This window comes from Geodermatophilus sp. SYSU D00879 (genome assembly GCF_054050375.1).
Map to the genome: position 1 here is coordinate 1 of NZ_JBJGZF010000022.1, position 55,920 is coordinate 55,920.

The 55,920-nt window shown below is 76.2% G+C and carries 58 protein-coding genes, 1 tRNA gene and 1 pseudogene; 17 read left to right on the top strand and 43 right to left on the bottom strand.

The window, feature by feature from the left end; all coding sequences use genetic code 11:
* Positions 1–327: 327 nt before the first annotated feature.
* From ACI79B_RS20705 to hrcA, 15 genes are all read right to left on the bottom strand, one after another.
* Entirely contained in the window at positions 328–1,836 is a 1,509-nt protein-coding gene (locus ACI79B_RS20705) for an FHA domain-containing protein (protein ID WP_456928422.1), read from the bottom strand.
* On the bottom strand, positions 1,836–2,270 hold the full coding sequence (locus ACI79B_RS20710; RefSeq protein ID WP_456928421.1) for a hypothetical protein: 435 nt from the start codon (positions 2,268–2,270) through the stop codon (positions 1,836–1,838). Before ACI79B_RS20710 ends, ACI79B_RS20705 begins: the two co-directional genes overlap by 1 nt.
* A 56-nt stretch (positions 2,271–2,326) precedes the next feature.
* Positions 2,327–3,883, bottom strand: coding sequence for a hypothetical protein (locus ACI79B_RS20715; RefSeq protein ID WP_456928420.1), 1,557 nt, complete (start codon positions 3,881–3,883; stop codon positions 2,327–2,329).
* Positions 3,884–4,022: 139 nt separating this feature from the next.
* The gene (locus tag ACI79B_RS20720) at positions 4,023–4,787 is read right to left on the bottom strand and encodes an isoprenyl transferase (RefSeq protein WP_456928419.1); all 765 of its coding nucleotides are present in this window, start codon (positions 4,785–4,787) and stop codon (positions 4,023–4,025) included.
* Positions 4,777–5,568 (bottom strand): DNA repair protein RecO, encoded by a 792-nt coding sequence (gene recO / locus ACI79B_RS20725; protein WP_456928418.1) that lies wholly within the window; start codon positions 5,566–5,568, stop codon positions 4,777–4,779. Before recO ends, ACI79B_RS20720 begins: the two co-directional genes overlap by 11 nt.
* Positions 5,568–6,482 (bottom strand): GTPase Era, encoded by a 915-nt coding sequence (gene era / locus ACI79B_RS20730; RefSeq protein ID WP_456928417.1) that lies wholly within the window; start codon positions 6,480–6,482, stop codon positions 5,568–5,570. Before era ends, recO begins: the two co-directional genes overlap by 1 nt.
* 130 nt (positions 6,483–6,612) lie before the next feature.
* Entirely contained in the window at positions 6,613–6,963 is a 351-nt protein-coding gene (locus tag ACI79B_RS20735) for a cytidine deaminase (RefSeq protein WP_456928416.1), read from the bottom strand.
* A gap of 1 nt (position 6,964) precedes the next feature.
* Positions 6,965–8,296, bottom strand: a complete 1,332-nt coding sequence (locus tag ACI79B_RS20740; protein ID WP_456928415.1) for a hemolysin family protein — start codon at positions 8,294–8,296, stop codon at positions 6,965–6,967.
* Between the two features lie 4 nt (positions 8,297–8,300).
* Positions 8,301–8,804: an rRNA maturation RNase YbeY gene (ybeY, locus tag ACI79B_RS20745; RefSeq protein WP_093580955.1), complete on the bottom strand. Its 504-nt coding sequence runs from the start codon at positions 8,802–8,804 to the stop codon at positions 8,301–8,303.
* Between the two features lie 5 nt (positions 8,805–8,809).
* Positions 8,810–9,940, bottom strand: a complete 1,131-nt coding sequence (locus tag ACI79B_RS20750; protein WP_456928414.1) for a PhoH family protein — start codon at positions 9,938–9,940, stop codon at positions 8,810–8,812.
* 89 nt (positions 9,941–10,029) lie between these two features.
* The gene (locus ACI79B_RS20755) at positions 10,030–10,857 is read right to left on the bottom strand and encodes an enoyl-CoA hydratase/isomerase family protein (RefSeq protein WP_456928413.1); all 828 of its coding nucleotides are present in this window, start codon (positions 10,855–10,857) and stop codon (positions 10,030–10,032) included.
* Between the two features lie 31 nt (positions 10,858–10,888).
* A complete protein-coding gene (locus tag ACI79B_RS20760; protein ID WP_456928412.1) occupies positions 10,889–11,248 on the bottom strand; it encodes a histidine triad nucleotide-binding protein in 360 nt (119 codons plus the stop codon).
* A gap of 82 nt (positions 11,249–11,330) precedes the next feature.
* On the bottom strand, positions 11,331–12,098 hold the full coding sequence (locus ACI79B_RS20765; protein WP_456928411.1) for a 16S rRNA (uracil(1498)-N(3))-methyltransferase: 768 nt from the start codon (positions 12,096–12,098) through the stop codon (positions 11,331–11,333).
* Positions 12,095–13,228, bottom strand: a complete 1,134-nt coding sequence (dnaJ, locus tag ACI79B_RS20770; protein ID WP_456928410.1) for a molecular chaperone DnaJ — start codon at positions 13,226–13,228, stop codon at positions 12,095–12,097. The genes ACI79B_RS20765 and dnaJ overlap by 4 nt, the downstream gene beginning before the upstream one ends.
* A gap of 14 nt (positions 13,229–13,242) precedes the next feature.
* Positions 13,243–14,262 carry a heat-inducible transcriptional repressor HrcA gene (gene hrcA, locus ACI79B_RS20775; RefSeq protein WP_456928409.1) on the bottom strand — a complete coding sequence of 340 codons (1,020 nt, stop codon included), beginning with the start codon at positions 14,260–14,262 and terminating at the stop codon, positions 13,243–13,245.
* Between the two features lie 217 nt (positions 14,263–14,479).
* Between hrcA and ACI79B_RS20780 the strand changes: the two genes are divergently transcribed.
* Together ACI79B_RS20780 and ACI79B_RS20785 are read left to right on the top strand one after the other, a co-directional pair.
* Positions 14,480–14,836, top strand: a complete 357-nt coding sequence (locus ACI79B_RS20780) for a type II toxin-antitoxin system VapB family antitoxin (protein WP_457000239.1) — start codon at positions 14,480–14,482, stop codon at positions 14,834–14,836.
* Positions 14,836–15,303, top strand: coding sequence for an N-acetyltransferase family protein (locus ACI79B_RS20785; protein ID WP_456928407.1), 468 nt, complete (start codon positions 14,836–14,838; stop codon positions 15,301–15,303). The genes ACI79B_RS20780 and ACI79B_RS20785 overlap by 1 nt, the downstream gene beginning before the upstream one ends.
* Before the next feature lie 3 nt (positions 15,304–15,306).
* Here ACI79B_RS20785 and ACI79B_RS20790 read toward each other — a convergent pair whose 3' ends face one another.
* The 3 genes from ACI79B_RS20790 to hemW form a co-directional block, all read right to left on the bottom strand.
* Positions 15,307–15,912 carry a response regulator gene (locus ACI79B_RS20790; protein WP_456928406.1) on the bottom strand — a complete coding sequence of 202 codons (606 nt, stop codon included), beginning with the start codon at positions 15,910–15,912 and terminating at the stop codon, positions 15,307–15,309.
* The gene (locus ACI79B_RS20795) at positions 15,909–17,024 is read right to left on the bottom strand and encodes a sensor histidine kinase (RefSeq protein WP_456928405.1); all 1,116 of its coding nucleotides are present in this window, start codon (positions 17,022–17,024) and stop codon (positions 15,909–15,911) included. Before ACI79B_RS20795 ends, ACI79B_RS20790 begins: the two co-directional genes overlap by 4 nt.
* A 71-nt stretch (positions 17,025–17,095) precedes the next feature.
* Positions 17,096–18,319, bottom strand: a complete 1,224-nt coding sequence (gene hemW / locus ACI79B_RS20800) for a radical SAM family heme chaperone HemW (RefSeq protein WP_456928404.1) — start codon at positions 18,317–18,319, stop codon at positions 17,096–17,098.
* A gap of 48 nt (positions 18,320–18,367) precedes the next feature.
* On the opposite strand from hemW, the gene ACI79B_RS20805 reads away from it, so the two are divergent.
* Together ACI79B_RS20805 and ACI79B_RS20810 are read left to right on the top strand one after the other, a co-directional pair.
* Positions 18,368–19,150: an enoyl-CoA hydratase-related protein gene (locus ACI79B_RS20805; RefSeq protein WP_456928403.1), complete on the top strand. Its 783-nt coding sequence runs from the start codon at positions 18,368–18,370 to the stop codon at positions 19,148–19,150.
* Positions 19,151–19,176: 26 nt separating this feature from the next.
* The gene (locus tag ACI79B_RS20810; protein WP_456928402.1) at positions 19,177–19,332 is read left to right on the top strand and encodes a hypothetical protein; all 156 of its coding nucleotides are present in this window, start codon (positions 19,177–19,179) and stop codon (positions 19,330–19,332) included.
* A 153-nt stretch (positions 19,333–19,485) separates the two neighbouring features.
* On the opposite strand, the gene selB is transcribed toward ACI79B_RS20810, so the two are convergent.
* The 3 genes from selB to ACI79B_RS20825 all read right to left on the bottom strand — a co-directional run bounded on the left by selB (position 19,486) and on the right by ACI79B_RS20825 (position 22,680).
* Positions 19,486–21,246, bottom strand: a complete 1,761-nt coding sequence (gene selB / locus ACI79B_RS20815) for a selenocysteine-specific translation elongation factor (RefSeq protein WP_457000240.1) — start codon at positions 21,244–21,246, stop codon at positions 19,486–19,488.
* The gene (gene selA / locus ACI79B_RS20820; RefSeq protein WP_456927053.1) at positions 21,237–22,547 is read right to left on the bottom strand and encodes an L-seryl-tRNA(Sec) selenium transferase; all 1,311 of its coding nucleotides are present in this window, start codon (positions 22,545–22,547) and stop codon (positions 21,237–21,239) included. The genes selB and selA overlap by 10 nt, the downstream gene beginning before the upstream one ends.
* A gap of 37 nt (positions 22,548–22,584) precedes the next feature.
* Positions 22,585–22,680, bottom strand: a tRNA-OTHER gene (locus ACI79B_RS20825).
* Positions 22,681–22,703: 23 nt separating this feature from the next.
* Between ACI79B_RS20825 and selD the strand changes: the two genes are divergently transcribed.
* The 5 genes from selD (at position 22,704) to ACI79B_RS20850 (ending at position 26,421) form a co-directional block, all read left to right on the top strand.
* Positions 22,704–23,711, top strand: coding sequence for a selenide, water dikinase SelD (selD, locus tag ACI79B_RS20830; protein ID WP_456927054.1), 1,008 nt, complete (start codon positions 22,704–22,706; stop codon positions 23,709–23,711).
* Between the two features lie 63 nt (positions 23,712–23,774).
* Complete coding sequence (locus ACI79B_RS20835; RefSeq protein ID WP_456927055.1) at positions 23,775–24,353, top strand: hypothetical protein; 579 nt, start codon at positions 23,775–23,777, stop codon at positions 24,351–24,353.
* 137 nt (positions 24,354–24,490) lie between these two features.
* A complete protein-coding gene (locus ACI79B_RS20840) occupies positions 24,491–25,066 on the top strand; it encodes a hypothetical protein (protein ID WP_456927056.1) in 576 nt (191 codons plus the stop codon).
* 60 nt (positions 25,067–25,126) lie between these two features.
* Entirely contained in the window at positions 25,127–26,092 is a 966-nt protein-coding gene (locus tag ACI79B_RS20845) for a zinc-binding dehydrogenase (protein WP_456927057.1), read from the top strand.
* Positions 26,093–26,106: 14 nt separating this feature from the next.
* Positions 26,107–26,421: a hypothetical protein gene (locus ACI79B_RS20850; RefSeq protein WP_456927058.1), complete on the top strand. Its 315-nt coding sequence runs from the start codon at positions 26,107–26,109 to the stop codon at positions 26,419–26,421.
* Here ACI79B_RS20850 and ACI79B_RS20855 read toward each other — a convergent pair.
* The 4 genes from ACI79B_RS20855 to lepA form a co-directional block, all read right to left on the bottom strand.
* Entirely contained in the window at positions 26,390–28,138 is a 1,749-nt protein-coding gene (locus tag ACI79B_RS20855; protein WP_456927059.1) for an MFS transporter, read from the bottom strand. The genes ACI79B_RS20850 and ACI79B_RS20855 overlap by 32 nt on opposite strands.
* Positions 28,107–28,808, bottom strand: a complete 702-nt coding sequence (locus ACI79B_RS20860; RefSeq protein WP_456927060.1) for an LppX_LprAFG lipoprotein — start codon at positions 28,806–28,808, stop codon at positions 28,107–28,109. The genes ACI79B_RS20855 and ACI79B_RS20860 overlap by 32 nt, the downstream gene beginning before the upstream one ends.
* 62 nt (positions 28,809–28,870) lie before the next feature.
* Positions 28,871–29,527 (bottom strand): MOSC domain-containing protein, encoded by a 657-nt coding sequence (locus ACI79B_RS20865; protein ID WP_456927061.1) that lies wholly within the window; start codon positions 29,525–29,527, stop codon positions 28,871–28,873.
* On the bottom strand, positions 29,524–31,353 hold the full coding sequence (gene lepA / locus ACI79B_RS20870) for a translation elongation factor 4 (RefSeq protein WP_456927062.1): 1,830 nt from the start codon (positions 31,351–31,353) through the stop codon (positions 29,524–29,526). Before lepA ends, ACI79B_RS20865 begins: the two co-directional genes overlap by 4 nt.
* 180 nt (positions 31,354–31,533) lie before the next feature.
* Between lepA and rpsT the strand changes: the two genes are divergently transcribed.
* On the top strand, positions 31,534–31,794 hold the full coding sequence (rpsT, locus tag ACI79B_RS20875) for a 30S ribosomal protein S20 (protein ID WP_456927063.1): 261 nt from the start codon (positions 31,534–31,536) through the stop codon (positions 31,792–31,794).
* Positions 31,795–31,885: 91 nt separating this feature from the next.
* Here the strand turns inward: rpsT and holA are convergent, their stop codons facing one another.
* The 10 genes and pseudogenes from holA to ACI79B_RS20925 form a co-directional block, all read right to left on the bottom strand.
* Positions 31,886–32,887 (bottom strand): DNA polymerase III subunit delta, encoded by a 1,002-nt coding sequence (gene holA / locus ACI79B_RS20880; protein WP_456927064.1) that lies wholly within the window; start codon positions 32,885–32,887, stop codon positions 31,886–31,888.
* Positions 32,888–33,248: 361 nt separating this feature from the next.
* Positions 33,249–35,306: pseudogene (locus ACI79B_RS20885) on the bottom strand (ComEC/Rec2 family competence protein); the annotation flags it as partial.
* The gene (locus tag ACI79B_RS20890) at positions 35,303–36,184 is read right to left on the bottom strand and encodes a ComEA family DNA-binding protein (protein ID WP_456927065.1); all 882 of its coding nucleotides are present in this window, start codon (positions 36,182–36,184) and stop codon (positions 35,303–35,305) included. The pseudogene ACI79B_RS20885 and the gene ACI79B_RS20890, both read right to left, overlap by 4 nt.
* A 135-nt stretch (positions 36,185–36,319) precedes the next feature.
* The gene (locus ACI79B_RS20895; protein WP_456927066.1) at positions 36,320–37,174 is read right to left on the bottom strand and encodes a DegV family protein; all 855 of its coding nucleotides are present in this window, start codon (positions 37,172–37,174) and stop codon (positions 36,320–36,322) included.
* A 70-nt stretch (positions 37,175–37,244) separates the two neighbouring features.
* Positions 37,245–37,985, bottom strand: coding sequence for a histidine phosphatase family protein (locus ACI79B_RS20900; protein WP_456927067.1), 741 nt, complete (start codon positions 37,983–37,985; stop codon positions 37,245–37,247).
* Positions 37,982–38,575, bottom strand: coding sequence for a ribosome silencing factor (rsfS, locus tag ACI79B_RS20905; protein ID WP_456927068.1), 594 nt, complete (start codon positions 38,573–38,575; stop codon positions 37,982–37,984). Before rsfS ends, ACI79B_RS20900 begins: the two co-directional genes overlap by 4 nt.
* Positions 38,572–39,294 carry a nicotinate-nucleotide adenylyltransferase gene (gene nadD / locus ACI79B_RS20910; RefSeq protein ID WP_456927069.1) on the bottom strand — a complete coding sequence of 241 codons (723 nt, stop codon included), beginning with the start codon at positions 39,292–39,294 and terminating at the stop codon, positions 38,572–38,574. Before nadD ends, rsfS begins: the two co-directional genes overlap by 4 nt.
* A 298-nt stretch (positions 39,295–39,592) precedes the next feature.
* Positions 39,593–41,041, bottom strand: a complete 1,449-nt coding sequence (locus ACI79B_RS20915) for a vWA domain-containing protein (protein ID WP_456927070.1) — start codon at positions 41,039–41,041, stop codon at positions 39,593–39,595.
* Complete coding sequence (locus tag ACI79B_RS20920) at positions 41,041–41,928, bottom strand: AAA family ATPase (RefSeq protein WP_456927071.1); 888 nt, start codon at positions 41,926–41,928, stop codon at positions 41,041–41,043. The genes ACI79B_RS20915 and ACI79B_RS20920 overlap by 1 nt, the downstream gene beginning before the upstream one ends.
* A gap of 26 nt (positions 41,929–41,954) precedes the next feature.
* The gene (locus ACI79B_RS20925; protein WP_456927072.1) at positions 41,955–43,223 is read right to left on the bottom strand and encodes a glutamate-5-semialdehyde dehydrogenase; all 1,269 of its coding nucleotides are present in this window, start codon (positions 43,221–43,223) and stop codon (positions 41,955–41,957) included.
* A 65-nt stretch (positions 43,224–43,288) separates the two neighbouring features.
* Here ACI79B_RS20925 and ACI79B_RS20930 point away from each other — a divergent pair, with 65 nt between their 5' ends.
* Genes ACI79B_RS20930 through ACI79B_RS20945 form a run of 4 tightly spaced genes read left to right on the top strand, consistent with a single transcriptional unit; the run spans position 43,289 to position 46,476 of the window.
* Entirely contained in the window at positions 43,289–44,245 is a 957-nt protein-coding gene (locus tag ACI79B_RS20930; RefSeq protein ID WP_456927073.1) for a metal ABC transporter substrate-binding protein, read from the top strand.
* Positions 44,242–45,045, top strand: a complete 804-nt coding sequence (locus ACI79B_RS20935) for a metal ABC transporter ATP-binding protein (RefSeq protein ID WP_456927074.1) — start codon at positions 44,242–44,244, stop codon at positions 45,043–45,045. Before ACI79B_RS20930 ends, ACI79B_RS20935 begins: the two co-directional genes overlap by 4 nt.
* Before the next feature lies 1 nt (position 45,046).
* On the top strand, positions 45,047–46,069 hold the full coding sequence (locus ACI79B_RS20940) for an iron chelate uptake ABC transporter family permease subunit (protein ID WP_456927076.1): 1,023 nt from the start codon (positions 45,047–45,049) through the stop codon (positions 46,067–46,069).
* Entirely contained in the window at positions 46,066–46,476 is a 411-nt protein-coding gene (locus tag ACI79B_RS20945; protein ID WP_456927077.1) for a Fur family transcriptional regulator, read from the top strand. Before ACI79B_RS20940 ends, ACI79B_RS20945 begins: the two co-directional genes overlap by 4 nt.
* On the opposite strand, the gene ACI79B_RS20950 is transcribed toward ACI79B_RS20945, so the two are convergent.
* The gene (locus tag ACI79B_RS20950; RefSeq protein ID WP_456927078.1) at positions 46,467–46,949 is read right to left on the bottom strand and encodes a MarR family winged helix-turn-helix transcriptional regulator; all 483 of its coding nucleotides are present in this window, start codon (positions 46,947–46,949) and stop codon (positions 46,467–46,469) included. The two genes, ACI79B_RS20945 and ACI79B_RS20950, sit on opposite strands and share 10 nt — an antisense overlap.
* A 72-nt stretch (positions 46,950–47,021) precedes the next feature.
* Between ACI79B_RS20950 and ACI79B_RS20955 the strand changes: the two genes are divergently transcribed.
* From ACI79B_RS20955 to ACI79B_RS20965, 3 genes are read left to right on the top strand one after another with little or no spacing between them, the layout of a single operon-like run.
* A complete protein-coding gene (locus tag ACI79B_RS20955; RefSeq protein WP_456927079.1) occupies positions 47,022–47,678 on the top strand; it encodes a maleylpyruvate isomerase family mycothiol-dependent enzyme in 657 nt (218 codons plus the stop codon).
* Positions 47,675–47,980, top strand: coding sequence for a hypothetical protein (locus tag ACI79B_RS20960; RefSeq protein WP_456927080.1), 306 nt, complete (start codon positions 47,675–47,677; stop codon positions 47,978–47,980). The genes ACI79B_RS20955 and ACI79B_RS20960 overlap by 4 nt, the downstream gene beginning before the upstream one ends.
* 43 nt (positions 47,981–48,023) lie before the next feature.
* On the top strand, positions 48,024–48,347 hold the full coding sequence (locus ACI79B_RS20965; RefSeq protein ID WP_456927081.1) for a hypothetical protein: 324 nt from the start codon (positions 48,024–48,026) through the stop codon (positions 48,345–48,347).
* A gap of 9 nt (positions 48,348–48,356) precedes the next feature.
* Here ACI79B_RS20965 and ACI79B_RS20970 read toward each other — a convergent pair whose 3' ends face one another.
* From ACI79B_RS20970 to ACI79B_RS21000, 7 genes are all read right to left on the bottom strand, one after another.
* Positions 48,357–49,139: an isocitrate lyase/PEP mutase family protein gene (locus ACI79B_RS20970; protein ID WP_456927082.1), complete on the bottom strand. Its 783-nt coding sequence runs from the start codon at positions 49,137–49,139 to the stop codon at positions 48,357–48,359.
* Between the two features lie 22 nt (positions 49,140–49,161).
* Positions 49,162–49,644 carry a peptide deformylase gene (gene def / locus ACI79B_RS20975; protein WP_456927083.1) on the bottom strand — a complete coding sequence of 161 codons (483 nt, stop codon included), beginning with the start codon at positions 49,642–49,644 and terminating at the stop codon, positions 49,162–49,164.
* Positions 49,641–50,777 (bottom strand): glutamate 5-kinase, encoded by a 1,137-nt coding sequence (gene proB, locus ACI79B_RS20980; protein ID WP_456927084.1) that lies wholly within the window; start codon positions 50,775–50,777, stop codon positions 49,641–49,643. The genes def and proB overlap by 4 nt, the downstream gene beginning before the upstream one ends.
* On the bottom strand, positions 50,774–52,267 hold the full coding sequence (obgE, locus tag ACI79B_RS20985; protein ID WP_456927085.1) for a GTPase ObgE: 1,494 nt from the start codon (positions 52,265–52,267) through the stop codon (positions 50,774–50,776). The genes proB and obgE overlap by 4 nt, the downstream gene beginning before the upstream one ends.
* Positions 52,268–52,364: 97 nt before the next feature.
* Entirely contained in the window at positions 52,365–52,622 is a 258-nt protein-coding gene (gene rpmA / locus ACI79B_RS20990) for a 50S ribosomal protein L27 (RefSeq protein WP_387985394.1), read from the bottom strand.
* Positions 52,623–52,629: 7 nt separating this feature from the next.
* Entirely contained in the window at positions 52,630–52,941 is a 312-nt protein-coding gene (gene rplU, locus ACI79B_RS20995) for a 50S ribosomal protein L21 (protein ID WP_091113808.1), read from the bottom strand.
* Positions 52,942–53,131: 190 nt separating this feature from the next.
* Positions 53,132–55,920, bottom strand: a 2,789-nt coding sequence (locus tag ACI79B_RS21000; protein WP_457000241.1) for an Rne/Rng family ribonuclease, incomplete at its 5' end; no start/stop codon positions are given.

Consider the following 55,920-nt stretch of genomic DNA (forward strand, 5'->3'; position numbering starts at 1 on the left):
TACCTCGGGGGACGACTTGTGGCTGGTGGAGCGGGTGGACGGCGGCTTCCGTATCTTCTTCGCGCCGGGGGCCTGATGCCAGGACGCTCGGGCTCTGCACACGGGTGTGTGCAGAGCACGAGCGTCCGGGACGGGGGTCCGGCTCGGTGTGCACGGCACGGGCGCCGGCCGGTGGCTCCTCCTGCGCGCGCTCGTGCTCTGCCCCCAGGTGGGGGCAGGGCACGAGCGTCGGCCGGACCCCCCGCGGCCCGGGGAACCGCCCGGGAACGCGACGGCGCCCGCCTCCCCGGGTGGGGAGACGGGCGCCGGCGTGGAGCGGGGTGCGGGTCAGTAGCCGCCGTGCTGCGACTCGAAGGCGAACTGGCGACCGCCCATGCGGACCGCCGTGCCGGGGATCAGCCGGATCGGCTGGTGCGGCACCAGCGAGGACCAGCCCGGGGCGCCGCGCGGGGCGACGAGCGTGCCGTTGGCCGAGCCGACGTCGAGCAGCAGCACGTCCCAGCCCTCGAGCCGGATCTCGGCGTGGTGCCGGCTGACGCCGCCGGTCTGGTCGAGGACCAGCAGCGGCCGCACCTGGCCGGAGACGACGCGCTCGTCGGTCTCCGGCTCGCGGCCGAGCAGGTAGTCCATGTCCAGGCTGACCGTGGCGCCGTCGTCGAAGACGAGCAGGCCCAGGGGCGGGCGCACGCCCTCGACGACCACCGCCGTCTGCTGCGTCGTGCGGATGCCGCACAGCGCGCAGAACCCGGCCCGCGGGTCGTTGAGGTGGCCGTTCTTGCAGAGGATGCCCTTGACCTTGGGCCGCTCGTCCTCCGGCTCCGCGGCCGCGGGCGCCGGCTCCTGGCCCGGGGTCGGCAGCGGCTGCCGCGCCGGTTCCGCCTCGGCGGCGGCGCCGAACAGCAGCGCCGACCGCTCCGGCGCCGGCAGCTCCACCGGCGCCGGCGGCGGCGCGACCGGAGCCGGGTCGACGGCGGGTGCCGGGGCGGCGAGGGGCGCGGGGACCGCGTGCCCGTGCCCGGCGTGGTCGTGACCTGCGTGGTCGTGACCTGCGTGGTCGTGACCGGCCGGGGCCCCCGCGGGCGCGGCGGGCACCGGGCGGGCCGGCGGCTTGGCCGTGGACAGCGGCACCCGGGCGTGCGGTGCCGGCAGCCGGACCTGCATGGTGCCCGACGGCACCGGAGCGGCAGCCGACGGCGCGGGAGCCGGTGAGAGCACGGCGGCCGCGCCGGGGACCGCACCGGCCTCGAGGTCGGCGAGCGGGTGCGGCGCGGTGTCGGCGGGCGAGCCGGCCGACAGGTGCAGCGGGGCCGGCGGCCAGGTGACGGAGCGGTCGAGCACGAGGGTGCCGTTGTCCAGCTTCTCCCCCTGGGCCGGCGTGAGCCGCAGCCCCAGGTCGGGCACCTCGGCGCTGCCGCCGCCGACGAGCACGAGCGTCAGCCCGTCCTCGGTGGCGGCGGCGACCGCGAACGACGGCGGCTCGGTCACGGTGCCGAGCCAGGTGCGCAGGTCCTCGTGCAGCCGGCGGCCCGGGGCCCGGGACCCGGCCGCGGACACCCGGCGGCACAGCGTGACCAGCTCGCCGACGAGCGCGTCGCCGGCCGGGGCGGCCGCGGGCGCGGGCGGGACCGGGGCGGAGCCCCAGCCGACCAGCGCCGGCCGGGCCGCCGGGGCGGCGGGGCCGGACGGCTGCGTGGGGATCCCGACGACCAGCAGCACCCCGGGCATCCGGACGACGAGGTCGGGGCCGGGGGCGACCCGGACGGCGACCTGGTCGAAGGGCGGCACGGTGGCCGGTGCGCCGGTCGTCCCGGTGAGCGGAGGCGTGGGGGCCGACATCAGATGAGCCTCCCGCCGTTGATCCGCCAGTGGATGAACGGCACGCGCATCGGGCCGTTGGCGACCAGCCACACGATCAGCCAGGTGCTGACGAAGTGGATGGCGAAGGCGGGGCCGGGCAGCGAGTCGATCCACGGGATCGCACCGCCGGCGAAGAGGAACCACACGAGCAGGCCCTCGGGGATGCCGGTGAGCAGGCCGAACAGCGTCGGCCAGTCCTTCTCCCACCGGAACTGCTGGATGCCGTGGTAGACGAGCTCCCAGAGCACGCCGAGCACCAGCACGACCAGCAGCACGGAGAAGGTGGCGCCGTAGGAGGCGCCGAGCGAGGCCCCGGTCGGGAGCACCGGGGTGATGAGCAGGGTCCAGATCGAACCGACCACGGCCAGCAGGAAGATCCTGGTCTGGATGCGGCCGTTCAGGGTGGGCAGCACGGTGTCGTCTCTCTCGGTCGTCGCGGGCGTCGGTCGTCGAGTCGGGGGCGGATCGGTCAGATCTGCTTGTTGCGGACCCACTTCCACCACTGGCTGGTCGACCGGCCCGGCCCCAGCTTCTGCGCGAACCCCTGCTCGATCAGGTCGTCGGCGATCTCCTGCGCGGCGATCTGCAGGCCGAAGAAGGTGTCGACGCCGGGGAACGGGCCGCCGAGGGTGGCGCTGCCGGAGGCGTAGACCTTGCCGCCGTTCTGCGTGCCGGTGACCTCGAAGTTCCGCTGGACGTCGAGCCGGCCCACCGGGTTGCGGGTGGCGTTGGAGTGGTCGAGCAGGTCGGCCAGGACGCGGTGCTCGCGGATGTCGGCCTCGAGGCCGGTGCAGTCGATGACGGCGTCGAAGGTGCCGGTGTGCGGGCCCTGGTCCGGGGTGCTGACGGTGACCTCGACGAGGTCGCCGACCGGCTTCATCTCCTCGATCTTGCCGATCATCACGCGGTACCAGCCCTCGGCGCGGCCGCGCTTGAGCTGCTCCTTCCAGTCCCGGCGGACGGGGGTGTTGGTGCCGCCCATCTCCTCGTACAGCCGCTTGCGCTCGGCGCCCTCGCTCTTGCGGACCTGCTGCTTGAGCTGCCCGCCCCACACCGACTTCGGGTAGTTGAAGCCCTGGTAGGCCCAGCCGTCGGCGCCCTTGCGGCGCTTGAGGATGCCGGTGCCGTGCGGCCTGTCCACGTAGGTGCGGAACAGGTGGACGATCTGGGTCTGCAGGCCGAGCCGGTCGCGGTCGTCGATCAGCCGCTGCAGGACGCGCGAGGCCACGATGCCGCCACCGCGGATGAGCACGGTGCCCGGGCGCTGGTGCAGCCGCTCGTAGACCTGCTCGTGCCGCTCGTAGGCGTTCACGACCTTGCCGTAGTCGTTGTACTCGTTGCGGTAGCGCTGCAGGTCGGGCAGGAACTTCAGGCCCGGGTAGCCCACGGCCACGTGCACCCAGGTGCTGCGGTACGCGATCCGCCGGGTCGGGGTGGCACCCTCGGGCGGGGTCAGGATCGTGAAGTACCCGCCGCCCACGCGGCGCCGGACCATCCGGACCTGGCCGTTGACGACCATCTCCGGGTACCGGATCCGGTACATCTCCTTCTCCATCGACTCGAACGCGTGCCCCGCCTTCGGGGTGTAGTAGTTCGCGAAGATGGGCTCGACCAGCACGTTCCAGGCCTGCTTGAGGTTGCCCTGCAGGGCCTCGCGGATGGCGTAGCTCGGGAAGCCCCAGATGTTGTCGGGGCAGGACGACGAGTCCGACCGCAGCCGCTCGCCGCGGGGGATCTGCGAGACCGTCGTCAGGTACTCGTAGCTCTCCCACGGGGTCTTCAGCGGGGTGAGCACGCGCATGGCGCTCGTCGGGACACCGCAGATCCGCAGGTAGTCGACCGTCACGAACGAGCCGATGCCGCCACCGAAGGTGACGAACGGGACGTCGACGACGGGGATGCCGGCGTCGGCCAGCATCTGGTCGGTCCAGAAGTCACTGGCGATCAGCTGGTCGTTCAGGTCACCGGGCTGCGGTGGCGCCGCCGGGGTCCGGGCGTGCTGGGACGCGATCGTGCTCTCGCTCACGGTGGGGGTCTTCCGTCCTCTGTCGGGGGAGCCGCCACTGTCAGGTCACGCGCACGCACTGTCAACGGATTCCGGCGCGGCACCCCCGACCGTCGGCCGAGGTCCGCCCGGCGTCCGCGGAGGACCCCCGCGCGGGTGCCTAGGCCTTGCCGAAGCGGCGCTGGCGGGAGGCGTACTCCTCGCACGCGGCCCACAGGTGCCGGCGGTCGAAGTCCGGCCAGAGGGTGTCGAGGAAGACGAACTCGGCGTAGGCCGACTGCCACAGCAGGAAGTTGCTCGTCCGGTTCTCCCCGGAGCTGCGCACGAACAGGTCGACGTCGGGCATGTCCGGCTCGTCGAGGAACCGGGCGACGGTGTCCTCGTCGACCTTGCCCGGGTCCAGCCGGCCCGCGGCGACCTCGCGGGCGATGGCCGCGGCGGCGTCGGCGATCTCGGCGCGGCCGCCGTAGTTCACGCACATGGTCAGCGTGAGGACGTCGTTGTCCCGGGTGAGCTCCTCGGCGACCTCGAGCTCCTTGACGACGCTGCGCCACAGCCGCGGGCGGCGGCCGGCCCAGCGCACCCGGACGCCGAGGTCGTGCATCTCGTCGCGGCGGCGGCGGATGACGTCGCGGTTGAAGCCCATGAGGAAGCGGACCTCCTCGGGGCTGCGCCGCCAGTTCTCGGTGGAGAACGCGTAGGCGCTGATCGCCTTCACGCCGAGCTCGATGGCGCCCTCGACGCAGTCGAACAGCGAGGACTCCCCCGCCTCGTGGCCGGCCGTCCGGGGCAGGCCGCGCTCCTTGGCCCAGCGGCCGTTGCCGTCCATGACGATCGCGACGTGCCGGGGCACCTTGTCGGCGGGGAGCTCGGGCGGGCGGACGCCCGAGGGGTGCGGGTTCGGCGGCTTGACCTCACGCCTCACTCAGCAGGCTCACTTCCCGGCGCGGGGCCGACGGGTCCGAGCGGTCCACCAGCGGCAGCGAGCGCAGCCCGCGCTCGAGGTGCCACTGCAGCAGCGCGGCCACCAGCCCGCTGCCCTCGCGGCGCTGCGGCTGCTCGCTGGACTCGGCGGTCGCCCAGTCGCCGGACAGCAGCGCCTCCAGGTGGCCGATGGTGACCGGGTTGGGCATGGCCGAGCCGGTCGGGCGGCAGCCGGGGCAGACGGTGCCGCCGGCCGGGACGGAGAAGTGCCGGTGCGGCCCCTCGAGGCCGCAGCGGGCGCAGTCGCCGAGCGCGGGCTCCCAGCCGGCCACCGACATCGCGCGCAGCAGGAACGCGTCGAGCACCAGCCCGGCCGGGTGGGTCTGCTCGGCCAGCGCCCGCAGCGCGCCGACGACGAGCAGGAACAGCCGCAGCGAGGGCTCCTTCTCCTCCGCGGTCAGCCGGTCGGCGGTCTCGAGCACCGCGGTGCCGGCGGTGTAGGCGCGGTAGTCCGCGGCGATGACCGAGCCGTAGGAGCGGATGGACTCCGCCTGGCTGACGATGTCGAGGTTCCGGCCGGTGTAGAACTGCACGTCCACGTGGCTGAACGGCTCGAGCCGGGCGCCGAACTTGCTCTTGGTGCGGCGCACGCCCTTGGCCACCGCGCGCACCTTGCCGTGCCGGCGGGTGAGGACCGTGACGATCCGGTCGGCCTCCCCCAGCTTCTGGGTGCGCAGGACGATCCCCTCGTCGCGGTACAGCGACTTCGGCGTGGTGCTCATCAGTACCCGAGCCGGTTCAGCTTCTTCGGGTCGTCCTGCCACTCGCCGAGGACGGTGACGTGCAGGTCGAGGTGGACCCGGGCGCCGAGCAGCTGCTCCAGCCCGGCGCGGGCCTCGGTGCCGATGGCCTTGATGACCGACCCGCCCTTGCCCAGCAGCATCGGCTTCTGGCTGGGGCGCTCGCAGTGCAGCAGCGCGTGCACCTCGACCAGCTCGGCGCCCTCCCGCTTGGGGTCGGGCCGGCGGTTGAGCTCCTCGACGGTGACCGCGAGGGAGTGCGGCACCTCCTGGAACACCTTCTCCAGCGCCGCCTCGCGGATGAGCTCGGCGATCTGGCGGTCGGTGTCCTCGTCGGTGGTCTGCTCCTCGGGGTACAGCGGCGGGCCCTCGGGCAGCAGGCCGACCAGCAGGTCCTCCAGCAGCTCCACCTGGTCGCCCGCGACCGCGCTCACCGGCACGACCTCGGCGGCCGCGACGAGCTGGCTGGCGGCCACCAGCTGCTCGGCGACCTGCTTCCTGCTCGCGGCGTCGGTCTTGGTGACGACGACGACCACCGGCGCCGTGACCTCCGTGAGCTGGCGGGCGATGAACCGGTCACCGGCGCCCACCGGCTGGTCGGCCGGGACGCAGAACACCACGACGTCGACCTCGGACAGCGTGTCCCGGACGACGTCGTTGAGCCGGCGGCCGAGCAGGCTCTTGGGCTTGTGCAGGCCCGGGGTGTCGACGAGCACGAGCTGCCCGCCCGGCCGGTGCACGACGCCGCGGATGGCGTGCCGGGTGGTCTGCGGCCGGTTGCTGACGATGCCGACCTTCTCGCCGACCAGCGCGTTGGTCAGCGTGGTCTTGCCCGCGTTCGGCCGGCCCACCAGGCAGGCGAAGCCGCTGCGGTACGGCTGGTCCGGCGTGCTCACCGGCCCAGTCTCCCACTGCGTGACGACATCGTCGGCCCACCGGCCGACACCGCGGCCACGTGCCGTCCCCCACAGGCGGGAGCCCCTGCGACCGCTCCTCGCGGAGGCCTCCGGCCCCCACTCGTCACGGTCACGAGGTGGCGCGCAGCACCCCGTCGGGGCCGGCGAGAAACACGGGCGCGGACGCGGTCAGGTCGTGCACGGCGGCCAGGCCCTCCTGCTCGACGGCGTCGGCGTCGGACACGATCGCCGCCGCCTCCAGGCCCTCGACGCCGCTGGACACCGCCGCCGCGACGGCCGCCTGCAGCGCGGACAGCCGAAGCGAGGGCAGCGCGACGCTGGCGGCGACGTAGGTGCGCCCGTCGGTGTCGCGCACCGCGGCGCCCTCCTGGGCGCCGGTGCGGCCGCGGGCGGAGCGGGCGAGGGTGACGAGCTTGGCGTCCTCGGGCTGCAGGTCGGGCACGAGGGACGAGCTTTCCACGTCAGCTCTCGGCGACGGCCGGGACCTCCGCCCGGGTGGCCCCGGCCTGGTGCTCGGGGTCCGCGTCGGGCACCCGGCACACCAGGATCGTGTCGATCCGGTTGCGCCGCCCGCCGGTGCTCTCCGCGACCAGCCGCAGGTCCGCGACCTCCGCCGACGAGCCCTCGATCGGCACCAGCCCGAGCTCGCGGGCGAGCAGGCCGCCGACGGTCTCCACGTCGTCGTCGCGGGGCAGCTCGACGTCGAACAGCTCGGCGAGGTCCTCGACCGGCAGCCGGGCGGTGATCCGCACCGAGCCGTCGTCGAGGTGCTCGACCGGCGGCCGCTGGACGGCGTCGTGCTCGTCGGCGATCTCGCCGACGATCTCCTCGAGGATGTCCTCGATCGTGACCAGCCCGGCGAAGCCGCCGTACTCGTCGACGACGATCGCGATGTGGATGCGGCGGGCCTGCATGTCCCGCAGCAGCTCGTCGACCGGCTTGGACTCCGGCACGAACGCCGGCGGGCGCATGAGCTCCTCGACCCTCGGGCCGCGGGCCTCGCCGAGGTTCTGCGACCGGCGCACCAGGTCCTTGAGGTAGACGACGCCGACGACGTCGTCGACGTTCTCCCCGATCACCGGGATGCGGCTGAAGCCGCTGCGCAGCGCCAGGGCCAGCGCCTGCCGGACGGTCTTGGTGCGCTCGATCCACACGACGTCGGTGCGCGGCACCATGACCTCGCGGGCGATGGTGTCGCCGAGCTCGAACACCGAGTGGATCATGTTGCGCTCGCCGGACTCCACGACGCCGCGCTCCTCGGCGAGGTCGACCAGCTCGCGCAGCTCGACCTCGGTGGAGAACGGGCCGTCGCGGTAGCCGCGGCCGGGGGTGATCGCGTTGCCGAGCAGGATCAGCAGCGTCGCGACCGGGCCGAGCACCCGGCCCAGCAGCCGCACCACCCCGGCGGTGGCCAGCGCGACCGGGTAGGCGTGCTGGCGGCCCAGCGTCCGCGGCCCGACGCCGACCAGCACGTAGCTGACCACGGTCATCACGCCGGCCGCGGCGAGCACCGCCTGCCAGCCCATGCCCAGCACGCGGACCAGGACGACGGCGACCAGCACCGCCGCGACCATCTCGCAGACGATCCGCAGCAGCAGGAGCAGCGCCACCAGGCGGGCGCGCTCGTCGAGGACCCGCTCGAGGGTGGCCGCCCGCCGGACGCCGTCGCGGCGCAGCTCCTCGACCCGCGCCTTGGACACCCGCTGCAGGGCGGCGTCCATGGCGCCGAACAGGCCGGCCAGCGGCACCAGGCAGATCGCGACGACCAGCAGCGTGACCGCACCGGCGCTCATCGCGTCACCGCGTCCCGGGACCCCGTTCGGCCGGCTCACCGGTGACCGGCTGCCGCGGCGCCGAGCGCCAGCCCTCCAGCAGGCGGGTCTGCAGGCCGAACATCTCCCGCTCCTCCTCGGGCTCCATGTGGTCGTAGCCGAGCAGGTGCAGCACGCCGTGGGTGGCCAGCAGCAGCAGCTCGTCGTCCATGGAGTGGCCGGCGGCGCGGGCCTGCCGGACGGCGACCGAGGGGCACAGCACGACGTCGCCGAGCAGCGCGGGGCCGGGCTCGGGGTCGTCGGGGCGGGCGGTGTCGAGCTCGTCCATGGGGAAGGCCAGGACGTCGGTCGGGCCCTTCTCCCCCATCCAGCGCTCGTGCAGCACGGACATGTAGTCCGGGTCGACGCACAGCACCGACAGCTCGGCCATCGGGTTGACGCCCATCTCGGCGAGGACGTACCGGCAGATGCCGGTCAGCTCCGCCTCGTCGACGGCGATCTCGGACTCGTTGGCCACCTCGACCGGCACGGCGCTCAGCTCCCCTGCCGGCGCGGCCGCGCCGGCCGGGCGGGGACGGCGGGGCGCCCGGCGCCCTGCTGGTGGGCGGCGTCCCACCGCTCGTAGGCGTCGACGATGTCGCCGACCAGCCGGTGGCGGACGACGTCGGAGCTGGTCAGGTTGGCGAAGTGCACGTCCTCGACGCCGTCGAGGATCTCCCGCACCACCTTGAGGCCGCTCTGCGCGCCGCCAGGAAGGTCGACCTGCGTGACGTCACCGGTGACGACGATCTTCGAGCCGAAGCCGAGGCGGGTGAGGAACATCTTCATCTGCTCGGCGGTGGTGTTCTGCGCCTCGTCGAGGATGACGAACGCGTCGTTGAGCGTGCGGCCGCGCATGTAGGCCAGCGGGGCGACCTCGATCGTCCCGGACTGCATGAGCCGCGGGATCGACTCCGGGTCGACCATGTCGTGCAGCGCGTCGTAGAGCGGCCGCAGGTACGGGTCGATCTTCTCGCTGAGCGTGCCGGGCAGGTAGCCCAGCCGCTCGCCGGCCTCGACCGCGGGGCGGGTGAGGATGATCCGGTTGACCTGCTTGGTCTGCAGCGCCTGCACGGCCTTGGCCATCGCCAGGTAGGTCTTGCCGGTGCCGGCGGGGCCGATGCCAAAGACGACGGTGTGCGCGTCGATCGCGTCGACGTAGCGCTTCTGGTTCAGCGTCTTGGGCCGGATCGTGCGGCCGCGGCGGCTGATGATGTCGAGGCTGAGGACGTCGGCCGGCCGCTCGGAGCCGCCGCTGCGCAGCATGCCGATGACCCGGCGCACCGAGTCCGGGCGCAGCGCCTGGCCGGTGCCGATCAGCGCGATGAGCTCGTCGAACACGCGGACGGCGAAGGCGTTGTCGGCCGGCTGCCCGGTCACGGCGATCTCGTTGCCGCGGACGTGCACGTCGGCGTCGACCTCGGACTCGACCAGCCGCAGCAGCTCGTCACCGGAGCCGAGCAGGGCGACCATCGAGACGGAGTCCGGGACGGTGATGGTGGCGCGGACCGCCGCGGGGGCGGCGCTGGCGAGGGTGCTGGCGCTGTCCGCGGCGACGGCCTGCGCGGAGGCCTCGCGGGACGTGGGCGCGCCCGGCACGGGGACGTTCGGGGAGGTGTCGGGCAAGAACCCTCGACCCTGCCTTCCTGGCACGGGGAACTAGACGGTTCGACTCTACCCGCGCCCCGCCACCGGGAACCCCGCTCGCGCGCAGGTCACCGCCCCGAGTAGGTGGCCTTCCCCGGCCCGTCGGCCAGGAAGGAGGCGACGGCGCCGCGCAGGTCGTCGGTGGCGAACAGCGCCCCGGAGACCTGCGGGGTGATCTCGTCGGCGGCCCGCGCGCCGTGCCGCACCGCCGTCGTCACGAGCCGCTTGGTGGCCGCGTGCGCGAGCGTCGGGCCGGCGGCGACCCGGCGCGCGTAGTCGCGGGCGGCCTCGGCGAAGCCGTCGTCGGGCAGCACCCGGTTGACCACGTCCCACCGCTCCAGCACCGCGGCCGGGTAGCGCTCGCCGGTGAAGACCAGCTCCTTGGCCCGCGCCGGGCCGGCCCGCTCGGCCAGCCGCTGCGGCCCGCCCATCGACGGGGTCAGCCCGACGACGATCTCCACCAGCCCGAACGCCGCCCGCTCGGCGGCCAGCAGCACGTCGCAGGCCAGCGCCAGCTCGAAGGCGGCGGTGAGGGTCAGCCCGTGCGCGGCGAACACCGTGGGGACGGGCAGGTCCTCCAGCGTCTGGGCGATGCGCAGCAGCCGCGCCCACAGCGCCGTGCCCTCCTGGGCGGGGGCGGGGCCCTCGGCGATCCGCTGGAAGGCGTGCACGTCGACGCCGCCGGAGACGACCTTGCCGCGGGCCTCCAGCAGCACCGCGCGGGCGCGGTCGGGGCGGCCGGGCTCGGTGAGGGTCACCAGCTCGGCGACGACCCGCTCGAACGCGGCGAACACCGACTCGTCGAAGAGGTTGAGCGGGGGGGCGTCCAGCACGACGACGGCGACGTCGCCGTCCCGCTCGATCCGGACGGGGGCGGCGCTGCCGGCGTCGGTCATGCCGGCCACCCTGCCAGGCGGCCCGCCCGGCTCAGCCCGGGGGCCAGCGCAGGTCGCGGCCGCCGAGGACGTGCAGGTGCAGGTGGTGGACGGTCTGCCCGGCCTGCGGGCCGGTGTTGGCCACCAGCCGGTAGCCGGGCTCGGTGCCGTCCTCGCTGGCCAGCCCCTCCTGGATCGCCACCGCGTGCGCGGCGGCCACCACGTCGGCGAGCAGCTGCGGGTCGGCGCCGACGAGCAGCCCCGCCGTCGCGTGGTGCTGCTTGGGGATGACCAGCACGTGCGTGGGCGCCTGCGGGTTGACGTCCCGGAAGGCCAGCGTGCGGTCGGTCTCGTGCACGACGTCGGCGGGGATCTCCCCGGCGACGATCCGGCAGAAGAGGCAGTCGGTCACCCCGCCGACCTTAGAAGGACCCCCTCGCCCCCCACCGCTCGCGAGCTCGCGGCGGGCCCCTGCGAGGGGGCCACACCCGCAGCTACTGCCAGCGGGTCCGGACCGACAGGGCGGCCAGCGCCGCGGCGCCGGCGGTGGAGGTCCGCAGCACCTCGGGGCCGAGCCGCACCGGCTGGGCGCCGGCCGCGCGCAGGGCCACGACCTCGCCGTCGGTGAGCCCGCCCTCCGGGCCGACGACGACGGCGACCGTGCCGCTGGCGGGGATCTCGATCCCGGCGAGGGGACGGCGGGCCTGCTCGTGCAGCACCAGCGCGAGGTCGACGTCGGCGAGCTCCCCGCACACCTGGCGGGTGGTCATGAGGTCGCCGATCTCGGGGACCCGCGGCCGCCGCGACTGCTTGGCCGCCGCCCGGGCCGCGGCCCGCCACCTGGCCAGGCCCTTCTCGACGCGGTCCTCGCGCCAGCGGGTGACGCAGCGGGCGGCCGCCCACGGGACCACCCGGTCGACGCCGAGCTCGGTGGCCAGCTCCACGGCCAGCGGGCCGCGGTCGCCCTTGGGCAGCGCCTGGACTAGCACGAACTCCGGGTCGGGCGGCGGCACCTCGTGGCGGGCGGTGACCTGCACGCGCAGCCCGGCCGGGCCGGCGTCGAGCACGGTGCCCTCGACGACGGCGCCGCGGCCGTCGCCGACCCGCACCGCCTCGCCGGTGGTCAGCCGCAGCACGTCGACGGCGTGCCGGCCCTCGGCGCCGCCGACGAGCACCTCGCCGTCGTCGGGCAGTTCGTCGAGCAGGAACAGCGGGGAGCCGTCGAGGGCCGGCCGGGCGTCGTCGGGGGCCGGGACGCTCACTTGAACGAGTTCCGGACCCGGGAGAACAGGCCGCCGTGCGTCTCCGACGGGCCGGGGCGGTCCTCGCCGCGCAGCACCGCCAGCTCGCGCAGCAGCTTCTCCTGCTCGGCGTCGAGGCGGGTCGGCGTCTGGACGTCGACGTGCACGTGCAGGTTGCCCCGGCCGGTGGCCCGCAGCCGCGGCGCGCCCTGGCCGCGGAGGGTGAGCACGGTGCCCGCCTGCGTGCCGGGGCGGACGTCGACGTCGGTGTCCTCGCCGTCGAGCAGGGTCAGCGGCAGCGTGGTGCCCAGCGCCGCGGCCGTCATCGGCAGCGCCACGTGGCAGTGCAGGTCCTCACCCTCGCGGGTGAACACCGGGTGCGGGCGCTCGCGGATCTCCACGTACAGGTCGCCGGCGGGGCCGCCGCCGGGGCCGACCTCGCCGCGGCCGGTGAGCCGGATCCGCATGCCGTCCTCGACGCCGGCGGGCACCTTCACCTGGATGTCCTGCCGGGCGCGGACCCGGCCCTCGCTGCCGCACTCGGGGCAGGGGTCGGGGATGACCTGGCCGGTGCCGGCGCAGGTCGGGCACGGCCGGCTGGAGACGACCTGGCCGAGGAACGAGCGCTGGACGCTCTGCACCTCGCCGCGCCCCGAGCAGGTGACGCAGGTGGTCGGGTGGGTGCCCGGCGCGGTGCCGGCGCCGGCGCAGGTGCCGCACAGCACGGCGGTGTCGACGGTGATCGTCTCGGTGGTGCCGAAGACCGTCTGCTCGAGGTCGAGCTCCAGCGCGATCAGGGCGTCGTCGCCGGCGCGGACGCGGCTGCGCGGCCCGCGCGTGCCCATCCCGCCGCCGAAGAAGGCGTCCATGATGTCGCCGAGCCCGCCGAAGCCGGCCCCGCCGAACGGTGAGCCCGCGCCGGCGCCAGCGCCGCTGTCGAACGGGTCGCCGCCGAGGTCGACGATGCGCCGCTTGTCCGGGTCGGTCAGCGCCTGGTAGGCCCGGCTGACCTCCTGGAAGCGCTCCTTGGCCCCGGGGTCGGGGTTGACGTCGGGGTGCAGGTCCCGCGCCAGTCGCCGGTAGGCCTTCTTGATGTCGGCGTCGGAGGCGCCCCGGGAGAGCCCGAGGACGCCGTAGTAGTCGGTTGCCATGGGGGGTCGAGACCTCAGCTCCCGGCCAGCAACTGGCCGACGTAACGGGCCACGGCTCGCACCGCGGCCATGTTGCCTGGGTAGTCCATGCGGGTCGGGCCGACGATGCCGAGTCCGCCCAGCGCCCGGTCACCGGTGCCGTACCCCACCGAGACGACCGACGCACCGGCCAGCGCCTCGTGGGCGTTCTCCTCGCCGATGCGCACGAGCACCGCGCCGCTGCTGTCGACCTCGCTGATCAGCTTGAGGACGACGACCTGCTCCTCCAGCGCCTCGAGCAGCGGGCGCAGGCTGCCGGGGTCGAGCGCGACGCGGGCCAGGTTCGCCGTCCCGCCGATGACCAGGCGGTCCTCCCCCGGCTCGACGAGGGTCTCGATCAGCGCGGCGCTGACCGCGGCGACCAGCGCCCGCAGGTGCTCCGGCGCCGTCTCCACGAGGTCGGGGACCTTGCTGCCGGCGTCGGCGAGCCGGGCGCCGGTGAACGCGGCGTTGAGCGTGGCGCGCAGGTCGGCGACGTCGTCGCGGCTGACGTCGACCGGGCAGTCGACGACCCGCTGCTCGACGCGGCCGGTGTCGGTGATGAGCACCAGCAGCAGCCGCGAGCCGGTCAGCTGCACCACCTCGAGGTGGCGCACCGCGCTGCGCGACAGGGTCGGGTACTGGACGACGGCGACCTGGTGGGTCAGCTGGGCGAGCAGGCGCACCGTGCGGCCGAGGACGTCGTGCAGGTCGACCGCGCCGTCGAGGAACCGCTCGATGGCGCGGCGCTCGGCCGGCGACAGCGGCTTGACCGCCGACAGCCGGTCGACGAACAGCCGGTAGCCCTTGTCGGTGGGCACCCGCCCGGCGCTGGTGTGCGGCTGGGTGATGTAGCCCTGCTCCTCGAGGACGGCCATGTCGTTGCGGATGGTCGCCGGCGAGACCCCGAGGTCGTGCCGCTCGGCCAGGGCCTTGCTGCCCACGGGGTCGTTGGTGGAGACGAAGTCCTGCACGATGGCCCGTAGAACCTGCAGGCGCCGTTCGTCGTGCGCCACGGTGACACCTCCCCGAACCGGTCGACGTCGCCGTGCGGGGAGCCCCGGGGGCTCCGGCCCGCCCCCGCCGGGTGCCCGGCGGGGCTGGCACTCGCACGGACCGAGTGCCAATCCAGCATACGACCAGGGAGCCGTTCCGTCGCGGACGTGACGGGGTCCACCACCCCGGTGGGTGCCCGGCACGGCGGGCGGCGGGCCGATAGGCTCGGACGCGTCGGTGCCGGTACGGGGCAGGTCTTGGACGGAGGTCGGGTCCCTGATCTTCAAAGCGGTGCGGAGCGGGCGCCCCTATCCCGAGCACGGGTTGGCCACCAGGGACTGGGCGATGATCCCGCCCCGCCAGATCCGGCTCGACACCCTCGTCACCACCAAGCGCGAACTGGCGCTGGACACCCTGCTCGCCGACGACTCGACCTTCTACGGCGACCTCTTCCCGCACGCCGTCCAGTGGCACGGCGACCTCTACCTCGAGGACGGCCTGCACCGCGCGCTGCGGGCGGCCCTGCAGCAGCGCTCGGTCATCCACGTCCGGGTGCTCGACCTCGACGCGCTGATGCCGGCCAACCTGGCCTGATGGACCCGGCCCGGTTCGACGGCGGGGTGCTGCTGCGGGAGGCGACCGCCGGGGACCTGCCCGCGGTGGTCGCGCTGCTGGCCGACGACCCGCTCGGTGCCACCCGGGAGTCGGCCGACCCCGTCCCCTACGAGCGGGCGTTCGCCGCCGTCGCCGCCGACCCCGCGCACCTGCTGGTCGTGGCCGAGGACGCCGGGGCGGTCGTCGGCACCCTGCAGCTGTCGTTCGTGCCCGGGCTGTCCCGCGGCGGCGCGCTGCGCGCACAGGTCGAGGGCGTGCGGGTGGCCGCGGCCGCCCGCGGGCGGGGGCTCGGCGAGGCGATGCTGCGGTGGTGCGCCGCGGAGTCCCGCCGCCGTGGCGCGGCACTGCTGCAGCTCACCACCGACGCCCGCCGCCCCGAAGCGCACCGCTTCTACGAGCGGCTGGGCTTCGTCCCCTCGCACGTCGGGATGAAGCTCGAGCTGTAGGCCTCAGAGCCAGCCCTTGTCGGCGGCGACGCGGGCGGCCTCCACCCGCGTGCGGGCGCCGGTCTTGCCGATCGCCGAGGACAGGTAGTTGCGCACCGTGCCCTCGGACAGGAACAGCCGCCGGGCGATGTCGGCGACGGTGGCACCGTCGGCGGCCTCGCGCAGCACGTCGGCCTCGCGGGCGGACAGCGGCGTCGCGCCGATCGCCAGCGCGGCGGCGGCCAGCTCCCGGTCGATCACCCGCTCCCCCGCGACGACGGCGCGGATCGACCGGGCGAGCTCGGCGACCGGCGCGTCCTTCACCAGGAAGCCCGCCGCGCCCACCTCCATGGCGCGGCGCAGGAACCCCGGCCGGCCGAAGGTGGTGAGGACGACGGCGCGCACGCCCGGCAGCTCGGCGGCCAGCTCGCGGGCGGCCTCCAGCCCGTCCCGCCCGGGCATCTCGATGTCGAGCAGCGCGACGTCGGGGCGGTGCTCGCGGGCGGCGGCCAGCACCTCGTCGCCCCGGCCCACCTCGGCGACGACGGTGATGTCGGGCTCGAGCTCCAGCAGCGCCCGCAGCGCGCCGCGGACCATCGACTGGTCCTCGGCCACCAGCACCCGGATCACCGGGTCGCCACCGCCGCGGGGGCCGGCAGCAGCGGCAGCACCGCGCGCAGCTCGTAGCCGCCGTCACGGCCGGCGCCGCCGGTGAGCCGGCCGCCCAGCGCGCCCACCCGCTCGGACAGGCCGGTGAGCCCGGAGCCGGGCGCGGTGTCGTCGGCGGGGCCGCGGCCGTCGTCGGTGACGGCGAGCACCGCGTCGGTGCCGTCGTCGGCGAGGGTGACGGTGACCGTCCGGGCGCCGCTGTGCCGCAGCACGTTCGTCGTCGCCTCGCGCACCACCCAGCCCAGGGCGGCGTCGACCGGGCCGGGCAGCACGGGCACCCGGTCGGGCAGGCGGGCGGCGATCCCGGCGCCGGACAGCGCCGCGCGCGCCTCGGCCAGCGTCTGCGCGCAGCTGACCTGGCGGTAGCCGCTGACCGCGTCGCGGACCTCGGCCAGCGCGCGGCGGGCGGCGGCCTCGACGTCGGCCATCTCGGTGCGGGCCCGCGCCGGGTCCACCTCGGCCAGCCGCCCGGCGAGCTCGCTCTTGAGCGCGATGAGCGACAGGCTGTGGCCGAGCAGGTCGTGCAGGTCGCGGGCGAAGCGCAGCCGCTCCTCGGCGACGGCGTTGCGGGCCAGCTCCTCGCGGGCCGCGGCGAGCTCGGTGTTGACCTCGACCAGGTGGCGGGTGCCGCGCATCGCGAACGCCGTGAGCACGCACATCACCGGGAGGATGAACAGGCTCCCGAGCTGGCCGTCGGCGGCGACCACCCCGGCGCACACCGCGGCGGCGGCGACCACCGCCGGCCACACCCAGCGCTGCGGCAGCGCCGCGGCCGAGGCCGCCGACACGTAGATCAGCAGCCCTGCCCACGACGGGCCCAGCCAGACGGCGAGGCCGGCGCCGAGCGCCGCGACCACCGCCAGCCGGCCGAGCCGTCCGCCCGGGTCGCAGGTGGTGAACGACCGGCGGAACACGTCGAGGTAGACGGCGGTGAACACCAGCAGCGTGGCGCCGGCGACCACCTGCACCGCCGTCGGCCGGTCGGTGGTCAGCAGGTCGGCGAGCGGGAAGACCTGGAACAGCAGCCAGGGCAGCGACCAGGCGATCTGCCGCCACCGGGAGTCGGCGTCCACGGCGCCCGACCGTAGACCCGCCGATCCCGGTACCGGACCTGCCGGACGTCGTCGGCCCGGGCTGACATCCGTCAGTCGGTCAGGTCCCGCACGACGGCGTCGGCGAGCAGCCGGCCGCGGTCGGTGAGCACCGCCCGGCCCCCGGCGTGCGCGGCGGGCTCCAGCAACCCGCGGGCGACGGCGTCGGCGGCGCGGGCCCGGCCGGTGTCGGACAGCGCGGTCAGCGGCAGCCCGTCGCGCAGCCGCAGCCCGAGCATCACCGTCTCCAGAGCGCGGTCGGCGGGCTCGAGCACCTCGCGGTCGGCCGCCGGGCTCTCCCCCGCCGCCAGCCGCTGGGCGTACGCCGCCGGGTGCTTGACGTTCCACCAGCGCACGCCGCCGACGTGGCTGTGCGCGCCCGGGCCGGTCCCCCACCAGTTCGCGTTGGCCCAGTACAGCTCGTTGTGCCGGCAGCGGGCGGCGTCCCCGCGCGACCAGTTGCTGACCTCGTACCAGTCGAACCCGGCGCCGCGCAGCACCGTGTCCGCCTGCACGTAGCGGTCGGCGAGGACGTCGTCGTCGGGCATGGGCAGCTCGCCGCGGGCGATGCGGCGGGCCAGCCGGGTGCCGTCCTCGACGATGAGCGCGTAGGCGCTGACGTGGTCGACCGGTGCGGCGAGGACGGCGTCGAGCGAGGCGGCCCAGTCGGCGTCGGTCTCGCCGGGCGTGCCGTAGATGAGGTCGAGGTTGACGTGCTCGAAGCCGGCCACGACCGCCTCCCGCGCGGCCTGCGCCGCGCGCCCGGGGGTGTGCCGCCGGTCGAGGACGGCGAGCACGTGCTCGGCGGCGGACTGCATCCCGAGGCTCAGCCGGGTGAAGCCGGCCGCCCGCAGCGTCGCCAGCGACCGCGGGGTCACCGACTCGGGGTTGGCCTCGGTGGTCACCTCGACGTCGCCGGCGACGGGGAACAGCTCGCGGACGGCGGCCAGCACGGCGGCGAGGTCCTCGGCGGGCAGCAGGGTGGGGGTGCCGCCGCCGACGAAGACGGTGGAGACCGTCGGCAGGTCGGGGCCCAGCACCCGTGCGGCGCGGTGCAGCTCGGCGATCGCGGTGCCCGCGTACTCGGCGCGGTTGGCGCCGGGGCCGAGCTCGTCGGAGGTGTAGGTGTTGAAGTCGCAGTAGCCGCAGCGGGTGGCGCAGAACGGCACGTGCACGTAGAGCCCGAACGGCGTCGTCGTCAGGTGCTCGCGGGCACCGGCCGGCAGGTCGTCGTCCGCGGGCGGACGTGCCGGCAGCAGCGTCAGGGTGGTGGTCATCTGCTCCCAGTGTGCCGCGCCCCCGCCACCCCCGGGCAGGATGCCCGGGTGAGCTCTGCACCCGTGGACGAGGACCGGCTGCTGCAGGTGACCGTCGCGGGGGGCGTGGCCCGTCTGGTGCTGGACTCCCCCGCCAACCGCAACGCCCTGTCCCGGGCGTTGCGCGCGCAGCTGCGCGAGGCCCTCGACGCCGCCCTCGCCGACGACGCGGTGCGCGTGGTCGTCCTCGACCACACCGGCCGGGTGTTCTGCTCGGGGATGGACCTGTCCGAGGCCGCCGGCGCGGGTGCCGGCGACCAGGGCGTGCGCGAGCTGCCCGACCTGCTGCGGACGATCTGGACCGCGCCCAAGCCGGTGGTGGCCGCGGTCCGCGGGCCGGCGCGGGCGGGCGGGGTCGGCCTGGCCGCGGCCTGCGACGTCGTGGTGGCCGCGTCCTCGGCGACGTTCGGGATGTCGGAGGTGCGGCTCGGGCTGGTGCCCGCGGTGATCTCGGCGGTCGTGCTGCCGCGGATGCTGCCGCACGCGGCGCACCGGCTCATGCTCACCGGCGAGGTGTTCGACGCCGCCACCGCCGCGGCCGGCGGGCTGGTGGACCTGGTGGCGCCCGACGACGAGGTCGACGCCGCCGTCGACGGGCAGGTGCTGGCGCTGGCCGCCGGGTCGCCGTGGGCGCTGGCGGAGACCAAGCGGCTGCTGCGGGCCGGCGGGCTGCGCGGCTCGTTCGACGACCTGCTGGACCTCTCCGCCCGCGCCTTCGCCGGTGAGGAGGGGCAGGAGGGCATCGCCGCGTTCCGGGAGAAGCGCCCGGCGCGCTGGGTCCCCTCGCTGTAGCCGGCCCCGCGCGAGATGCTGCGGGCGTGACCGCCCCTGAGGACCCGCGCGAGCGCTTCCGCACCCTGCCCGAGCCGGTCGACCCCCAGGACACCGTGGAGACCGTCGACGCCTCCTCCGCGCAGCCGGTGGTGACGGAGAGCGACGAGCGGGACGCGCTGCTCCGCCAGGCCGGCGGCTGACCTCTCCGCGGGCGCAGTCGTGCTCTGCCCCGCCCGTGGGGGCTGAGCACGAGCTCCGGCATCCGAGGTCTCCTGCCGGGAGTCGTGCTCTGCACACACCTGTGTGCAGAGCACGAGCGGCGACGGAACGGACCCGCCGAGGTGGCGCGCCGGTCAGCGGAGCCGGCGGGAGGCGTCGGGCAGCCGCTCGGTGACGCCGCGCGCGTCCAGCCACTCCACGAGCGGCACGGCCACCCGCCGCGTCGTCCCCCACGCCGAGCGCGCCTGGCTGAGCGTGAACGGCTGCGGCACCGCGGCCAGCCGCGCGCGGGCGGCCTCCTCCACGCCCGGCGCCAGGTAGACGCCGTCGGCGATGCGCACCAGCTGCCCGTCGCGCACCGCGGCCGCCAGCTCACGCGGGCCGAGCCGGGCGGCGCGCAGCTCCTCGGCGTCCGGCGCGGCGAACGGATCGGCGGCCAGCCGCGCGCGGATCCCGTCGACCGCCCGCTGCACGGCCGGCGGCAGACCGGCGGCCGCCACGACCACCCGGCCCTCGCGCAGCGCCAGCGGCGGCCGCACGACCAGGGCGACCAGGTCGTCGTGCGGCAGGTCCAGCTCCCGGCGGACGACGGCGACCGGCGGCCCCGGCTCCAGCGGGTGCGCCTGCCGGTGCGCGGCCACCAGCCCCGGCACCCGGCGGGCCAGCTCGCCGACCAGCCCCGGCGCCAGCAGCCACGGCCCGGCGCGGACGGCGTCGTCCGGCACCGGCCAGCCCATCGCGGTGAAGTCGTCGGCGCGCACCACCCGGCGGCGGGCGAGGTCGGCGGCCGCCCCGGCCGGCCCGGCCTGCTGGCGGCCCAGCTCGCCGGCCCGCTGCCGGGCCGCGCCGCGACGGCGCAGCTCCGGCGGGGCGACGTCCCGGACGTCGGCGCCGAGCACCCGCCGGGCGCCCGGGTCACGCAGCAGCACCCGGTCGCCGACCCGCAGCGGCAGCGGGGCGGCCAGCCGCAGCCGCACCGCCCGCCCGTCCAGCGGGCGCAGCCGCACCGGCACCGCCGCCGAGCCGACGTGCAGCACCGCCTCGGCCGGCAGCCGGCCCTCGGGCGCGCGGGCCAGGACGACGTCGGCCTCCGCGGTGGACCGGAACGCGCCGGGGGTGAGCAGGGCGTCGCCGCGGGCGAGGTCCTCGACGGCGACCCCGCGCAGGTTCAGCGCCACGCGTGCGGTCGCCGTCGCCCGCTCCACCGGACGGCCCAGCGACTGCACGCCGCGCACGCCCACCTCGCGGTCGCCGAGCCGCAGCCGGTCGCCGGGCGCCACGGTGCCCGCGGCCAGGGTGCCGGTGACGACGGTGCCCGCGCCGCGGATGGGGAAGGCGCGGTCGATCCACAGCCGCACCGGCGCCCCGGTGTCCGGCGCGGGCAGCCCGGCCAGCAGCGCCTCGAGGGCGGCGGTCAGCCCGGGGACGCCCCGGCCGGTGGGCGCGCTCACCGCGACGCCGGGCACGGCGCCCATCGACGTCGCGGCCAGCCGCTCGGTCGCGTCGGCGAGCACGGGCGCGGGGTCGGCGAGGTCGGCCTTGGTGACGGCGAGCAGCGCGTGCCGCACGCCGAGCGCGTCGAGGACGGCGACGTGCTCGGCGGTCTGCGGCGACCAGCCGTCGTCGGCGGCGACCACGACCAGCGCGGCCGGCACCGACCCGACGCCGGCGAGCATGTTGCCGACGAACCGCTCGTGCCCGGGCACGTCGACGACGGCCAGCACCCGGCCCGAGGGCAGCGTCGTCCAGGCGAACCCGAGGTCGATGGTCAGGCCGCGGCGGCGCTCCTCCTCCCACCGGTCGGGCTCCATGCCGGTGAGCGCGCGGACCAGCGTCGACTTGCCGTGGTCGACGTGCCCGGCGGTCGCGATCACGTCCATGCCGCTCAGGGACACCGGCCGGCCACCTCCAGCACCGCGGCGGCGAGGTCGTCGTCGGCCGACGGCGGCACGCTGCGCAGGTCGAGCAGGGTGCGCCCGTCGGCCACGTACCCGACGACCGGGCGGGCGCCGAGCCGCAGCGGCTCGGCGAGGTCCTCGGGCAGCGAGACCGCGGCGCTGGGCAGCGGGTGCTCGGGCGCCCCTCCCCCGCCGACCCGGGCGGCGGAGTCCACCGCGTGCGCGTCGACCCCGGCGGCGGCCAGCCGCCCGGCCAGCGCCCGCGCCCGGGCCCGCAGCCCGGCGACGTCGGCGGCGAGCATCTGCTGCACCGGCGGCTGCGGGCCGCGCAGCGTGGCCTCCAGCGCGGCCAGTGTCGTCTTGTCGACCCGCAGCGCCCGGTACAGCGGGTGCCGGCGCAGCCGCTGCACCAGGTCTGCGCGGCCGAGCACCAGGCCGGCCTGCGGGCCGCCGAGCAGCTTGTCGCCGCTGGCGAGCACCAGGTCGGCGCCGTCGGCCAGCGTCGTCTGCAGGTCCGGCTCGTCGGGCAGCGCCGGGTGCGGGCGCAGCAGCCCGGAGCCGACGTCGGCCACCAGCGGCACGCCGCTGTTGGCCAGCGCCTCGGCCAGCTCGTGCACCGGCACGGCCCGGGTGAAGCCGCGGACGACGAAGTTCGACGGGTGCACCTTGAGCACCGCGCCGGTGTCCTCGTGCAGGGCGTCGCGGTAGTCGTCGAGGGTCACCCGGTTCGTCGTCCCCACCTCGCGCAGCCGGGCGCCGGTGGACTCGAGCAGGGCGGGGATGCGGAAGCCGTCGCCGATCTCGACCAGCTCGCCGCGGGCGATGACCAGCTCGCCGCCCAGCGCGGTGGCCACCAGCGCCAGCGCGGCCGCGCAGTTGTTCACCACCAGCGCGGCCCGCGCGGCGGGGACGGCGGCCAGCAGCGCGGCGATCGCCGCCTCGCCGCGCGGCCCGCGGCGGCCGGTGGTCAGGTCCAGCTCGACGTCGGTGGTGCCGCTGGCCGCGACCACCGCCTCGACGGCCGCGGCCGACAGCGGCGCCCGCCCGAGGTTGGTGTGCACGAGGACGCCGGTGGCGTTGAGCACCGGGCGCAGGGCGGACGCGGTCGAGGGCAGGCCGGCGAGGACGGCGGCGACCGCGTCGCCGGGCGCGAGCTCGCCCGCGCGGATGCGGGACTGCACCTCGCGGACGGCGTCCTTGACCAGCTCCCGGCCCAGCCGCGACGCGGCGTCGGCCAGCGCCGGGTCGGCCAGCAGCGTGTCGGTGCGGGGCACTGCCCGCCGCGGGTCGGCGCTCATCGCTGCGGAGCGTATGCGCGCCGGCCCGCGGGGAGGCTGGCGGAGGCGGACGGGAATCGAACCCGCCTGACCGAGCTGCTCGGCCACGTCGGCTTTAGAGGCCGCGGGGGCCACCAGGCGCCCTGACGCCTCCGCCGGCCAGCCTACGGTGGGGCCGTGACCAGCGCGCCCGCACGGATCCGCCTCACCCGGTTCGCCCACGGCGGCGGCTGCGCCTGCAAGATCCCGCCCGGCGAGCTCGAGGCCGTCGTCGCGGGGCTCACGCACACCGGCCCGGCCGACCCGGCCGCCGAGCTGGTCGTCGGCCTCGACGACGGCGACGACGCGGCCGTCGTCCGGATCGCCGGCGGGCAGGGGCTGGTGCTCACCACCGACTTCTTCACCCCGGTCGTCGACGACGCGTACACCTTCGGCCGGATCGCCGCGGCCAACGCGCTGTCCGACGTCTACGCGATGGGCGGCACCCCGGTGGTCGCGGTCAACCTGCTCGGCTGGCCGCGCGACGTGCTGCCCGCCGAGCTCGCCGCCGAGGTGCTGCGCGGCGGGCTCGAGGCGGCGCAGGAGGCGGGCTGCCACGTCGGCGGCGGGCACTCGATCGACGACCCCGAGCCCAAGTACGGCATGGCCGTCACCGGCGTCCTCGACCTCGACCGGGTCATCCGCAACGACGCCGCCGTCGCCGGGACGCCGCTGTCGCTGACCAAGCCGCTCGGCGTCGGCGTGCTCAACAACCGGATGAAGGCCACCGGCGAGGTCAGCGAGGAGGCGGTGGCCTCGATGACCGCGCTCAACCGGGACGCCTCGCGCGCCGCGCTGGCCGCCGGCGTCCGCGCGGGCACCGACGTCACCGGCTTCGGCCTGCTCGGCCACCTCTACAAGATGGCCCGCGCCAGCGGGGTGACCGCGGTGGTCGACGCCGCCGCCGTCCCCTACCTGGCCGGCGCCCGCGAGGCGCTGGCCGGCGGGTTCGTCTCCGGCGGCACCCGGCGCAACCTCGACTGGGTGCGCCCGCACACCGACCTGTCCGCCGTCGGCGAGGACGAGGCGCTGCTGCTGGCCGACGCGCAGACCTCCGGCGGGCTACTGCTGGCCGGCGAGGTGCCCGGCGCGCCGGTGATCGGCGAGTTCGTCCCGCGCGGCGAGCACGTCGTCGTCGTCCGCTAGGCCCTTCCGCCGCCCGGCGGCGGCTGCCATCCTCCGCGCCCGGCAGCGGCGGAGGAGGACGGCGTGCGGTGGATCGGAGGCCTGGCGGCGGTGCTGCTGGCCGGGTGCGGCGGGCAGCCGGCGGCGGTCCCGCGGGCCACCCCCACGACCCCTGCCGCGCCGGACGACGGCGGCACCGGGTACGCCAGCGCGTTCCTCGGCGCCGGCGGCGACACCGGCAGCGACGACCTCTTCGTGCACGTCACCGTGTTCGACCCGCCGGACGCCGACGCCTTCGGCAACGGCGAGTTCTTCGTCCTCGGCTGGGACTGCCTGACCGAGGAGCGGGTCCCCGCGACCGTCGCCGGGCTGGACTCCGCCACCGCCCGCGGCGAGCTGGCGCTGACCTGCGGGTCGCACATGCGGCCGGGCGAGGTCACCGGCACCGCCGTGGTGGACCTGACCTGGACCGCGGAGGGCCCCGGCCACGAGTACACCCTCGACAGCCCCGACGGCGCCTGCCGCGAGCTGCTCACCGACCGGCACGCCGTGGTGACCGGGCAGGTGCGCGTCGTGGTGCCGGAGCTCGGCTACGACGGCGTCGCGCTCACCCTGGCCGACGACGACGACTCGCTCGCCCGGGGCGTCCCGGCCTGCCCCTGACCGGTCCCGGCGCGTCCGGCGGAACGCGCCGTCGTCCGGGTCCACCGCACACGGATCCGTTCCGCGCCCCGTCCACCACTGCCACCCTGCCGCCCGCGCCGGAGCCGGACGGTCCGGGCGGCGCGGAGGAGGACGACATGCGGACGCGGACGGCCGGCGCCGTGACACTGTTGCTGGCTGCCGGTGCTCTGGGCACGCTGACCGGCACCGCGGCAGCGGCGCCACCCGACGGACGTGGGGCGACGACGAGCTGGTACGCCACGACGAGGGTGGACGGCGGTGACCTCTCCGTCGACGCGACGGTCACCGGCGGTCGGGACGGCGGGGCGGTCGCCGACGTCGCCGTCTTCCTCGGGGGGCTGCGCTGCGTGCCCCTCGAGGACCTCGACGTCGACCTCGTGCAGCTGGAGTCGGCAGCGCTGTCCGGGGAATCGGCCATGAGCTGCACGCCGGAGGGTGGGCAGGGTGCCGTCCCGGTGGGGGCGCACCTGACGATCGACCTCACCTGGACCGGGACCGGGGACGTGCGGCGCCTCCCGCTGACCGGGTCACTCGACCACTGCGTCGGCCGCTTCCTCGAACGGGACGCCGAGGTGACCGGCTCGGTGACGGTCACCATCGAGGGCGGCACGCCGTACACCGTGACGGGCGAGGCCGCCGGCGACGTCGCGCTGCGCTGGCAGCACGTGGCCTGCCCGCCGCCGGCCGCCTGAGTCCCGCCCGTCCGGCGGGCGCGGTCGCCCGCCGGACGGGGGTGTCCTAACGTCCGGCGCATGCGCGCCGTCTTCGTCTCCACGCCCTCGCCCGACGACCCGCTCTCCGTCCTGGAGGTCGGCGAGCGCCCGGAGCCGGAGGTGCCCGACGGCTGGACGACGGTGCAGGTCAAGGCGGTCTCGCTCAACCACCACGACCTGTTCAGCCTGCGCGGCATCGGCCTGCCTCAGGAGCGGATGCCGATGATCCTGGGCACCGACGCGGCCGGGCTGGACGAGGACGGCAACGAGGTCGTCGTCCACGGCGTCGTCGCCAGCCCCGGCTGGACCGGCGACGAGACGCTCGACCCGAAGCGCACGCTCTTCTCCGAGCTGCACCAGGGCACGATGGCCGAGCGGGTCGCCGTCCCCCGGCGCAACGTGCTGCCCAAGCCCGCCGAGCTGTCCTTCGCCGAGGCCGCCTGCCTGCCCACCGCCTGGCTGACCGCCTACCGGATGCTCTTCGTCCGCTCCGGCCTGCGGCCCGGCCAAACGGTCCTCGTGCAGGGCGCCAGCGGTGGCGTCGCCACCGCGCTCGTCGTCCTCGGCAGGGCCGCCGGCTACCGGATGTGGGTCACCGGCCGCAGCGAGGAGAAGCGCGCCGCGGCCCTGGAGCTCGGCGCCGACCAGGCCTTCGAGACCGGCGCCCGGCTGCCGGAGCGGGTCGACGGCGTCATGGAGACCGTCGGCAAGGCGACGTGGAGCCACAGCGTCAAGTCGCTGCGGCCCGGCGGCGTCATCGTCACCTCGGGCGCCACCACCGGCTTCGACCCGGGCGCCGAGCTCAACCGGGTGTACTTCACCCAGCTGTCGGTGGTCGGCTCCACCATGGGCACCCGCGACGAGCTGGAGTCGCTGGTCCGGATGTGCGCGGTGACCGGCGTCCGCCCGGTGATCGACGTCGAGCTGCCGCTGGAGGAGGCCCGCGAGGGCTTCAGCCGCATGCTCGAGGGCCGCACCGCCGGGAAGATCGTCTTCACGCTCTGACGAGGAGGCCGGCGGTGGCCAGGACAGCGCGGGTGTGGCGGGGCTGGGTCCGCAGCGGGGACGCCGACGCCTACGCCGCCTACGTCGAGGAGACCGGGGTCGGCGAGTACCGGCGGACGCCGGGCAACGAGGGCGCCTGGGTGCTGACCCGCGACCTCGGCGACGGCCGCACCGAGGTCGTCGCGCTGAGCCTGTGGGAGTCGCTGGAGGCGGTCCGCGGGTTCGCCGGCGACGACCTCGAGGCCGCCGTCTACTACCCCGAGGACGACCGGTACCTGGTGCAGCGCGAGGACACCGTCACGCACTACGAGGTGCGCGAGCCCGGCTGACCTCGCGCAGCAGCACGAGCGCCGCGACCGCCGCCAGCCCGGCGGCGACCGCGGCGCCGGCGAAGACGGTGTGCAGCTGGGTGAGGACGGCCTGGTCCACGGCCGCGTCGTAGGCGGGGCAGTCCGCCGGGGTGTCCGGGCAGACGGTCAGCGGCGAGCCGATCGCCGCCACCTCGGCGGTGAACCGGCGGAGTGCCACCGCGGTGAGCAGCGACAGCCCGACCAGCATGCCCACGGTCCGGGCGACGACGGCGAGCGCGCTGGCGCTGCCGTGCACGGCCGGCCCGGTGACCGCCAGCAGCACCGCGTTGACCGGCGCGATCGCCAGGCCGAACCCCAGCCCGGCGGCCAGCAGCACGACCGTGGACCACCACCGGTCCAGCGACGTCTCGCCCCAGCCGGTCATCGCCCACAGCGCGAGCGCCGCCAGCACCGTGCCGCCGGCCGCGACCACCCGCGGGGGCAGCACCCGGCACAGCCAGCCGCCGGCGACCGCGCCCACCGGGACCGCGACCAGCAGCCGCACCAGCACGAGCGCGGCGCCGAGCTGGTCGCCGGGCGTCGTCGTCGCGCGGGCGAACAGCGGGACGTCGACCAGCGCGGCCACCAGCGCCACCCCGACCAGCAGGTTCACCAGCAGCGCACCCCAGGCGCCGGGCGGCCGCAGCGCGCCCAGCGGCAGCACCGGGTCGGGCGCGCGCCGCTCGTGCAGCCAGAAGCCGGCGGCGGCCAGCGCGGCGACCGGCAGCAGCACCGGGCCGTACGCGACGACCTCGGTGGCCGGGTCGGCCGCGGCGAACGCCCACACCAGGGCCCCCAGCGCGACGACGGCGAGCAGCGAGCCCAGCACGTCGACCTCCCGGACCAGCCGCGGCACCCCGCGCAGCGGCAGCACCGCGCCGGCGGGGTGCGCCAGGCTGCGCGCCACCAGCGCCAGCCCGGCGGCGACCGCGACGAGGACCAGCGGCGTCGAGGCCGTCACGCCGTCGGCCAGCGGCACCCAGGCCAGGCCGAGGGTGACGTCCTCGGCCAGCGCGGCCGGCTCGGCCAGCTGGAGGCCCGCGGCGGCGCCGCAGAGCAGCAGCAGGACCAGGCCGACGGGGTCGGGCCGCCGGCCGCTGCCGGTGAGCACCACCCCCGCGGCGAGCACCAGCCCGAGCAGCAGGTTCAGCCAGAAGACCGCCCGCCAGTCGCTGACCGCGAGCACCGCGGCGCCGGCCAGCGGGCCGAGCACCGCACCGGCCTCCTGCACCGCGCCGACGACGCCCAGCGGCACTGCCCGGCGCTCGGGCGGCCACCGGTCGGCGACCAGCGCCAGCGTGGCCGGGACCAGCCCGCCGGCGCCCACGCCCTGCAGGCCGCGGCCGGCGACGGCCGGGCCGAGGTCGGTCGCCGTCGCGGTCAGCAGCGAGCCCAGCGCGAACAGCAGCAGGCAGCCGGCCAGCACCGGCACCCGGCCGCGCAGGTCGGCCAGCCGGCCCAGCAGCGGCAGCGTGGCGGTGTAGCCGAGCAGGAAGCCGCCGACGATCGGCGTCGCCCGCTGCAGCTCGTCGATGCCGACGCCGACCCCGGCGAGGATGTCCGGCAGGGCCAGGACGACGACGTAGGTGTCGGCCGCGGTGACCAGCACCGCCAGCGTGGCGAGGACGACCAGCGGCAGCCCCGGGACCGCGGGCGCCCGGGACTCAGCCGACAGGCGGTGCGGTGATCTCGACATCGTCGCCGGGGTCGGAGAGCTCGAGGGTGAAGGTGGCGTCCTGGTCGGCGGCGTAGAACGGGCCGGTCAGCTCGGCGCGGCGCAGCTCACCCGACTCGGGGGCCACGGAGAAGCGGGCCTCGACGGGCTGGCTCGGGTCCTCGCTGGTGAGCACCTGCTCGACCAGGTCGCCGGGGATCTCCGCGGTCACCTCGCGCACCACCTCGCCGTCGACGCGGCGCTCCTCCCCCAGCTCGGCGGCGTCGGCCTGGGCGAGCAGCTGCGAGATGCCGGTGTCGGGGTCCAGCAGCGCGCCGGGGTCGCCGAAGCCGAACTGCGCGGGGTCGACGACGCTGTAGCCGCTGGTGAACGGCAGCTGCGCGTAGACGGTGCCGTCGACCGAGACGACGGCGAGGTCGAGCGCCGAGCCGACGGCCAGCACCTGCAGCGTGCCCTCGAACGAGGCCGGGCGGAGGACGTCGCCCTCGCCGCCGACCAGCGCGGTGCCGGTGGTGGGGGCGCCCTCGCTGGTCAGCACGAAGTGCAGCGACTCCGTCTCGTCGAGCGTGGTCTTCGCGCGGGCGAGCAGGTCGGAGGCGGACTCCTCCGGCTCGCTCCCGCCGCAGCCGGCCAGCGCGGACACCGCGACCACCAGCCCGGCCGCCGTCGCGGCAGCACGGCGCAGCACCATCGTCGTCCTCCCCGTCCGTGCCGGCCGGCTGCCGGCGCGGGCACGGTAGCGCGCGCCCCGGGTCAGGCCGGGGCGGCGGCCCTCGCGGCGATCCGCGCGGCGAGCTTGGGCTGGTCCTTGACCGGGAACGACGCCAGCGCGGGCTCGAGCTGGCCGATCCGGTAGCGCTGGGTGGTGAGCGCGCGGAAGGCCAGGCCGGCGGTGACCCCGTGCTCCGGCCGGTCGACGACGGTGACCTCGTCCCCCGCGCCGACGTCGCCGGTCTCGAGCACCCGCAGGTAGGCGCCGGTGGCGCCGTGCGCGGTGAACCGCTTGACCAGGTCCGGGACGTCCCAGAAGCGGGCGAAGTTGGCGCACGGGATGCGCGGCGCGGTCACCTCGAGCAGCGCCGTCCCGACCCGCCAGCGTTCGCCGATGACCGCCTCGGTGAGGTCCACACCCGCCGTGCGCAGGTTCTCGCCGAAGCGGCCCGGCGCCAGGTCGCGGCCGAGGTCGGTGGCCCACCAGTCGGCGTCCTCCTGGGCGTAGGCGTAGACCGCCTGCCCCTCCCCGCCGTGGTACTTCCGGTTGACCTGGACGTCGCCGTCCAGGCCCAGCTCGCCGACGGCGACACGGCCGGGCCGCGGCCGTTTGTCGATGCCGCTGCGGTCGGGCCGGCGCCCGGGGAGCGGGAGCAGGTCGGAGCCGGAGACGCAGACGGCGAGGAGCCGGCCGCTCACTTCTTCGCGGCTGAGGGCTCGTTGGTGGAGAGCGCGGCGACGAACGCCTCCTGGGGGACCTCGACGCGGCCGACCATCTTCATCCGCTTCTTGCCCTCCTTCTGCTTCTCCAGCAGCTTCCGCTTGCGGGTGATGTCACCGCCGTAGCACTTGGCGAGGACGTCCTTGCGGATGGCGCGGACGGTCTCGCGGGCGATCACCCGGGAGCCGACGGCGGCCTGGATGGGCACCTCGAACTGCTGCCGCGGGATGAGCTCGCGCAGCTTGCCGGCCATCATCACGCCGTAGCCGTACGCCTTGTCCTTGTGGACGATGGCGCTGAACGCGTCGACGGCCTCGCCCTGCAGCAGGATGTCGACCTTGACCAGCGAGGACTCCTGCTCACCGGCCTCGGAGTAGTCGAGGCTGGCGTAGCCGCGGGTGCGCGACTTCAGGGCGTCGAAGAAGTCGAAGATGATCTCGCCGAGGGGCAGCATGTAGCGCAGCTCGACGCGGGACTCGCTGAGGTAGTCCATGCCGCCGAGCTGGCCGCGCCGGCTCTGGCACAGCTCCATGATGGCGCCGGTGTAGTCGCTGGGCGCGATGATCGTGGCGTTGACGACCGGCTCGTAGACCTTGTCGATCTTGCCCTCGGGCCAGTCGCTGGGGTTGGTGACGGTGTGCTCGGTGCCGTCCTCCATGACCACCCGGTAGACGACGTTGGGCGCGGTGGAGATGAGGCTGATGCCGGCCTCGCGCTCGAGCCGCTCGCGGACGATCTCCAGGTGGAGCAAGCCGAGGAAGCCGACGCGGAAGCCGAAGCCGAGGGCCGCCGAGGTCTCCGGCTCGTAGGTCAGCGCGGCGTCGTTGAGCAGCAGCTTGTCCAGCGCCTCGCGCAGCAGCGGGTACTCGCTGCCGTCGATCGGGTAGAGGCCGGAGTAGACCATCGGCTTGGGGTCGCTGTAGCCGCCGATCGGCTCGGCGGCCGGGCGGTGCTGCAGCGTGACGGTGTCGCCGACGCGGGACTGGCGGACGTCCTTCACCCCGGTGATGAAGTAGCCGACCTCGCCGACGCCGAGGCCGTCGACCGGCTTGGGCTCGGGCGAGATGACGCCGATCTCGAGCAGCTCGTGGGTGGCGCCGGTCGACATCATCCGGATGCGCTCGCGGCTGGAGATCCGCCCGTCGACGACGCGGACGTAGGTGATGACGCCGCGGTAGATGTCGTAGACCGAGTCGAAGATCATCGCGCGGGCCGGGGCCTCGGCGTCGCCCTCCGGGGCGGGGATCTGCGCGACGATCGCGTCCAGCAGCTCCGGCACGCCCTCGCCGGTCTTGCCGCTGACCCTGAGGACGTCCTCGGGCTCGCAGCCGATGATGTGCGCGATCTCCGCGGCGTACCGCTCCGGCTGGGCGGCCGGCAGGTCGATCTTGTTGAGGACCGGGATGATCGTGAGGTCGTTCTCCAGGGCCAGGTAGAGGTTGGCCAGGGTCTGCGCCTCGATGCCCTGCGCGGCGTCGACCAGCAGGACCGCACCCTCGCAGGCGGCCAGCGACCGGGACACCTCGTAGGTGAAGTCGACGTGGCCCGGGGTGTCGATCATGTCGAGGACGTACTCGGTGTCCCCGACCTTCCAGGGCAGGCGCACGTTCTGTGCCTTGATGGTGATGCCGCGCTCGCGCTCGATGTCCATCCGGTCGAGGTACTGCGCGCGCATCTGCCGCGCCTCGATGATCCCGGTCACCTCGAGCATCCGGTCGGCCAGCGTCGACTTGCCGTGGTCGATGTGGGCGATGATGCAGAAGTTCCGGATCCGGGTGGGATCGGTGGCAGCGGGAGTCGTCACAGTGCCGCCATCGTCCCACGACGGGGCACCGCGGTGGAGCACCGTGCCGGGGAGGGGTCCCCGCGGCCGGGTTGGGACGGCGCGCCGCACGCTGGTAACCTGGCAGGCCGGTCCGCTGACGCATGCCGTCCGGACGCACCGACAGACCCTTTCCCTCCTGCGAGACACCGAGGCTCACGCGTGGCGAACATCAAGTCCCAGATCAAGCGGAACAAGACGAACGAGAAGGCGCGTCAGCGCAACGTCGCCGTCAAGTCCGCCCTGAAGACGGCCGTCCGCCGCTTCCGCGAGGCCGCCGCCGCCGGCGACACCGAGGCCGCGACCACGGCGCTGCAGAAGGCCAGCAAGGCCCTCGACAAGGCCGCCAGCAAGGGCATCATCCACAAGAACCAGGCCGCCAACCGCAAGTCGGGCATGGCCAAGCAGCTGACCAGCCGCTGAGCTGCGTCCCAGCGCTCCCGGGCCCCCGTCCTCCGCTCCGGAGGACGGGGGCCCGTCGCTCTCCGGGGCGCGTCCCGGCCGGGACGGGCGCTCAGTAGCCGGCGCGGGCCCGGCCGCGGCCGGTGGTGGTGCGGATGTCGACGATCCGGCGGATGGCCCGCTCGAGCGCGTAGTCGGCGCTCGCGGCCACGCCCTTGACGTCGGCGTTGAGCTCGGCGGCCACCCCGATCGCCTGCTGCAGCCCCTCGATGCTCCAGCCGCGGGCCTGCGTCTGCGCCTTCTTCACCTTCCACGGCGGCAGCTTGAGCGCCCGGGCGAGGTCCCCGGTGTTGGAGGTGTTCAGCGAGGTGACCCGGGCCGCGGTGCGGATGCCGTCGGCGATCGCGTCGGCGATGAGCACGTGCGCGACGCCGCGGTCCAGCGCCCAGCGCAGCGTCTCCAGCGAACCCTGGCGGTCCCCCACCAGCACCTTCTCGGCGACGGTGAAGCCGGTGACCTCGGCCTGCCCGCGGTGGAACCGGGCGACGGCGTCGGCGTCGATGGTCCCGCCGAAGTCGGCGACCAGCTGCGTGGCCGCCGACGACAGCGCCCGCAGGTCCGCGCCGACCGCGTCGACCAGGGCGACCACCGCGTCGGGGGTGATCCGGCCGCCGGCCGCACGCACCTCGTTGCGGACGAACGCCGCCCGGTCGCCGGGCGAGGAGATCTTGGCGCACTCGTCCAGCGCCGCGCCGGCCGCGGTGAACGCCTTGACCAGCGCCTCGTTGCGCTTGCCGCCGTGGTGGACGACGACCAGCGTGAGGTCCGGGTCGGGGTCCTTGCAGTAGCCGGTCAGGGCGTCGACGAGGGCGCTCGCGGCCTCGTGCACGCCGCCGACGACGACCAGCCGGTGCTCGCCGAACAGCGACGGCGCCAGCACGTCGGCGAGCTGACCGACCGGCAGGCCTGCGGCGACCAGCTCGTGCACCTCCGCGGCGGGGTGGCGCTCGAGGACGGCGGCCCGCACGGCGGCCACGGCGCGGGAGCGCAGCAGCTCCTCCTCGCCGACGACGGCCCGCAGGCGGGAGGTCGGTGCCGGGGGTGCCGCTGCCACGCCCCGATGGTGTCACGGCCCGCCGACGGTCCCGCCGCACCGCGGGTCCGCCCGGCACGCCGTCGTCGCCGGGGTGCACCGCCCCGGCCCGTGCCCCCGGAGCGCCGCGGGCGGCGACGCCCCACTCCCCCGCCGACCCGACGACGGCGAGGTCGCCCTCCCGGTCGGTGCGGTGCACCCGCATCCCGTCCCGGGCCAGCAGCGACAGCAGCCGCGGCGCCGGGTGCCCGTAGGTGTTGTCCGCGCCGACGCTGACCAGCGCCACCCGGGCGCCGGTCGCGGCGAGGAAGGCCGGGTCGGCGTCGGCGCTGCCGTGGTGCGGGACCTTGAGCACGTCGGCGCGCAGGTCCACGCCCCGGTCGAGGACCCGCTGCTCGGCGGCCGCGCTCAGGTCCCCGGTGAGCAGCACCCGCACGCCGCGCACGGTGACCCGCACGACCAGCGAGAGGTCGTTGGGCTCGGCCGCGGCGGTCGCGATCTCCGGCGGCGGCGCCAGCACCTCGAGCCGGGCGCCGCCGACGGTGCGGCGGTCACCGGGGACGAGGACCTCGCGGCGAGCCCCGGCCCGGGCGGCGGCGCGGGCCAGGTCGCCGGCGCGGTCGTCGGCCGGGGACAGCGTGCCGGTGGCGAGGACGCCGACCTCCCGCCCGTCCAGCGCGCCGGCCAGCCCGCCGACGTGGTCGGCGTCGAGGTGCGAGAGCAGCACCAGCGGCAGCCGGTCGACGCCCAGCCGGTCCAGGCAGCGGTCGACCGGGCCCACGTCCGGGCCGGCGTCGACGAGCACGGCCTCGCCCGGGCCGGTCGGGAGGACCAGCGCGTCGCCCTGCCCGATGTCGCACGCGACCAGCACGGTCTCCGGCGGCGGCCAGCCGTCGGCGACCTGGCGCAGCGGCCAGCCGAGCAGCACCAGCCCGAGCAGCGCGGCCAGTCCCAGCGGGCGCAGCCGCCGGCACCGCCACAGCGCCAGCCCGGCGGCGAGCAACAGGACGGTCAGCAGCAGCGCGCCGCCGGTGCCGGCCGGCCAGCCGGTCGCGCCGTCGGGGAGGGCGGCCGCAGTCTGCGCCACGGCGACCAGCCACCGCACCGGCCAGCCCGCCAGCCACACGAGCCCGTCCCCCGCGACCGGCACGACCGGCCCCACGACGGCCGCCAGCAGGCCGAGCACCGTCGCCGGCGCCACGGCGGGCGCGGCGACCAGGTTGGCCGGCAGCGACACCGGGCTGACCAGCCCGGACAGGCCCGCCACGAGCGGGGCCGTGGCGAGCCCGGCGGCCGCGGCGACCGCCACCGCGTCGGCGGGCGTGCGCGGCCAACCCCGCCGCTGCAGCCGGCGCGACCAGCGGGGCGCCAGCAGCACGATCGCCGCCGTCGCCGCGACCGACAGGGCGAAGCCGGCGTCGCGGGCCAGGCGCGGGTCGAGCAGCAGGAGCACCGCCACCGATGCGGCCAGCGCGGGGACCGCTGCCCGCGCCCGGCCGGAGGCCAGCGCCAGGAGGGTGACCGCGCCCATGGCCGCCGCGCGGAGGACGCTGGCGTCTGGCCGGACCAGCACCACGAAGCCGGCGAGGACCACGAGGGCCACGACCGCCTGCACCCGGCGGTCGACCGCCCGCCGGCGCAGCGGCGCGAGCACGCCGGTGAGGACGATCGCCACGTTGGCGCCGGAGACCGCGGTGAGGTGGGACAGGCCGGCGCGGCGGAAGTCCTCCTCCAGCACCGGGTCCAGGCCCCGGGTGTCGCCGACGACCAGGCCGGGCAGCAGCCCGTCCGCGGGTCCGGGCAGCACGCGCCGGGCGGAGGCGGCCAGCCCGTCGCGGACGGCACCGGCGGCGCGCTGCAGCCGGGACGGCCCCTCGACCGGCTCCGGCGGGCCGCGCGCCGACAGCCGCGCGACGACGCCGTCGGCGGCGGGCGCGGTCGCCACCGCCACCCGCGTGCGCACCACCTGCCCGGGCAGCACGCCGGTCCACTCCTCCGCCGGCGCGAACAGCACGGCGCCGGCGGTCAGCGACACCGTGGCCGCCGGGTCAGTCAGCGCGGTGACCGTGACGTCCAGGACCAGCCGGGGCGCGCCGACGCCGGCGACGCGCCGCGGGTCGCCGTCGACCTCCAGGACCACGTCGATCGTGCGGCCGGCCGCGACGTCGGCGAGCGGGGAGGCGGCGCGGGCGGCACCGCGGACAGCGGCGACGGTCGCGGTGGTGGCCACCGCGGCGAGCACGGCGAGGAGCACGAGGACGCCGGCCCGTCCCCGGTGCCGGACGAGCAGCACCGCCCCGAGCGAGGCCGCGCCGGCCAGCACGAGCAGGACCGGGGGCGACAGCGGGCCGGCGGCGAGGGTGACCGCCCAGGCAGCCGCGGCGGCCGGGACCAGGCGCAGGTCCAGCCACGACCAGCGCCGGTCCGGGGAGACGCTCACACCCGGACCAGGTCGGCCAGCTCGCCGTAGACGGCCGGGCCGATGCCCGGGACGTCGTCGAGCTGCTCGACGCTGGTGAACCGGCCGTGCTGCCCGCGGTGGTCGACGATGCGCTGGGCGAGCACCGGGCCGATGCCGGGCAGGGCGTCGAGGTCGGCGACCGTGGCGGCGTTGAGGTCCAGCGGGCCGGCCGGGGCGGCTCCTCCGCCGGCCGGCCCGGCGGCCACGCCGGGGACGCCGACGGCGACCTGCTGCCCGTCGCTCACGACCGCGGCCAGGTTGACCGAGGCGGGGTCGGCGTCGGGCAGGAGGCCGCCGGCCGCGGCCACCGCGTCCGCGACGCGGGCGCCCTCGGGCAACGTCACCAGGCCGGGCGTGACGACGAGGCCCACCACCGAGACGACGACCGTCGTGCGGGCCTCGGCCACCTCCGCGGGCGTGGGCTCCGTGTCGACGGCCGGGACGGCCTCCGGCGCCGGCTCCACCTCCGGCTGCTGCAACCAGGTCCACCCGGCGAGCAGCAGCGCCGCCACCAGGCCGGTCAGCCACAGCGCCGCGCTGCCGCGCCGGCCGGGGTCCACCCGCACCGCGCGCCCCGGCGCCCGGTGCCGGCCGAGCCCGCCCGGCAGCCGCCCGTCCGCCTCGTCCGCCGCGTCGTCGTCCGGGTCGTCGTCGCGGTCGCCATCGAGGTCGTCGAGGTCGTCGACCCGGTCCCCGCGGGACTCCGGGCGGCGCAGGAGGGCGACGCCGGTGCGCGGCGGGGACTCGAGTGGGTCGTCGTCGGGCAGCCAGCCCGAGCGCCGGCCCTCGTCGAGCAGCACCCGGAGGCGGGCACGGATGACGTCGGCGGCGGGGTCGGGGCGGGAGGGCAGGCGCACGCGGCGGACGCTAGGCAGCCCACCCGCCCGGGAGGACCGGTCCGCGGGAGCTGTGGACGGCGGTGCGGGCTGTGGACGGGCGTGGGCGCTCCGGCGGTGGCCGGGTGCACGCTGCGCCCCGTGTCCGCCCCTCCCTCAGTCCCCGTCCGCCGGGGTCACCACGACGCCGACCGCGCCCGGCCCGACGTGCGCGCCGACCGCCGCCCCGAGCTCGCTGACGTGCAGCTCCCGCACCTCGGGCACGGCGCGCTGCAGCTCGGCGGCCAGGCGCTGGGCGCGCTCGGGTGCGGCCAGGTGGTGGACGGCCAGGGAGGCACCGGGACCGCCGGCGGCCTCCTCCGCGCGCTTCACCAGCCGGGCGAGGGCGCGCGCGGAGGTGCGCACCCGCTCCAGCGGCACGACCCGCCCCTCGGCCACGTGCAGGACCGGCTTGACCGCCAGCGCGGTGCCCAGCAGCGAGGCGGCCGAGCCGATGCGGCCGCCGCGGCGCAGGTGCTCGAGGGTGTCGACGACGAACAGCGTGCGGGTGCGCGCGGCGGTCCGGGCGGCGACGGCGGCGACCTCGGCCGCGGAGGCGCCCTCGGCCGCGGCACGGGCGGCGGCGAGGACGGGGAAGCCGGTGCCCATCGCCGTCGACCGCGAGTCGACGACCGTGACGAGGTGCTCCCCGACCTGGGCGGCGGCCATCCGGGCGGCGTCCCAGGTGCTCGACAGCTCGGCGGACAGGTGGACCGACACCACCCGGTCGGCGCCCTCGGCGAGCCGGCGGCGGTAGGCGGCGACGAAGTCGCCCGGGGTGGGCCGCGAGGTCGAGACGTGCTGGCCGCGGGAGGTCAGCGCCCGGGCGACGTCCTCCGGGGTGATCTCGGCGCCCTCCCGGCCGGAGTGCCCGGCGAGCACGACGTAGAGCGGGACCACCTCGATGCCGTACCGCGCGACGAGGTCGGACGGCAGGTAGGCCGTGGAGTCGGTGACCACGGCGACGGACACCAGGGGAGGCTAGCCCGCCGCAGGTCAGCGGCCGACGCGCAGGCGGACGGCCGGCGTCGCGCGGGTGTCCTCAGGTGACCGCGTCGGCGTCCTGGGCCGGCGGGGGCGCGGCCCCCTCCGGGGTGGCCGCGGCGTCGGCCGGGACGCCTGCGGCCGGTCCCTCGACCCGGCCGGGCAGGGCGGCCACGACGGCGTTGTGCCGCATCAGCCGCCACCGGTCCCCCTGGCGGGCCAGCTCGCTCCAGCCGCAGTTGGCCAGCGGCCCGAACACCCGCCGGTGCTGCGGGCCGAGCTCGAGCAGGGCCTCGACGAGCCGGCCGGCGGTCCCGCCGTGGGTGACGACGACGGCCACCTCGGCCGGCGGCAGGTCGCGCAGGGCGGCCAGCGCCCGGCGGGCGACGTCGGCGGCCTCCTCGCCGCCGCGGCCCTGCACCGGCCGGCCCGCGAGCCAGTCGGCGTACTGCTCGGGGTGGCGCTCGGCGACCTCGGCGCGGGTGAGCCCCTCCCAGCAGCCCAGCCCGTGCTCGCGCAGCCGCTCGTCCAGCCGCAGCGGCACGCCGAGCAGGCCGGTCAGCGCGGTGGCGGTGTCCGCGGCGCGGACCAGGTCGCTGGCGACGACGACGGTCGTCCCCGCCGCCAGCCCGGCGGCCACCAGGTGCGGCGCGGTGCGGGCGGCCTGGGCGCGGCCCTCCGCGTCCAGCGGCGGGTCCATCTGGCCCTGGAAGCGCCCGGTGGCGTTCCACTCGGTCCGCCCGTGCCGCCAGACGACCAGCCGGGGCACCGGCAGGTCGAGGGCGGCGGGGGCCGTCACCGGCCGGTCGTCCCCGCGTCCCCGTCGGCGGCGCCGCCGAGGGCGTCCTCCTGGAGCGGGTCGCCCTCGAGGGCGTCCTCGTCGGCGAGCTCGTCGTCGGTGAGGTCGTCCTCGGTGGGGTGCTCGGTCGGGTCGGGCGCCAGCGGGACCGGGTCGGCGCTGCCCGGGTCGACGTCGTCGGTGGACAGCGTGCCGGTCGCGGCGGGCGCGCCGTCGGCGGCGGGCGGGGCGGCGCGGTCGACGAACGGGATGGTCGGGCAGTCCTTCCACAGCCGCTCGAGGGCGTAGTAGGCGCGCTCCTCGGCGTGCTGGACGTGCACCACGACGTCGACGAAGTCCAGCAGCACCCAGCGGGCCTCGGCGACGCCCTCGCGGCGGACCGGCTTCACGCCGTGCCGGCGCAGCCGCTCCTCGACCTCGTCGACGATCGCCTGCACCTGGCGCTCGTTGGGCGCCGCGGCGAGCACGAACGCGTCGGTGATGGCCAGGCGGTCGCTGACGTCGACGATCGAGACGTCGGTGGCGAGCTTGTCCGCGGCGGCCTGGGCGGCGAGCAGCGCGGTCTCCCGGGCCTCGGCGGAGGCGGTCATCGGGGCACCTCCCGGAGGTGGGCAGACGGTGGGTCAGTGGGGTCGGGGGCGGCCGGGTCCGCGGGCGCGGGGGTGGCCGGGGGGCGGTCGTAGGTGGGCCGGTCGACGCGCGGGCCCGGCGAGCGCCGGCCGCCGGCGCGGTACAGGCCGCGCTTCTCGATGTACTGCACCACGCCGTCGGGCACGAGGTACCAGACCGGCATGCCGCGGGCCACGCGGTCGCGGCAGTCGGTGGAGCTGATCGCCAGGGCCGGGACCTCGACCAGGCTGACCGCACCCTCGGGCAGGTGCCCGTCGGCGAGGGCGAACCCGGGGCGGGTGACCCCGATGAAGTGGGCCAGCCGGAGGAACCGGTCGCTGTCCCGCCAGCTGAGGATCTGCGCCAGCGCGTCGGCGCCGGTGATGAAGAACAGCTCGGCGTCGGGACGCTGGGCGTGCAGGTCGGTGAGCGTGTCGATCGTGTACGTCGGGCCCTCGCGGTCGACGTCGACGCGGCTGACCGAGAACCGGGGGTTGGAGGCGGTGGCGATGACGGTCATGAGGTAGCGGTCCTCGGCGGGGCTGACCTCGCGCTCGGTCTTCTGCCACGGCTGGCCGGTGGGGACGAAGACCACCTCGTCCAGACCGAACAGCCCGGCCACCTCGCTGGCGGCGACCAGGTGGCCGTGGTGGATGGGGTCGAACGTCCCACCCATCACGCCGATCCGGGTTCCCGCCACCGATCGAGCCTATCCGGGCGCCGGACGGGCGGCCCGGCTGCACCCGGCGGACCGGGTCCCGGACGGCCGGGCGCGGGGCGCCTCCGCCCCCGGCCGTCGGGACGGGACCGTCCCGGTCGCGACCGGCACCCCCGTGCCGTCGGTCGCGCCGCCCGCGCTCCCGACCGCGACGACGGGAGCACGGGCCGGGCACCGCGTCGCGCCTCGGTGCCCGCGCTGACCAACGGCCCACCCGGCCACCGGTTACGAGCGGTCTCGAAGAGGGGTCCCCCGGGCGTGTCGCCGTGACCGGGTGGTGTCAGAGCGTGGTGACGAACTCCGCCAGCTGGGTGGCGTTGCGGCACTCGACCATGTCGATGACCTCGCCGTAGCGGTCGGCGGCGGAGTCGCCGCTCCCCCACAGCCGCCGCGGCTCCGGGTTGAGCCAGTGCGCCAAGCGGGCGCGGCGGACCAGGTCGGCGAGCACCGGCAGGCCGGGCCGGCGGTAGTTGGTCCGCCCGTCGCCGAGCACCAGCAGCGAGGTCTTCGGCCCGACGGCGGTGGGCCAGCGGTCGGCGAACACCTCCAGGGCGTTGCCGTAGTCGCTGTGCCCGTCGAAGGCGACGACGTCGGCCTCGCGGCCGATGCGCGCGACGGCGCCGGCGACGTCGGCGCCGGGCCGGAAGAACCGGGTCACCTCGTCGGTGGAGTCGACGAAGGCGAACGCGCGGACGCCGGAGAAGTGCTCGCGCAGCGCCTGGGTGAGCATCAGCGTGAAGTGGCTGAACCCGGCCACCGAGCCGCTGACGTCGCAGAGCACGACCAGCTCGGGCTTGTGCACCTTGCGCGGCCGGTGGTGGGTGACCACGGGCACCCCGCCGGTCCCGAGGGAGGCGCGCACCGTCTTGCGGAAGTCCAGCCGGCCCTGGCGGCCCATCCGCCGCCGCGCGGACAGCCGCACCGCGAGCCGGCGGGCCAGCGGCGCCACCGCGCGCCGCAGCTCGGCGAGGTCGGACTGCTGGGCGCGCAGGAAGTCGACCTGCTCGGCCAGCGGCCGCACCGCGCTCCTGGCCACCCGGTCGCGCCCGCGGTCGGCCGCGGCCCGGCGGCGCACCTCGGCGTCGACGGCGGTGCGGAAGGCGGCCAGCCGCTCGCGGACGGTCTGCCGGGCCACCTGCTCGGCCAGCCCGCCGCGGCCGCCGTCGCCGAGCAGCCCGGCCAGCAGCTGCGTGACCAGCGTGTCCGGCGACAGCGCGCGCATCACTCGGTAGCCGAAGTAGGACTGCCCCGACGGCGACGCCGGCGCCCGCCCGAGCTGCTCGACCGCCTGGCGGGCGAACCGGCGCAGCGCCTCGTCGTCGCCCTCGAGCAGCAGCCGGGCCAGCTGCTCGCGCATCCGCTGCGCCAGGTCGCGCTCGTCGCCGTCGCCGTGCCCGTCGGGCAGGTCCAGGGTCGAGCCGTCGTCGGCGTCCGGCTCGCCGTCGGCGGGGTCCGCGTCGCCGGTGGGGCCGGGAGCGGGCCGGTCCGACAGCGGCCACCACAGGTCGAACAGCACGTCGTAGGCCGGGCGCTGCGAGGCGCGCTGCAGCAGCACCGCCGCCAGCCCGTGCCGCAGCTGCTCACGGTCGAGCAGGTCGACGACGGTGAGGATCTCCGCGGCGTCGACGGCCTGGCTGATCCCGACCGGGATGCCGGCCTCCCGCACCGCCCGCACGAAGCCGTCGAGGTGACCGGCCAGTCCCCCGGGGGACACCGACGGCGCGGACATCAGTTGAGCCGCAGCTCGGCGGCGGCGCGGTCCTGGTCGCTGGCGTGCTTGAGCACCACGCCGAGCGTCGAGCGCACCGCCGTCTCGTCGAGGGTGTCCAGGCCGAGCTCGAGCAGCGTCTGCGCCCAGTCGAGGGTCTCGGAGATCGACGGCGACTTCTTCAGCTCCATCGCCCGCAGCGCCCGGATGGTGCGCACCAGCTGCTCGGCCAGACCGGGGGCGAGGTCGGGCACCCGGGAGAGCACGATCTCCCGCTCCCGCTCGGCGGAGGGGTAGTCCAGGGACAGGTACAGGCAGCGCCGCTTGAGCGCCTCGGACAGCTCGCGGGTGGCGTTGGAGGTGAGGACGACGGTCGGCCGGCGGGTCGCGGTCACCGTGCCGAGCTCGGGGATCGTCACCTGGAAGTCGCTGAGCACCTCCAGCAGCAGGCCCTCGACCTCGACGTCGGCCTTGTCGGTCTCGTCGATGAGCAGCACGGTCGGCTCGGTGCGCCGGATCGCGGTCAGCAGCGGCCGGGAGAGCAGGAACTCCTCGCCGAAGATGTCGTCGTGGACGGTGTCCCAGTCCGCGCCGTCCCCGCCCTGCGCCGCCTGGATCCGCAGCAGCTGCTTCTTGTAGTTCCACTCGTACAGCGCCCGCGCCTCGTCCAGGCCCTCGTAGCACTGCAGCCGGATCAGCTCCGAGCCGGTGGCCGCGGCCAGCGCCTTGGCCAGCTCGGTCTTGCCGGTGCCCGCCGGGCCCTCGACCAGCAGCGGCTTGCCCAGCCGGTCGGCGAGGAAGACCGTCGTCGCGATCTGCGCGTCGGGCAGGTACCCGGCGGTCGACAGCCGCTTGCTGACGTCGGCCACCGAGGAGAAGTGCGGCGACTCGGTCGGCGGGCGGGGCATGCGGCTCCTCGGGTCCAGGTCCGGGATCAGCGGGTGTGGCCGTTCCCGGTGACGACGTAGGTGGTGCTGGTCAGCTCGGGCAGGCCCAGCGGCCCGCGCGCGTGCAGCTTCTGCGTGGAGATGCCGATCTCGGCGCCGAAGCCGAACTCGCCACCGTCGGTGAAACGGGTGGAGGCGTTGACCAGGACGGCCGCGGCGTCGACGCCGGCGGTGAACGCGGCGATGGCCGACGCGGAGTCGGCGACGATCGCCTCGCTGTGCCCGCTCCCCCACCGCGCGATGTGCTCGAGCGCGGCCGGCAGGTCGTCGACGACGCGCACCGCCATGTCCATCGACAGGTACTCGGTGGCCCAGTCCTCGTCGGTGGCCGGGACGACGGCCTGGAGACCGGACCGCGCGGCGGCGTCGATCGTCGCCTGGTCGCCGTGCAGGGTCACGCCGGCGTCGGCGAGGGCGGTGAGCAGCCGCGGGAGGAAGGGCGCGTCGCGGTGCACGAGCAGCGTCTCCGCGGAGTTGCAGACGCTCACCCGGTGGGTCTTGGAGTTGAGCACGACCGCCTCGGCCATCGCCGGGTCGGCGGAGGCGTCGACGTAGACGTGGCAGTTGCCGACGCCGGTCTCGATCACCGGGACCTGCGCCTCGCGGACCACCCGCTGGATCAGCGAGGCGCCGCCGCGCGGGATGACGAGGTCGACGTGCCCGCGCGCGGACAGCAGCTCGCCCACCGAGGCGCGGTCGGCCGGCAGCAGCTCGACCGAGCCCTCGGGCAGCCCGGCCTTCTGGCCGGCCTCCATGAGCACGGCGACCAGCGCGAGGTTGGTGCGGTACGCCGAGGCCGAGCCGCGCAGCAGCGCCGCGTTGCCGCTCTTGAGGCACAGGCCGGCGGCGTCGACGGTCACGTTCGGGCGGGCCTCGTAGACGATCCCGACCACGCCGAAGGGCACCCGGACCTGCCGCAGCTCCAGCCCGTTGGGCAGCCGCGAGCCGCGGACGACGTCGCCGACCGGGTCGGGCAGGGCGACCAGCTCGCGCAGGGCGGCGGCCACGCCGGCCACCCGCCCGGCGTCCAGCCGCAGCCGGTCGAGCACCGACGCCGGCGTGCCGTCGGCCTCGGCGGCCGCGACGTCGCGGGCGTTGGCGGCCAGCACCTCGTCGGTCCGCTCGACCAGCGCCTCGGCCATCGCGGTGAGCGCGGCGTCCTTGACGTCGGTCGGGAGGGTGCGCAGGACGCGGGACGCGGCGCGGGCGCGCAGCGCGGCGGCCCCGATCAGCGGCAGGTCGGCGGCGTCGGACACGCCCCGCAGGGTACGCGCCGCCCCCTCCGGCCAGGCACCTCCGCCGCCGTGTGAGAATGGTTCTCATGAGCACGACGACGAGCGTCCTCGCCGCGACCACCGCCGCCGCCACCGCCCTGCTGCTGGCTGCGTGCGGCTCCGCCGGGGACGACGAGGCCGCGGCCGCGGACGGCGTCTCGGTCGAGGCCGCCTTCTACCCCCTGCAGTGGGCGGCCGAGCGGGTCGGCGGCGACCGCGTCGACGTCGAGTCGCTCACCCCGCCGGGCGCCGAGCCGCACGATCTGGAGCTCACCCCGCAGGACGTCGCGTCACTGACGGAGGCCGACCTCGTCGTCTACCTCGCCGGCTTCCAGCCCGGCCTCGACGAGGCCGTCGACGAGGCCGGGGACGCCGCCTGGGACGCCGGCGAGGCCGCCGACCTGTCACTGGCCGCCGAGGAGCACGGCCACGAGGGCGAGAGCGAGGAGGAGCACGCCGAGCACGCCGGCGAGGACGGCGAGGCCGTCGACCCGCACTTCTGGCTCGACCCCACCCGGCTGGCCGACGTCGGCGACGCCCTGGCCGACCGGCTCGCCGACGTCGACCCCGACGGCGCGGACACCTACCGCGAGAACGCCGCGGCGCTGCGCACCGACCTGGAGGCCCTCGACGCCGAGATGGAGCAGGGCCTGGCCGACTGCGCGGTGACCACGCTGGTCACCGCGCACGACGCGTTCGGCTACCTCGGCGAGCGGTACGGCCTCGACGTGGTCGGCGTCAGCGGGCTGAGCCCGTCGACCGAGCCGAGCCCGGCGCAGCTGGCCGAGATCTCTACGCTGGTCCGGGAGCGCGGGGTGACGACCGTCTACACCGAGACCCTCGTCGACCCCGCCGTGGCCGAGACCGTCGCCGAGGAGGCCGGTGTGCGAACCGCCGTCCTCGACCCGCTCGAGGGCCTCACCGACGAGTCGGCCGGGGACGACTACCTCGCGGTCATGCGCGCGGACCTCGCCACGCTGCAGGAGGGACAGGGCTGCGCATGAACGACGCCGCGCTCCGGCTGGCCGGCGCCACGATCGGCTACGGCGACGTGGCCATCGTCCGCGACGCCGGCCTGACCGTCCGGCGCGGCGAGGCCGTGGCGGTCCTCGGCTCCAACGGGTCGGGCAAGACCACCCTCATGCGCGGCGTGCTGGGCCTGGCCACCGTCCTCGGCGGCACGGTCGAGGTGCTCGGCGCGCCGGTCGGCCGGCTGCGCGAGCGCGGGCGCGTGGGCTACGTCCCGCAGCGGCACACCGTCAGCGGCGCGATGCCGGCCACCGTGCGCGAGGTGGTCGGCGTCGGCCGGCTGCCGCGGCTGGGCCTGTTCCGCCGGCTCGGCCCGCGCGACCGGGCCGCCGTCGCCGAGGCGGTCGACGCCGTGGGCCTCGCCGACCGGCTCGAGGACCCGGTCGCCTCCCTCTCCGGCGGCCAGCAGCGCCGGGTGCTGGTGGCCCGGGCGCTGGCCGCCGAGCCGGAGCTGCTGGTCATGGACGAGCCGACCGCCGGCGTCGACGCCGCCAGCCAGGCCGCGCTGGCCGCGGTGCTGGCCCGCGTCGCGGCCGCCGGGACGACACTCGTCGTCGTGACCCACGAGACCGGCCCGCTCGCGGGCGTGCTCTCGCGCGCGGTCGTCGTCGACTCCGGCCGGCTCACCTACGACGGGCCGCTGGCCGGCGCCGGGCCCGCCGGCCCGGACTGCCACCACCCCGAGGAGGCCGCCGAGCCGGCGGCCCGCGGCTACCGCCTGGACCAGCCGCGGCCGGCGCCGGACGCCGTCCGCGTGCGCGACGGGAGCCGCTGACGTGGAGCTGCTCGAGTACGGGTTCATGCAGCGGGCCCTGCTGGCCTCGCTGATGGTCGGCCTGGTCGCGCCCGCCGTCGGCGTCTTCCTGGTGCAGCGCCGGTTGTCGCTGCTCGGCGACGGCCTCGGGCACGTCGCGCTGACCGGCGTCGGCATCGGGGTGCTCACCTCCACCGCGCCGGTGGGGACGGCGCTGGTCGCCGCCGTGCTGGGCGCGGTGCTCATCGAGCTGGTCCGCGCGCGCGGGCGGACCAGCGGCGACGTCGCCCTCGCGGTGCTGTTCTACGGCGGCATCGCCGGCGGCGTGGTGCTGCTGTCGCTGGCGCCGCGCGGGCAGGCCACCAACCTCGACGCGTACCTGTTCGGCGCGATCACCACGACGACCGCCGCCGACGTCGCCGTCTTCGCCGTCATCACCGTCGTCGTGCTCGCCGTGGTGTGGCTGCTCGGCCAGCGGCTGTACGCGGTCAGCGACGACGAGGAGTACGCCCGCGCGGTCGGCCTGCCGGTGCTGCCGCTCAACGTGGTGCTGGCCGCGCTGGTCGCCTCGACCGTCGTGCTGTCGATGCGCGTGGTCGGCCTGCTGCTGATCAGCGCGCTGATGATCCTGCCGAGCGCGGTCGCCCAGCTGGTCGGGCGCAGCTTCCGCGCCACCCTGTACCTGGCCTGCGCGATCGGCGTCGTGGTCAGCGTCGCCGGGACGGCGGCGTCGTACTACACCGGCACCCCCTCCGGCGGCACGATCGTGCTCCTGGCCATCGCCCTGTTCCTGCTGGTCACGGTGGTGGTGGCGCTGCGCGAGGCGACGGCGCGGCGCCGGCACGGGCGGCGGGTGCAGGTGCACGCCGCGCACCCGCACGAGCACGGCGACGGCTGCGGGCACCGCCCGGTGCCGCACGGCGACCACGTCGACTACGACCACGACGGGCACCTGCACGCGCCGCACCGCACCGGCACGGGCGTGCACTACGACGAGCACACCGAGCACGCCGCCCCGCCGCCGGTCGGGACGGAGCGGCCGTGAGCGCGCCCGAGGTGCCGGTCCGCCGCCAGACGCGCCAGCGGACCGCGGTCATGGCCCTGCTCGAGGAGCTCGACGGGTTCCGCACCGCCCAGGACCTGCACGCCCTGCTGCGCGAGCGCGGCGACGCGGTCGGCCTGGCCACCGTCTACCGGTCCCTGCAGGCGCTGGTCGACGACGGCCTGGTCGACGTGCTGCGCGGCGAGGACGGCGAGGCCGCCTACCGGCGCTGCTCGCCGGTGCACCACCACCACCTGGTCTGCCGCTCGTGCGGGACCACCGTGGAGGTCGCCGACCCGCCGGTGGAGCGCTGGGCCGCGAGGGTCGCCGCCGAGCACGGCTTCGCCGACGTGCAGCACCAGCTGGAGGTCTTCGGGACCTGCGGCAGCTGCACCGCCGCTCAGCGGTAGGGGTCGGTCACCTCGCGCAGCCGGGTGAGCGCCGCCCGCAGCTGGGCCGTGGTCTCCTCCCCCAGGTACGCCGTCCACTCGGCCTCGACCTCGGCCTCCACCCGGCGGGCGAGCGCCACCAGCTCCTGGCCCCGCTCGGCGATCTGCACCAGCCGGGCGCGGGCGTCGGTGGGGTCGGGCACGCGGCGCACGTAGCCCGCCCGCTCGAGCTGGTCGACGAGGTGGCCGGCGGTCTGCTTGGTCACCAGCGCCTGCGCGGCGAGGTCGGTCAGCCGGGTGCCGGCCGGGCCGATCCGGGCGGCGATGCGGCCCTGGGCGAGCGTGAGGTCGTCGAAGCCCTCGGCCGCCATCGTCGTGAGCAGCCGGGCCTCCATCGCGCGGTGCGGGTAGAAGCAGAGCAGGGCCAGGTTCTGCTGCCCCTGCTCCCGGCCCGGGCGGTCCCCGTCCTGCCGGACCTCGTCTCGGACGCTCACGATCCCCCTTGACGTTGGTCAGACGATCTGACTGAATGGTCAGACCATCTTACCAACACCGAGGGGGCCGTCGTGGACCTCGACGACGTGTGGCGCTGGACCGACTCCCAGCGGGCGAGCCTGGCCGATCTGCTCGACGACCTGTCGCCGGCCGAGTGGGAGACCCCGTCCCTGTGCGAGGCCTGGCGGGTGCGCGACGTCGCGGCGCACCTGACGCTGGCGCAGACGGGACTCCGGGACCTGGTCGTCCCGGCGATCCGGGCGGGTGGCAGCTTCAACCGGATCATCCGGGACACGGCGCTGCGCGTCGGCCCGCTGCCCGACGACGAGTACGGCCGGCGGATCCGGGCGATGGTCGGCTCGCGGCGTCGGGCGCCGTTCATCTCCCCGATCGAGCCGCTCCTCGACGTCCTCGTGCACGGGCAGGACATCGCCGTCCCGCTGGGCCGGGAGCGGCCGGTCCCGCCGGTCCCCGCGGCGGTGGCGGCGCGGCGGGGCTGGGACATGGGCTTCCCGTTCCGGGCGCGGAAGCGGCTGGCCGGACTGCAGTTGCGGGCCACCGACAGCGACCTCGTGCTGGGCGAGGGCGCCCCGGTCGAGGGCACGACGGGTGACCTCCTGCTGCTGGTCACCGGGCGCACCGCGACGGTGCACCGGCTCTCCGGCGAGGGCGCGCGACGGCTGCCGGCGGCGGACGGCCGCCGGGAGGGAGTGAGGAGGACGTCATGACCCTGGGCGTGATCACGGACGTGTCCGCACCGGTCGAGCTCTACGACGCGGTGCACGCGGCGATGCTGGAGCGGAACGGCCCGGCCTTCGACGGCCTACTGCTGCACCTGGTCCGGCCCACCGCGGACGGGTTCCAGGCGATCGACGTGTGGGAGTCGCGGGAGGACCTGGAGCGCGCGAACCGGGAGGTCATCGAGCCGGCGTTCGCCGAGGTGCTGCGGGGACAGGAGCCCCCGGCCTCGGTGTCCACCGAGTTCGAGGTCCGCGGCCTGGTGCTCCCCCGCGCCGGCGTCGCCATCTGACCGCGGGGCTCAGTTCGTCGAGGGGGACGAGATGGTCTGGGCGGTGATCGAGGACGTGACCGCACCGGCGGAGTCGTACGACCTGGTGGAGCTGTACGACACCGTGCACCGGCTCCTGCTGGAGCGCACCGGTGGGGAGTTCGACGGACGGCTGGTGCACCTGACCTGGCCGACCGCCGACGGGTTGCGGGTGATCGAGGTGTGGGACTCCCGCGAGCAGTACGACCGCTACGGCCGTGAGGTCATCGGGCCGCTGGTCGACGAGGTCCTGGCGGGGCGGCCGCACCCGCCCGAGCTGGTGACCCGCTTCGACGTCCGCGGCCTGCTGGTCCCGGCCGGCGGGGTGGCACTCCCCGCCGGCCGGTGACCCCGCGGTTCAGTTGAGGGCGCGGGTGCCGGGCGGCAGGACGCCGCCGCCGACCATCTCGACGACGGCGTCCTGCAGCGCGGTGAGCGCGACCCGCTGGGTGAACGGGCCGGTGGAGACGCGGGCGACGCCGAGCTCCTGCATCTCGCGGGCCGGCAGCGACCGGCCGGGCACGCTGATGAGGGTCAGCCTGTTGCGGCCCAGACCCTCGACGACCGTCTCGATCTCCTCGCGCTTGATCAGCCCGGGCACGAACACGACCGGGGCGCCGGCCTCGAGGAAGGCCTTCCCGCGGCGGATCGCCTCGGCGACCAGCTCACCGCGGTCGGCGTCGCGCCCGGCGCGGACGAAGGCGTCGGTGCGGGCGTTGAGCACGAAGTCGATGCCGGCGTCGCGCCCGGCCCGCACCACCGCCTCGACGGCGGCCACGGCCTCGTCGAGCGGCTTCATCTGGTCCTCGAGGTTGCCGCCGACGACGCCCTTCTCGATGGCGCGGCGGGCGGTCTCGCCGGCGTCGCCGTAGCCGGCCTCCATGTCCATGCTCACCGGCAGGTCCACGGCGGCGGTGATCCGGCCGACCATGTCCAGGTGCAGGTCGAGCGGGATGTTCTCGCCGTCCGGGTAGCCGAAGGTCGAGGCGATGCCGTGGCTGGCGGTGGCCAGGGCCTTCACCCCCTCGGTGGCGGCCACCACCTGCGCCGACACCACGTCCCACACGTTGGTGAGGACGAGGATCTCCGGGGCGGTGTGCAGGTCGAGGAGGGTCCGGGCGCGGGTGGCGAGGTCGGTCACGGGACCCGACCGTACGGCCCGGCTAGCGGTCGCGCAGCGCCCGCAGGGCGGCCTTGCGGGCCTCACCGGCGAGCCGGTCGAGGAACACCTTCCCGTCGAGGTGGTCCACCTCGTGCTGCAGGCAGCGGGCCATGAGCCCGGTGCCCGACAGCCGCAGCGGCTCCCCGTGCACGTCGAAGCCCTCGACGACGGCGGACATCGCCCGCACCGTGGGCGCCCAGAGCCCCGGGATGGACAGGCAGCCCTCGTCGCCGTCCTGGGTCTCCCCCGACAGCTCCACGACCCGCGGGTTGACCAGGTGGCCGATCTCGCCGTCGACGTTGTAGCTGAACACCCGGGCGCTCACCCCGATCTGCGGGGCGGCCAGCCCGGCGCGGCCGGGGTGGTCGACGGTCTCCTCGAGGTCGCGGACCAGGGCGGCCAGTTCCTTGTCGAAGGCCCGCACCTCGTCGGCGGGCGTGCGGAGCACGGGGTCACCGAGCTCGCGGATGGGGCGGATCGTCACCCGGGCAGTCTCGCAGCCGTCCGCGGCCGCCCGACCAGCACCATCTCGTCGCGGTGCACCACCTCGCGCCGGTACTCCGGGTCGAGGTCGGTGGTGCGTCGGCCGAGCAGCGCCGGCATCTCCCGCGCGTCGTAGGCGACCAGCCCGCGGGCGACGACGGTGCCGTCGGGCCCCACGAGCTCGACCGGGTCGTCGGCCAGGAAGTCGCCGTCGACGCCGGTGACCCCGGCGGCCAGCAGCGAGGCGTGCCGCTCGCGCACCGCGCGCACCGCGCCGTCGTCGAGCACCAGCCGCCCGCGCGGCCGGCTGGCGTAGCGCAGCCAGAACTGCCGGCCCGAGGGACGGCGGCCCGAGGGCTCGAACAGCGTGCCGACCCGCTCGCCGGCCAGCGCGGCCGCGGCCTGCGGCGTGGAGGTGACCACGACCGGCACGCCCGCGCCCGAGGCGATGAGCGCCGCCTCGACCTTGGTGGCCATGCCCCCGGTGCCGACGCCGTTGCGCCGGGCGGTGCCGAGGGTGACCGCGGCGAGGTCGCCGGGGCCGCGGACGCTGTCCAGCAGCTGCGCGGGGCCGGTGCGCGGGTCGCCGTCGTAGACGCCGTCGACGTCGGACAGCAGCACCAGCGCGTCGGCGGCGGCCACGTGGGCCACGAGGGCGGCGAGCCGGTCGTTGTCGCCGAAGCGGATCTCGTCGGTGGCGACGGTGTCGTTCTCGTTGACGATCGGGATCACGCCGAGGGTGAGCAGCCGCTCCAGCGTCTGCCGGGCGTTGCGGTAGTGCCCGCGGCGGGTGAGGTCGTCGGCGGTCAACAGCACCTGCCCGACGGTGACGCCGTGCCGGTCGAAGGCGTCGGCGTAGGTCTGCACCAGCCGCAGCTGGCCGACGCTGGCCGCCGCCTGCGCCGTCGCGAGGTCCCGCGGCCGGCCCTCGACGCCGAGCGGCGCCAGGCCCGCGGCGATCGCGCCGGAGGACACCAGCACCACCTCGCGGCCCTGCGCCCGCACGGCGGCGAGGACGTCGACCAGCGCGGTGAGCCGGTCGGCGTCCAGCCCGCCCGGCAGCGTGGTCAGCGACGAGGACCCGACCTTGACGACGACCCGGGGCGCGCCGGCGACCTGCGGGCGGGCGGTCACTCGTCCCCCTCGGGGCGGTCGCCGCCGGGCAGGTCGTCGTCGGTCCAGGTCTCGGTGAGCTCGTAGGGCACCCGGCGGGCCTTCTTCGCCGCCAGCCGCTCGGCCGCGCGCACGCGGTGCGGCGCGTCGATGCGGTTGTCGGTGCCGCGGCCGCCGAGACCCGCGGTCTCCTCGGCCAGCGGCGTGCCGGCGGGCAGGCTGGGCGCGAAGTCGAACGCGACGTCGCCGATGACGACGGTGTCGCCCTCCTGCGCGCCGAGCTTCACGAGCTCGTCCTCGACGCCGAGCCGGTTGAGCCGGTCGGCGAGGTAGCCGACCGCCTCGTCGTTGGTGAAGTCGGTCTGCCGCACCCAGCGCTCGGGCTTCACGCCGCGGACGACGTAGGCCTCGTCCTCGGCGTCGAAGGCGACGGTGAACCCGGAGTCGTCGACGGCGCGCGGCGTCAGGGTGATGCGGACCGGCTCGGGCGCCGGCAGCGACGCGCGGTACTGCTCGACGGCGGCGCCCAGCGCGTAGCCGAGCTCGGCCAGCCCCTCCCCCGTCGCGGCGCTGACCGGGAACACCCGCAGCCCGCGCTCCTCCAGCGCCGGGCGGACGAGGTCGACCAGCTCGCGGCCGTCCGGCACGTCGATCTTGTTGAGGACGGCGAACCGCAGCCGGCCCACCAGGTCCAGCTCCTCGCCGCCGTACTCGGCCAGCTCGGCGGTGAGGGCGTCGATGTCGCTCTCCGGGTCGCGGCCCGGCTCGAGCGTGGCCATGTCGACGACGTGCACCAGCACCGCGCACCGCTCGACGTGCCGCAGGAACTGCAGGCCCAGCCCCTTGCCGGCGGCCGCGCCGGGGATCAGCCCGGGGACGTCGGCCATCGTGAACACGACGTCCCCGGCGCGGACGACGCCGAGGTTGGGCACCAGCGTGGTGAACGGGTAGTCGGCGATCTTGGGCCGGGCCGCGGACATCGCCGCGATCAGCGAGGACTTGCCCGCCGAGGGGAACCCGACCAGCCCGACGTCGGCGACGCTCTTGAGCTCGAGGACGGCGTCGAAGCCCTCCCCCGGCTCCCCGAGCAGCGCGAAGCCGGGGGCCTTGCGCCGGGGGTTGGCCAGCGCGGCGTTGCCCAGCCCGCCCCTGCCGCCGTGCGCGAGCACGACGCGGGTGCCGGCACCCATGAGGTCGGCCACCACCTCGCCGCCGACGCTGACGACGGTGCCCTCGGGGACGCGCAGCACCCGGTCCTCGCCGCGCGCGCCGTGCCGGTGGCTGCCGGCGCCGGGCCGGCCGTTGCCGGCCTTCTGGTGCGGGCGGTGGTGGAAGTCGAGGAGGGTGTGGACCTGGGGGTCCACCTCGAGGACGACGTCCCCGCCGTCCCCTCCGTTGCCGCCGTCGGGGCCACCGAGGGGCTTGTACTTCTCGCGGTGCACGGACGCGACGCCGTGACCGCCGTTGCCCGCGGCGACGTGCACGACGACGCGGTCGACGAACGCGGCCATCTCTGCTCTACCTGCTCACTGCTCGCTCAACGACGACGAGCGCACGGGCCGGCCGGCCCGTGCGCTCGTCGCGTGCTGTCTCTCGAACCCGACGGGTTCAGGCCTCGACCGTGGTGATCGAGACGGTCTTGCGGCCCCGGCTGGTGCCGAAGGTGACCGCACCGGGGGTCAGCGCGAACAGCGTGTCGTCGCCGCCGCGGCCGACGCCCAGGCCCGGGTGGAAGTGGGTGCCGCGCTGGCGCACGATGATCTCGCCGGCCTTGACGACCTGGCCGCCGAAGCGCTTGACGCCGAGGCGCTGGGCGTTCGAGTCGCGGCCGTTGCGGGAGGACGAGGCGCCCTTCTTGTGTGCCATGTCGTCGTCAGCCCTTCGTGATGTCGCGGACGACCACGTCGGTCAGCGGCTGACGGTGGCCCTGACGCTTGTGGTAGCCCGTCTTGTTCTTGAACTTGTGGATGCGGATCTTCGGGCCCTTGCCGTGGCCGACGATCTCGCCGGTCACAGTCACGCCGGCCAGCGCCTGCGCGTCACTGGTGACGGTCTCGCCGTCGACCAGGAGCAGGGCCGGGAGGGTGACGGTGTCGCCCGCCTCACCCACGAGACGGTTGACCGTGAACCGGTCGCCCACGGCCACCTTGTGCTGCCGGCCCCCGGCCTTCACGACTGCGTACACCACTGAACTCCTCGATCGCTGCTGTCTGTCCCGCGCTGCGTCCTGGTCGCACCCCGGCGCGGGCGCCGGGTGCTGGACGGGCCGCTCCGCCTGCGCGGGACCGGGCAACCCGGTCCGGGGCGGTGCAACTCGACCAGCGTACCCGAGCGGCCGGGACCGGGTCGAACACGGCCCCGGACGCTCGGGAGGCTCAGCTGGCCGGCGGTCCGGCCGGGCGGCTGGCGGCCCGGCGGCGGCGCGGGCGCGCCCCGCCCACCACGGCACCGGTGCCGTCGTCGGCCACCGGCGGCTGGGCCTCGGCCGCGGGGCTCTCCCCGGCCGGGGCCGGGCCGCCGGGCGCCTGCGGGTCCGCGGCCGGGGCCGGGTCGTCGGGGCCGGCGCCCGCGGGGACCGCCTCCTCCTCGGCGGCGCCCTGCGGCTCCGCGGAAGCAGCGTCCGCCGGGACGGCGGCGTCGGTGACCAGCAGGGCGGGGTCGGCCTGCGGGGCCTCCCCCGCCTCCTCCGGCTCCGCGATCCCGGGCTCGGCGGTCCCGGGCTCGCCGGCCTCGGGCTCGACGGTCTCGGGCCGGGCCGTCTCCTCCGGCTCGGTCACCTCGGCGCCCGGGACCTCGGCGCCGACGGTGGCCGTGACCTCGACCTCGGGGGCCTCCTCCACGACGGCCTCCCCGGAGGCCCCGGCGTCGGCGGTCCCAGCGTCGGACGGGTCGTCGGCGGAGGCGGCGGCGAGCACCGCGGCGTCCTCGGCGGCGCGCTCCTCGCCGGCCTGGCCGCGGTTGCGCCGTCCCCGGTTGCGCCGCCCGCCGCCGGACCGCTGGCCCTCGCCGTTCTCGGCGGCGTCGGGCCCGGTCTCGGGCGCCGTGGCCTCCGCCTCGGTCCGCTCGGTCTCCTTGCGCTCGGCGTCCTTGCGGTCGGCGTCCTTGCGCTCGGTCTCCTTGCGCTCGGTCTCCTTGCGCTCGGTGCGCTCGGCGTCCTTGCGGCCGCCCTGGTCGCGCCGGCCGCCGTTGCCGGAGCCCGGGCCGTGCCCGCCGGAGCCGTTGCCGCCGCGACGGCGGTCGTCGACCGGATCGGTGTGCACGAGGACGCCACGGCCGCGGCAGTGCTCGCACGGCTCGGAGAACACCTCGAGCAGGCCCTGGCCCACCCGCTTGCGCGTCATCTGCACCAGGCCCAGCGAGGTCACCTCGGCGACCTGGTGCTTGGTGCGGTCGCGGCCCAGGCACTCGGTCAGCCGCCGCAGCACCAGGTCGCGGTTGCTCTCCAGCACCATGTCGATGAAGTCGATGACGATGATGCCGCCGACGTCGCGCAGCCGGAGCTGGCGGACGATCTCCTCGGCCGCCTCCATGTTGTTGCGCGTGACGGTCTGCTCGAGGTTGCCGCCGGACCCGGTGAACTTGCCGGTGTTGACGTCGATGACCGTCATCGCCTCGGTGCGGTCGATGACCAGCGAGCCGCCGGAGGGCAGCCACACCTTGCGGTCCAGCGCCTTGGCCAGCTGCTCGTCGATGCGCAGGTCGCGGAAGACGTCGCCCTCGCCGGTGTGCCTGGTCAGCCGCCCGGTGAGCTCCGGGGAGACGTGCGCGACGTAGGCCTCGACGGTGTCCCACGCGTCGTCGCCCTGGACGACGAGCTCGCTGAAGTCCTCGTTGAAGACGTCGCGGATGACCCGGATGGCGAGGTCGGGCTCGCCGTAGAGCAGCGTCGGGGCGTTGTTCGAGGACTCCGACTTCTGCTTGATGACCTCCCACTGCGCCTGCAGCCGGGCGACGTCGCGGGTGAGCTCCTCCTCCGAGGCGCCCTCCGCGGCGGTCCGGATGATCACGCCGGCGTCGTCGGGGACGATCTTCTTGAGGACGTCCTTGAGGCGCTGCCGCTCGGTGTCGGGCAGCTTGCGGCTGATGCCGGTCATCGACCCGCCGGGCACGTAGACCAGGAACCGGCCGGGCAGGTTGACCTGCTGGGTCAGCCGGGCGCCCTTGTGGCCGATCGGGTCCTTGGTGACCTGCACCAGCACCTTGTCGCCGGACTTGAGCGCCTGCTCGATCGAGCGCTGCTTGCCGCTGAGCCCGGCGGCGTCCCAGTTGACCTCGCCGGCGTACAGGACGGCGTTGCGGCCCTTGCCGATGTCGACGAACGCCGCCTCCATGCTGGGCAGCACGTTCTGCACCCGGCCGAGGTAGACGTTCCCGGCGAACGACGTCGCCTGCGCCTGGGTGACGTAGTGCTCGACCAGCACGCCGTCCTCGAGGACGGCGATCTGGGTGCGCTCGCCGCGCTGGCGGATCACCATCCGGCGCTCCACCGCCTCGCGGCGGGCGAGGAACTCGGCCTCGGTGAGGATCGGCGCGCGGCGGCGGCCGCTGTCCCGGCCCTCGCGGCGGCGCTGGCGCTTGGCCTCCAGCCGGGTGGAGCCGGTGACCCCGCGGACGTCGTCGTCGCTGGTGCTGCGGCCGTTGCGGCCGGCGCGCTCGGGGCGGTCGTCGTCGTCCTCGGCCGCGGACGCCTCGCCGTCCCCGCCGCGGCGGCGGCGCCGGCGGCGCCGCCGCGTGGTCGACGTGCCCTCGGCGCCCTCGCCCTCGTCGCCCTCGGCGTCCTCGTCGGCCTCCGCCTCGGCGTCGGTGTCCTCGTCCTCGGCGTCCTCGTCGTCGGAGGCGCGCTCGGGAGCGTCCTCGTCGGCGTCGGCCTCCGCCGAGTCGTCCCCGTTGCGGCCCCGGCCGCGGCCGCGGCGGCCCCGGCGGCGGCGCCGGCTGCCACCGGCGGTCTCGTCGCGGTCGGCGTCCTCGCGGTCGGCCTCGTCGCGGTCGGCCTCGTCGGCCGCGTCCTCGTCGGTGTCCTCGGCGGTCTCGACGACGGCACGCTCGTCGGCGGGCTGCTCCTCGGCGGGGGGGGGGGGGGGGGGGGGGGGGGGGGGGGGGGGGGGGGGGGGGGGGGGGGGGGGGGGGGGGGGGGGGGGGGGGGGGGGGGGGGGGGCGGGGGGGG

Coding starts and splice junctions, on each gene's coding strand:
- ACI79B_RS20705 (WP_456928422.1), bottom strand. CDS start 1,836: ATGTCGGCCCCCACGCCTCCGCTCACCGGGACGACCGGCGCACCGGCC.
- recO (WP_456928418.1), bottom strand. CDS start 5,568: ATGAGCACCACGCCGAAGTCGCTGTACCGCGACGAGGGGATCGTCCTG.
- ACI79B_RS20740 (WP_456928415.1), bottom strand. CDS start 8,296: ATGAGCGCCGGTGCGGTCACGCTGCTGGTCGTCGCGATCTGCCTGGTG.
- ACI79B_RS20755 (WP_456928413.1), bottom strand. CDS start 10,857: ATGACCGACGCCGGCAGCGCCGCCCCCGTCCGGATCGAGCGGGACGGC.
- dnaJ (WP_456928410.1), bottom strand. CDS start 13,228: ATGGCAACCGACTACTACGGCGTCCTCGGGCTCTCCCGGGGCGCCTCC.
- ACI79B_RS20785 (WP_456928407.1), top strand. CDS start 14,836: ATGGACCCGGCCCGGTTCGACGGCGGGGTGCTGCTGCGGGAGGCGACC.
- hemW (WP_456928404.1), bottom strand. CDS start 18,319: ATGACCACCACCCTGACGCTGCTGCCGGCACGTCCGCCCGCGGACGAC.
- selA (WP_456927053.1), bottom strand. CDS start 22,547: ATGAGCGCCGACCCGCGGCGGGCAGTGCCCCGCACCGACACGCTGCTG.
- ACI79B_RS20840 (WP_456927056.1), top strand. CDS start 24,491: ATGCGGACGCGGACGGCCGGCGCCGTGACACTGTTGCTGGCTGCCGGT.
- ACI79B_RS20845 (WP_456927057.1), top strand. CDS start 25,127: ATGCGCGCCGTCTTCGTCTCCACGCCCTCGCCCGACGACCCGCTCTCC.
- ACI79B_RS20855 (WP_456927059.1), bottom strand. CDS start 28,138: ATGTCGAGATCACCGCACCGCCTGTCGGCTGAGTCCCGGGCGCCCGCG.
- ACI79B_RS20860 (WP_456927060.1), bottom strand. CDS start 28,808: ATGGTGCTGCGCCGTGCTGCCGCGACGGCGGCCGGGCTGGTGGTCGCG.
- rsfS (WP_456927068.1), bottom strand. CDS start 38,575: ATGACCGCCTCCGCCGAGGCCCGGGAGACCGCGCTGCTCGCCGCCCAG.
- ACI79B_RS20915 (WP_456927070.1), bottom strand. CDS start 41,041: ATGTCCGCGCCGTCGGTGTCCCCCGGGGGACTGGCCGGTCACCTCGAC.
- ACI79B_RS20920 (WP_456927071.1), bottom strand. CDS start 41,928: ATGCCCCGCCCGCCGACCGAGTCGCCGCACTTCTCCTCGGTGGCCGAC.
- ACI79B_RS20930 (WP_456927073.1), top strand. CDS start 43,289: ATGAGCACGACGACGAGCGTCCTCGCCGCGACCACCGCCGCCGCCACC.
- ACI79B_RS20935 (WP_456927074.1), top strand. CDS start 44,242: ATGAACGACGCCGCGCTCCGGCTGGCCGGCGCCACGATCGGCTACGGC.
- ACI79B_RS20960 (WP_456927080.1), top strand. CDS start 47,675: ATGACCCTGGGCGTGATCACGGACGTGTCCGCACCGGTCGAGCTCTAC.
- obgE (WP_456927085.1), bottom strand. CDS start 52,267: ATGGCCGCGTTCGTCGACCGCGTCGTCGTGCACGTCGCCGCGGGCAAC.
- rpmA (WP_387985394.1), bottom strand. CDS start 52,622: ATGGCACACAAGAAGGGCGCCTCGTCCTCCCGCAACGGCCGCGACTCG.